Origin of the sequence: Thalassomonas sp. M1454 (assembly GCF_007097525.1) — a bacterium.
In the GTDB taxonomy this organism is placed as follows: Bacteria; Pseudomonadota; Gammaproteobacteria; order Enterobacterales; family Alteromonadaceae; genus Thalassotalea_A.
Genome location: NZ_VKDD01000004.1, coordinates 57,672 through 115,342 on the forward strand (window position 1 = coordinate 57,672; position 57,671 = coordinate 115,342).

Sequence of the window (57,671 nt, forward strand, 5' to 3'; positions counted from 1 at the left end):
ATTATTGAAGTTGGGTGACTCAGCTAATAACCTTGCAAAAGGAAATCTAGATGATCCGATCGAGCGCAGTAATAATGATGAGATAGGTGATTTATCTGATCATTTTGAAAACATGCGATTAGCCCTAAATAAAACATTCATAGAGCTTGAGCAAAGCAAAGAAGAACTTGAAGATCGTGTTAAAGAACGAACTCAAGAGCTAAACAGTACGCTTTCAGTGCAAGAAGAGCAAAATAAACAGCTAGAACTACAGAATGTAGAGTTAGAAAGAATTCAAAAAGAAATTGCAAACAGTGAACAACGTGTCTCAACGATTATACAGTCGAGCCCAGATGGTATTGTAACTATTGATAAGGCAGGAATATTACAAACATTTAATTTCACTGCTGAAAATATGTTTGGCTATGCTGCAAGAGATATCCTTGGTAAGAATATCAAAATATTAATGCCTAAAGATATCGCTTTGGAGCACGATTATTATTTAGAAAAGTACATTCCAAATAGTGACTCTAAACTGGTTGGTAGAATGCGAGAAGTTATTGCTCGAAGACAAAATGGTGAGTTGTTCCCAATCGAATTAGCTGTAGAAGAAGTATTTATTGATAATGAGATTGTTTTTATTGGCATTATGCGTGATATAACTGCCCGTAAGAAAATGGAAAAGGAAGTTCAGCTTGCAAAAGAAAAAGCTGAACAGGCAAACCAAGCGAAAAGTGGTTTCCTAGCTAATATGAGCCATGAATTAAGAACACCAATGAATGCCATCATCGGATATTCTGAGATGTTAGTTGAAGATGCTGAAGACGATGGCTTAGATGACATGGTTGATGATCTCAATAAAATCACAACTGCCGGTAAACACTTGTTATCGTTAATAAACGATGTGTTAGACATATCTAAGATTGAAGCGGGCAAAATGGAATTGTTCTTAGAAGACTTTTCATTATCCGATGTTATTAATGAAGTTAGCTCTGCCACGCAAACTTTAGTAAATAAAAATAACAACCATTTAAGTCTCGAGTTAGATGATAAGCTTGATGTCTTGCATGCGGATATGACTAAGATAAAGCAAATTCTGTTTAATCTATTATCCAATGCTTCTAAGTTTACTCATGATGGTGAAATCACCATTAAAACTCATTTCATTAATAAAAATGGTATTGAACTAGTATCTATTTCGGTAATTGATACCGGCATAGGAATTGCTGAAGATAAAGTTGATAAGGTATTTAAAGAGTTTTCCCAGGCCGATGAATCTACTACTAGAAACTACGGTGGCACTGGACTTGGCTTAGCTTTAGTTAAACATTTTAGCCAATTAATGGGCGGAAGTGTTTCACTTGAAAGTGTTCTTGGTAAAGGTTCAACCTTTACCTGCGAATTGCCAATAAAGGTTCTTTCTATTGAGGAAAGTACTGACTTGCCCATAGAAAACGTGGACGATATAAAAGAACATGTAAAAGAATTAGATAATGCAGGTTCTGGCTGTAAAACCATTTTATCTATAGATGATGACCCACATGCTCGAGATCTTTTATGTAGAAATCTAGCCAATGAAGGCTATAACGTTGTAACTGCAGAAAATGGTATGGAAGGCCTTCAAAAGGCTAGAGAGTTAAAACCATCATTGATCACGTTAGACATTATGATGCCTGAAATGGATGGTTGGGAAGTTCTTAAAGCATTAAAAGCGTCACCGGATACAAAAAATATTCCGGTTGTAATGGTATCTATCGTTGGCGATAAAGCCATGGGGACATCGTGTGGCGCTGTTGATCATATAAGTAAGCCAGTTAATCGTAGCTTGTTAAAAGAAATAGTATCTAAATATGCATTACGAGGTAACGCATTAATAGTTGAAGATGATGCCAATGCTCGAGAGATCGCAGTGAAATCGCTGAACTCAATCGGTTGGAAAACCGGTGAAGCAGAGAATGGAAAAATTGCCTTAGATGAATTTAATAAAAATTCATATGATTTAATATTACTGGATATCATGATGCCGGTGATGGATGGGTTTGAGTTTTTGCAAAAACTAAGGGCAACCCAAAAGGGTAGTAATGTACCGGTTATTGTATTGACAGCAAAAGATTTATCGAAAGAAGAAAAAGAAATACTGCAAGGCAATGTTAAGCAAGTATTTTCTAAAGGTGACACTAGTATTGATGAGTTAGTGTCACAAATAAATAATCAATTTGATTAGAGTTAAAGAACTGGAGAGTTTAGTGAGTAAAGTATTACTTGTTGAAGACAATGAAATGAATAGAGACATGCTCTCTAGACGTTTAATTAAAAAAGGTTTCGAAGTTGTTATGGCTTTTGATGGCCAACAAGGCGTAGAAATGTCGGTTTCGGAAAAGCCTGACATTATATTGTTAGATATGAGCCTGCCCGTAATGGATGGTTGGACTGCTGCAGGCCATATAAAGGCTAATGCTGAGACAAAAGAAATTCCTGTCATCGCCTTAACTGCTCATGCAATGGCTGAAGACAGGGAGAAAGCCCTTGCCGCTGGTTGTGATGAATACGATACAAAGCCTATCGATTTCAAAAGGTTGTTAGTGACAATGAATAAGTTTTTAAATTCTTAGTCAATGACAAGCATGAGTACTCAATTTAAAGAAAAATTGGCAAATATCCGCCATGACCTGAAAACACCTGTTGGACATATCTTAGGTTATAGCGAGATGTTGGCCGAAGACCTAGAAGATGCACCTTGGCCTGAATTTGAAGCTGATTTAGAGCGCATCCATAGTTCTGGAAATAAATTATTATCTTTAATTGAAGACCTTCTTGGAGCAAGTAAAACAAAAATAGAAGACATTGATGTTGTCAACGTCGAGTATCAACTTAGAATGCAACTTAACCATGTTAGTGGTTATTGTGAGATGCTTACAGAGCTTGCAGAAGAAGAAAATAGGCCAGAACTTGTAGCTGATTTAGGCCATATAAACTTAGCGGCTTTAAACTTTACAAAAATATTAGCAGACAAAGTTACCATTTCAGAATTGTCGGCATTCAGAAGGTCAAATGATTCAGAATCTGATACTTCAAAAGCAGATGTTGCCTTACCAAGTGTTGATAATATTCACTTTAGCTCTTTAGGCGAAGGCGGTGACATTCTTGTTGTCGATGATAATGCGGAGAATAGAGAGTTATTAACACGCCGTTTAACACGGAATGGTTATCGCCCTAAATCTGTCGATAGCGGTAAAGCAGCGCTAGAGGTATTAAAAGAGCAGAGCTTTGATTTGATCTTGCTCGATATGGTTATGCCCGAAATGAGTGGTTTAGAAGTTTTAACCATTCTAAAAAATGATAATGTATTGCGTAATATTCCAGTGATCATACTTTCTGCACTGGACGATATGGATCAAGTGGTGAATTGTATTTTGCAAGGTGCCGATGATTACGTTTTTAAGCCGTTTAACCCTATTCTATTAAAGGCTAGGATAGCAGCAAGTCTAGAAAAATGCAGGTTACGGAAAAAGCAGGTGCCTAAGTTAACGGTATTTATCTCTTCACCTGGCGATGTAATTGCAGAAAGACAATTGGCTCGTACGATTATAAATGAACTCAATAATGAATTGGCTGACAGAGTTAATATAGTACCTATTTTTTGGGAAGATGAGCCACTTCTTGCGTCAGATACATTTCAAGCTCAAATAGCTCCGGCTAGAGATTGTGATATATATCTTGGAATATTTTGGTCTCGTTTGGGTTCAAAGTTGCCAAATACAATTACTAGAGAGGATGGTAGTTGCTATGCTTCAGGCTCTGAATATGAGTTTGAAGATGCCTTAGCTGGGTATAAAGAATCAGGGTTTCCACAGATGTTAATCTATCGAAAGACATCACAAATACATATCCCTCTAGAAAATCGTGAACAGGTTTTATCAAGCTTAAAACAAAAAGAAATGGTTGAAGACTTTATTCAGAAATGGTTTATGACTGAAGACAAAGAAAGTTATTCTGGCGCATTTCATAACTTTGAAGAACAAGATAACTTCACCTTGATGTTATCGAAACACCTTAAGAAATTAGTTTTGAACCAATTAGAAAGTCGAACGGATAGAGACTTAAATCGATTGTGATTTAGTTTTTTCGTTTCAATAAAAATTTAGGAAGCTAAGTTATCATTAGCAATAGATAGTTTTAAACTATCATCGTAGTAATTAGGTTATTCTATGGAATTTACAGAACAGCTCAGCCAGATATTTGGCTTTTTCATTCTTTTATCTGCTAGTACAGTATTATTAGTCCGTTTAGCATCCGTTATCATACAAAGGCGTAAACTTAGGTTTCGTTATGGTGTTGAGGCTGGAGTGATCTTATGGTTTCTTTATCACGCATTAGAGCCTGGTTTACAATGGATTGATTACGGGCATTATGCACTAGACATAAAAAATGCTGTCGCCTTTCTTTGGTGGATAAACTTAGCTTTTGTTATCGATACTTTAACAAGTCTTTACCTATGGGATGGGCTTTTATCTGAAAAAGGGAAGCGAAGAACGCCTAAGCTAATTACGGGCGGCGTTACATTTATACTTTACACTCTCGCTATCATAATTGTTTTACATTTTTATTATGATAAACCAATCGGTGCTTTACTAACTGCATCTGGTGCCGTTGCTCTTATTGTTGGTTTTTCAGCTCAATCTACCCTAAAAGAAGTTTTCTCAGGAGTATCTTTAAACGCTACTCGTGCAATACGTATGGGTGATTTTATAGAAGTTAATGGAACATATGGCGAAGTATATGATATCAACTGGCGTTCAATTTCGATTAAAAACCCCCATACAGACTCCCTGTATATATTTCCCAACAGTACTGTTTCTAGTCAAGTAATACTGAATTTCAGTGAGCCTACGCCAAGGTTTAAATACTATATTAATTTTACCGTGGAGCCGTCCGCTCCTCCTGAGAAGGTTATTCGAGCTATTGAAAGTGAGTTAAAATACAGTAGATACGTTTTCAGAACTCCAAAGCCTGATTTTAATATTCTCGGGTTTACTGAATATGGTTTAGAGATTCGCCTTCGATTCTTCTTTGATGGTGATGACCCTTGGTGGGATGCTCAGAATGAAGTGTGTATGGCGGTTTGGGGGGCAATGAAAAAGCATGGCTTTAGATTAAGCCTTAAACGTGGACAAATGCACTCTCCTTTTGAGTGGGATGAGCTGCAAGAAAAGCTTGTTCAGAGGTTGTCGCCACAATACGTACTTAACTTTGTTAAGGAAACGAATTTACTCAAAGATGAAAATGATAGTCAACTTGCTCTGACAGTTGACGATATTATGATTGAGGATTTGAATCCTCCTTCATGTTTCCATCATATCAATGATAATAGCGACTTCTTATATATAGTCTTAGAGGGTAAAGTTGAAATTTACTCTAATGAAGATGACGTAGAAATATGTGTGCAAACGTGTTTGCCGGGCGATTATTTTGGTTTAAGGGAAGTTGTCGAAAATAAATCTCACCAATATTATGCGCAAGCTAAAGAGTACAGTGTTGTCGCTAAGGTGAGCAAAGATAAAGTTAATCAACTAATAGATAACAATAATTTAAATGAAAGATTTAAGAGTAATATCGCCAGTGTAGATAAACTGCGTTCAGAAAATAAAGTAAAAGAATTAGAAAGATTGATTGTAGAGCAACAATCTCATGCGAAGTACCAATTAAGCGTTGAACTTCGTAAAAGTATTGATCATCTATTGAAGAAGTCATTATTGACTAGTATTAAAGAGCATTTAGGGTTTTTACCTAGTCATAGACGTATCCTTCATGCTGTGATGGCCGGTTGTGCTCTATTATGCAAAGCTGCAGCTGAAAAAGAGTCCAGTGAAAGAAACTTTATTATAAGCTCATTGAATAAATTTGACTTTTTTAAGCATTCTGACGAGCGTCATGGAGCCCAAATCCTTGATGATTACTTAGAACGATTAAATAAAGATCCTGAAATTGCTCGTAAACATCTTATTGATTTAATATCTAAGCAAGCCAAAAACTCAAAAAATGCACATTTGATTGCTGCTATTTGCTGGGGGATGGTAGATCCAAAACAGTTTGATGATGAAGCCGTAAAGTTAGTAATGAAAGATATATGTGATGCCTTACAAATTCCTTTAGATGTACACAGCATTAGAGAGAAGCTAAAGTCTATAAGGCTAGCGTAGTGCGTTGTAATATAGATTATTACCTAAAAGTGACATATAAATTGAGCATGTTCTAACAGTGTTGAAATTACTCATTTATATGTCATATAGGAAATATACAAACCTTTAAGTATTTAGCTTAATAAAAATTAAATTACTTACCGCAATGTGGGCATGCGTCTTTATTTTTCTCTTTTTTCAATATTTTAATCGCCCGGTCTAAATCTTCATCTCTAAGTTCTAATCTGTCAGCTAATTCTTCTAGTTCTCGATACTCTTTGGAGTCTATCACTCCATCAGAAAGGGCATGCTTAATATGAGCATTTAAGTTACGTTTACGCTCTCGTAATTCATCACCAAATCTTGCGGCTAAAAGACCTGCGGGCAATGCGACAATAGCAACACCAATGAGCATAATAAATGTAGCTACAATCTTACCTAGTGTTGTTACCGGTGTAACGTCACCATATCCGACAGTTGTCATTGTTACTACTGACCACCATAGGGAGTGGAGGATGTTACCAAACACTTCAGGCTGAGCTTCATTTTCGAGGGTATACATCATGCTAGCAGCAATCACTATAAGGAAAAGCATAACCATTATGGTGGCGGTTATACTTTTTATTTCTTTTGCAACAACCGTCACAAATAATGTAAAGCCTTTAAAGTAATGGGTTAATTTTAATAACCTCATCACTCGTAATAATCGTAATTGACGAAGGTCGATAGATATAAATAATGAAATAAAAAAAGGAGCAATAGCAATTAAATCAATAATAGCAATTGGTGACATTATGTACTTAAGTCGTGCTTTAAATGTGGGAAGTGCACTTAATTGGTAAGACTCCACACAAACCCACAATCTGACTAAATACTCGATAGTAAAAATAGATATTGAGATAACTTCAAATAGGGCAAATTCAGCATGATACTGCTGACTTATTTTTGCATCGGATTCAAAAATAACAGCAATTACATTAGTAATGATTAAAATAATTAAAAAGAGGTTAAAGTATTTAGCGAATACAGAATTATGGTTATGCCTTTCCAGTAGCTGAAAAGCTTGTTTTCTCAATGTGGATATCTGTGACATGTCGTAGCCTGGTTATTATAATGTGAACAATTTGTTTTAATTCATGGGCTATTGGAATAGTATTCTATTCATAAGGATTAACGCAACAGGTATTCACAATGGCAGTAAACTTGTTTTATATCGGTGTCACTGGTCACCGAGATTTAAACGATAAAACATCAGAGCAACTTACAAAAAAAATTAACTCATTTATTACAGATATTAATAGCCAATTAGTTAATACACCTGTAAGTATCATTACTGGAATGGCGGACGGGGCAGACCGTATATTGGCTAAAGTAGCATTAGCTAATAATTTACCAGTACAAATTGTACTTCCAATGCCTGAAGAGATGTATAAAGCGGACTTTAGTGAAGAGTCTTGGGCTGAATATCAACTTATAAAGTCCAACCATTTAGTTACCTGCCTTACTGTAAATACTGAAAACATTGACTTAGAAGCAGCCCAAGAGCAGGGTGATGAACGAAATAAGTTATATCATGCGCTTGGTAAATACCTTGTTGAACAATCGAATATGATGGTTGCAGTTTGGGATGGCGAAAACACTGGCTTCAAAGGGGGGACTTGTGATGTTGTTCTTAGCTACTTAAAAGCTAAAAAGGTATCAACTGACATAGAACTTTGTAAAATAAAGTTCAGCGATGAAAATACCCAGTTAATTCGAGGGATAAACTCTGTTTATTGGTTGAAAGTTTCAGCCGGTAGTGAAAATCATCATCAAATTGAAGGCGGCTCACTTTCCTCCTATTTCTTAACAGGTTCACAAGGTCCATACTCATTAGTAACTAATTCAGTCATGCCAACATTTATAGCGGATAGTTTAGATGAGCTAGATGCATACAATAAACGGTGTAAGGAGTTAGGTGAACAGGGAGAAATTAGTTCTCAATATAGCCTATTAAACGGCTACAACAAAGACTCTGAATTCGAGCATTTAAAAGCTATTGATGAAGAGTTTTTAAAAGCAGACGCGGTAGCATTAAGTCATCAAAAAAAGTCCGATGGTCAGTTTAAACTATTTAGTTTTATGGCGGCTGTGATGGGACTATTATTTTTAGTGTACGCTAAAATTGTGGCAAGTAAGTTACTGCTGATAGGCTACCTTTTATTTTTTGTTTTCGGCTGGATTTTCTTTAAAATTTCAACAAAAAATAAGAATTTTACTCGTCATTTAAGTGCTCGTATTCTGGCAGAAACGATCAGGACACAGTTCTATTTGGCGTTAATAAATAAAAGCAGTAATAAACAAAATACAAAGCTAATGGACTTATCAGGGGTAAGCCAGTTTTCGAGCGCTAGTTGGCTTGGTCATATATTCAAGAACCTAAAATTAAATGAACAATCAGAATCAAAAGATACTACTCAGGAAAGTATGGAGTTTGTTTGTAAACACTGGCTTGAAGATCAACTTCAGTACTTTCGAAATAAAACCCAGAAGTTATCTGCCCATCACCATAAACTAGAAAAAATAAAATCTGCTTTGTTTATTACCTCTGCAATAGCAACTTTGGCATTGATCTTTTTTAAATACCAATTGGTTGATATTGTTTTATTTGCTCATGTAGATGCAAAAACCTTTACTGTATTATTAATGGGTTTATTGCCATTTTGGCTTGGAGTCTGGGAAATCTATCAAAGCAAAATGGCAGTAAAAGAATTACTTTGGCAATATAGAAATCAATCAATGGTATTTGAGCAAGCTCATCAAGAGATATTAAATACTAATACACAAGAGCAGAAAGTAGATGTTTTAGTTAATTTAGCAGAACGTTCAATGATGGAAAACTATATTTGGATAATACATCGTTATCATAGAGAGCAAGAGCCACCAACGGCAGGCTAAGTGTTCATTTAATACATAAAAAACAAAAAAAATTAATATGTATACCTCAAACTTTGATAGCAAAAATAATTTCATATTCGAAATCTAATTTGTTAAAAGGAATTACTTTGAAAAATAAATTAGCTCTCGAACTTTATAACGACATTAGATCGCCTTTAGTCATTCCCGCAATTTTTTCTGGGTTGGTTAGTGGTTTGCTTTCTGTCGTTTTTATGTTTTCTTTTGCTACGGTCATTTATGCAGGACCCATAAGCGGGCATTTTACCCAGGGAGCAGGCTTTTTAATCTTAGCGGCATCTGTAAGTTGCATGTCGATGGCTTTGCTGAGCTCTGTAAAAGGGCTCATTGCATTACCTCAAAGTAACCCTACGGCAATAACCGCTGCAGCTGCTTCAAGTATTATTATAATGCTACCAAGTGATAGTAGCCCAGATACTTATTTAGCTAATGTAGCGGCATTTATGTTTTTCGCGTCTCTATTTACGGGTGTAACGTTGTAGATAATAGGGCGCTATAAATTATCTAATATTATTCGTTATATTCCATACCCAGTAATCGGTGATTTTTAGTGGCAAGTGGTTGTTATTGAAAGCGTCTATATTCCTAATGGCCGATGTTAATGCATTTTCGAGTTTACTAGATAATGAAGTCATACCTTTTTTTGGGGGGCTTATTCTATGGTGTGTTTCTGCATTATATTACAAAGCAAAACCCTCACTATTTAACACTTCCCCTTGTGCCATCATCGCCGTCACAACCAGAAATTGAGATTGCTAAAATTGCAATTAATCCTAATTTGTACATGCGCATATTCCTTGTGTTTATTGTATAGCATTTTGATTTTCTGTAGCTTTCTGAACAAAGCCCCTTTACATAGTAGGTTTAACATACTAATACATTTTGTTAACCCTCTTTGAACAATTGTTCGAAATATACCTGTTTATTCTAAGGTTCTTATTTTCTATTCGAGTGATATAGAAATGATATATTATAGGCTGTCTGTTTATAATAATTTGACAACATTTGTTATGTGTTCGGAATACCGCAGAGGTTACCTTAGGCGGTGTTGATACCGACGAGCTATCTTCAAAACCATGGAAAGTAAAAAAGTACCTGACCTATTTTTTATCGGTGAAGTAGCTGATGTTACTGGGTGGCTTGGCGGCTATAACTTCCAATGGGCTTGGTCTAGTGGTTGGGCTGCAGGGCAGGTCGTTTAATTTATTCACAGTGCTCTATTCAATGAGCGCTACCTTATATATCACAATAACTGCAAGGTTATTGATTTCTGCATTCCCCTTATTTATCGAATCCATATAATTAAACTTAGGCATTTGTAATCGCTGTATAATTAGGCTAGATTAGCATCTGACAACGATATCAATTGATAACAGATTAAGCTAACATCCAATAATTATGGTAACTATATGAAAATTAAAATAATAAAATCTATAACTATTGGATTTTTTAGTGTTTATTGCGCTTTAACTAATGCGGCAAATTTTGCTAGTAATAAATATTACACTGTTGAAATGCGTGGCAGTGGTGAAAAGGATATTTTTCAATGGCGCAATCTAAATAACAACATCAGCTTTAGTAGTTTAAGATACAAAACTAACTATGATATGCGAATGCAATTTATAGAAGTTGCCAATAATCAGTACCATATATCTTCAAGCCTTTCGAGTAACTTACTGTCTTCGCAAAACGGCTCTGTAGGTCACACTGTATTTTTCGAGGTTGCAGATGGCTCTGATAGCCAAATATGGATTGCCAATAAAGTAGATGCTGATTTTGTACAGTTTATTAATAAAAGCACCGGATTGGCCTTAACGTATACTACTGACACCGACGAATCACCAGATCATCACAACGGTTTAGCGGTACTAGCACCTAAAGGGACAGACACAAGTACCCACTGGCGAGTTGTTGAATCAGTTGTATCTCCTGTTAGTAATATTGGCGTTAATCAAAATGGTTGGCATGTCGATGTACCCAAGCAAATAACTTACCTATCAGATACACAAACACCACCAAGCTTTGTTATATCTGGCCCAAAAACGTTGTCGGGCACAATGGCCTATTGGGGTGAGAAATGGGGTAAACATTTTTATACAACAGATGTTAGTTCATTAAAGCAAACAGGGCATTATAAGGTTGATATTGCTGGGCAATCTAAATCATTTAGTGTTGTTGATGATGCTTTTGCTTATGTTCGTAAAGAGCGCGGCGGTTCAATATCTTGGCAAGATATTATCGATGGCCATATGAAAATGCAAAAAGTTGACAGTGACGGGGACTTGCTCGATGTTGCAATAGGTTATGCAGGTGAGCCAGACTATCTTGAAGGAGAAGAGTACACTTTAACCAATGGTTATTATGACGCGAGCTCAATTGATAATAAAATTTATCGTACTGCAAACATATATCAATATCTCGCACTAGCAATACTTGAAAGTGATGACTCTGAGAAAAGTCAGGCATTAATTCCTGTACTTGAAGAAGGCATTAATTGGCTAGCCGATACGCAAAATGCTGATGCTAGCTGGCCATTAGGTAAGGTACGAGTATCAGGGGATGATTACTATTGGAGTATAACAACTGATCCTGCTGGCGTTGCTCGAGTAGCGGCAAGTTTGGCGATTGCTGCTCAAGCATTATCAACAACAAATCCTACTTTGGCTAATAATGCGCAGCAAATGGCTGTTGATGCTTGGGCATGGGTTAAGGCAAATTCACAAGATTCTGATTTTGTTGGTGTTAATGATAGTTACTTTGGCTCTCAACATAATCTAATCGCTGCCGCCATAGAGTTGTATATATTAACTAACAATAGTGAATATAAAACTTATGCCGATGTAAAAATCAACCAAGCTGTACTTAGCTCAGGTGGTTTATATAAAAGCGGGGGAGCAGATTGGCCAGGACAAGCTACTAGTCGTAGAGCATCCCTAATAAATGGTCACTTATTCGTGCATTTAGCGCGTTATTATCAAGTGATTGATGCAGCAAGTGATAGCGCTTTAAAAACTAAAGTTGCTAATGATTTAGCATCATTCATTACTTATTGGCAGACTAGCTATGTAACGCCATACAATATACCTGAAAATTTGGGCGGACCTAATATACAACAAGGTTGGGCACGCTCTATGGGAACATTTGCTTTACAGGCAGCTTATGCTGCTTATGCACTTGATAGTGATGATGGCAAGGCGCTCGCTAGTGCAAGTTGGGATTTTTTAACTGGACATAATACCTATGCCAGTAACTTGTATGTTGGAGGGCGTGGCCAAGCCGATATTCCTTTATGGCACCAACCTTGGGAAAAACATACCGGCGCAGTGGTTCCTGGTGTATTAATCGCTAATGGCGAGATTTCACAAAACAATAAAGGTTATGAGTTTTCAGAAACCGTTATTAAAGACAACATTGCCTTAATACCTTATTTTATTTTAATGAATAAAATGTTCCCGGCTTCCGCAACAAATACAGCTCCAGAATTTTTTGCTGAACAATTTAGCATAGAGGATATTGGTGTAAATGAGTCATACAGTTATGCATTGTCACAACATACGTTTGACCGTGATGGTGATAACCTTACTTACTCTAAAATAAGCGGTCCCGATTGGTTATTTGTTGCCGAGGATGGGAATATTTCCGGCTTACCTTTAGCCGCAAACCTTGGCGAAAACAGTTTACAAGTTAGTGTTACTGATAGTAAAAATACGAGTGTTCAAGCAACAATATCATTAAATGTGAATGATTTTGGTAGCCCTTTACAAAATATAGCACCAGTATGGTATTTAGCAGAGTTTACCTTAAATACTGCAACAGTAGATAAAGAATACCTTAGTTGGATTAACGATAAAGTATCAGATAATGACGATATTACTATTAGTAAATTGACTGGGCCGGATTGGTTAATTGTTCATGCTAACGGTAAATTAGAAGGTAGCCCATCGAGTTCAGACCTGGGTGAAAACACTTTTATAGTCGCAGCTAGCGATGGTATTAATATGCCGGTTGAAGCAGAAATTACCATTGAGGTATTAGCCCCTGCAGTAATCAATAGCGCGCCAACTTGGAATAGTGACTCATTCTCTGTTGGCACTGTTGAGCAAGATAAAGAATTTAGTGCTTCTATTGCTGAGCAAGCTGCTGATATTGATGCGGATGTACTCACATTTAACTTGGTATCAGGACCATCTTGGTTGAACTTATCTGCTCAGGGTGAACTTAGTGGCAAACCTAGTAGTAATGATATTGGTATTAATAGCTTTGTTGTTACTGTTAACGACGGTATAAATCCAAGTGTCGAAGCGGTTATGGCTGTTGAAGTAACTACTGCAAATAATGACAGCGAGAGTGATACAAAAAGTGATTCAGACGCTGATTCAAATAGTGGCGGCGGGGGAAGCTTGGGTGGATGGTTCATGTGTTTGTTGTTTATGAACTTGTTAATTAGAACACGCTCTATTTGGAATAGATAATAATCCTCATGTAATTAAAAACGGCTACCTGTAGGTAGCTGTTACATTGTTAGTTTATTAATAATAAAAATAACTTACGGTAAATTAAAAAATGAAAAGTCCCTTTATTAAAGTCGCAATACTATTGTCTGTATTGTTAAGCTCAAACATATTAGCTAACCAACAAAAACCTAATGTGTTGTTCCTTATGATTGATGATCTACGCGTGCAACATGGTCCATACGCTCGTAATGCAGCAATTACTCCGAGTATGGATGCATTGGCTGCACAAGGTGTGGTATTTAATCGGGCATACAGCAATGTACCCATTTGTGGAGCTTCGCGTGCCAGCATGCTTACAGGCTTATACCCAACTAAAAATCGCTTCTTACTATTTAATGCCGCAAGCAAAGACGCTCCCGGGATACCATCTATTCCAAAGACATTTAAAGACAATGGTTATCATACCGTTAGCCTTGGTAAAGTATTTAATAATTACCACGATAGTATAGATGCATGGTCACAGCCTGAATGGCGTCCGGGTAAGCACTATGGTAAAAAACTACCTAAAAAGCAGGTTCTAAAACATCGCGCGGGTTACCAAAGCGCTGGCGCGAAAGAAGCCTTTGCAAAAGCTAAGTTACATGGCCCTGCTTATGAGTCTGCAGATGTTGATGATTACGTTTATGACAATGGATTAATCGCTAAACGAGCTATGCTTGAGCTGACTCAAGCTAAGAAAAGAGGTAAGCCATTTTTCTTAGCAATGGGCTTACGAAAGCCACATTTACCTTTTAATGCACCGAAAAAATATTGGGATTTATATGATCGCAATAATATTATATTAGCGGCAAACTCACAGATGGCAAAAGATGCACCAATAGAGGCTACGCATCAATGGAATGAGCTAAGGAATTATCTCAATATGCCAAAAGCAGATAACCAACCTATGCCGGATGACTTAGCTAAAGACTTAATCCATGGCTACCTTGCTGCAACAAGTTATTCTGATGCGCTCGTTGGTGATGTATTGGCCCATTTACAACAGTTAGAGTTAGATAAAAATACCATAGTAATCTTATGGGGTGACCATGGCTGGAGCTTAGGAGAGCATGGTTTATGGGCTAAACACTCTAATTTTAATATCGCCAATCAAATTCCTATCATTGTTAGGGCGCCCCAAATAGCTAAGAATAAGAGTGCTTATGGATTAATAGAGTCTGTCGATATTTATCCAACCTTGGTTGAACTTGCTAATTTACCAAAACCTAAGCATTTACAAGGAACAAGCTTTGTAGAGCAACTTAACAAGCCAGAGCGAGCAGGTAAAGACGCTATCTTTTTACGCTATAAAAATGCAGACAGTATTCGTACCGAACAATACTTTTATACTCAGTGGTTTGATGAAAACGGCAAAGTGAGTGCAAGAATGCTTTATGACCATAATATCGATCCAGACGAAATGGTTAATATTGCAGAATTAGCGACAAGCCAAGCTATTGTAAAAAGGTTACAGCAGCAACTAGAGCAACATATCGCCAGTCTTTAATTTATACCAAGTCCATTAATTAACCGCTCATTTTTAATGGTTAAAATGAATAACTACTGCGTTATAAAATTTATAAGTAGAATAACTACTTACTAAATTTTATGCCTTGTATTTATCCCTTTTTCCTCATGAAAAAGTAGATCTCTTAATTAATGGAGTTGGTATTAGTTAATCTGGTAACTACTTCAATAAAAAAGAGCTTTAACCTGCAGGTGAAAGCTCTTTTTTTATCTAAGTTATATCTGGTTCAGCATTTATTCAATGCTACGAATACGGGTTTGGGCTTTCTCAATAGCATCATCAAGTAACCATTTCATTTGAATACGGGTACTTTCAAGGTGTACTTTTTCAGACAGGTTATTTAACTCTTCAGGGTCATTTTGATGATCGTAAAGCTCAGCGCCATATAAGCCGCCACCCCACTCAGTATAGCGATAACGTTCGGTGCGAATTGAATGACCACGAATTTTTTTATAAGCCAAGTTGTTATTTTTACCGCGAAGTCGGTTTAATATTGCCGAATATGCTGAAGTTCTTACCGCCACAGATGTATCATCTAAGCTTGGGGTTAAGTCGACACCTTGAATGTAATCTGGTGCTTGCAAGCCGGCTAAATTAGCTAAGGTTGGGTATAGGTCTACAAGCTCAGTCGGAAACTCAACTGGGCTGCCATTGCCTTTACGGTTTGGCGCATAAATAATTAATGGCGTACGGGCAGAGCCTTCAAATAAGCTGCCTTTTTGCCATAAGCCATGTTGACCTAGCTCGTACCCATGGTCAGATAAAAATACGACAATAGTATTATCAGCTAAACCTGCATCATCTAATGCATCTATTACGCGGCCTATTTGTGCATCAACATAAGAAATTGCCGCGTAGTAACCTTGAATAATATGCTTGCGTTGTTCAAGTGTTAACTGCGATTCACCATGGCGAATAGTTAAAGCAATTTCTGGAATATCATAAAAGTCTTTCTTTGGTGCGATATACGGTTTTATTTTATCTAATGGGTATAAATCAAAGTATTTTTTAGGGGCAACAAACGGCGTATGCGGGCGGTAAAAACCAACACCTAAAAAGAATGGTTTGCCAGTTTTATCTGGATGGTGTTCATTCAGCATTTTAATAGCTGCAGTAGCTACCTTACCATCAGTGTGCTCTTCATCTTTACTCTCAATAGATAAGAAACTTAACACGCCGCCGAATGATTGCTTTTTAAGAGCGCGTTCGTTGTAAGCCATAATTTTGTCTTCAACGTACTTATCTAAACCTATTGGATTAACTGTTTCATGCCAAGAAGCCGGATCATCTGGCCCTGCAGTACCTATTTGATTTGGCACCCCTTGATGGTAAATTTTACCTACACGGCCAGAAAAATAACCTTGCTCTTTAAACATTTGCGCCATAGTGGTTACTTTTGGAATATGGTCACGAAAATGTGGTGTACTACGAGTATGTGAGCCATGAGCAATAATACCCGTTTGATCAGGATACAAACCGGTCATAAAGCTTGAACGACTCGGTGTACACAGAGGTGACTGGCTATAAGCTTTAGTAAAGAGAACGCCTTTTTTGGCTAATTTATCAATATTAGGACTTTGTACTAGCGGGTGACCATAGGCGCCTAGGTCATTATTCATATCATCGACATTGATAAATAATACATTAGGTTTGCTTTGTGCAAACGCTACGCCTACTAATAAACTAATGGCGATACAAATAGTTGCAAATAAGCTAGATAGCTTGTTAACAGTTACTTTCATTAAATACTCGACTTAATTATTCTTATTGTTATATTTTACTTCCACTGAAATGATGCTTTTGGATCACTCTTTTTATCAGCGCTTAAATCCCATTTCATTTTTGAACCTGGTTTGCGATACAGTGCGTTAGCGTCTTTTAACCAAGCACTTAATTGCTGTTGCATAGTAGCAAGTTTTTCAGGATTTTGCTGTGCTACATTGTTTAGTTCGCCTTTATCTTTTGCAAGGTTAAACAGTTCATAATAACCATCATCAAACCAATGTATTAATTTCCAATCACCCTCGATCATGGCCGAGCTATTTCTGTCTCCTGTAGCGCCCGGACGGCCTATAGGTGAATGCCAAAACATCGCTGGGCGTTGGTAGGTTTCACCTTTGAGCGCTTTGACATAACTTTCACCGTCAATGTGTTGTGTAGGTTGTAGTGGTAAGTTAGCCATAGCAAGTAATGAAGGGAAGTGATCACTGCCAGTAACCTGAGTTTGTGACACAGAACCCGGCTTAATTTTGCCAGGCCACTTAACAATAAATGGCACTCGAATGCCGCCTTCATATAACCAGCCTTTGCCTTGACGGTATGGTAAGTTAGAGGTTGCTAATTCGCGCGTGTTGGGGCCTCGTGACGATAAGCCACCATGATCAGATGTAAGCATAATAATGGTATTATCAGCTAAGCCTAGCTCTTCTAATTTTTTAGTAACACGAGCTACGCTTTCATCAAAGTTTTGCACCATAGCTGCATAAACAGGGTGGTTCTGCTCACTTTTATACTGCGATATACCATCTGGGTCAGAAATTAAATCTGGCATATTATTTTTGATGCCCGGTTTAATATTTAACGACTTTAGCTTGTCATTGTAATAGTCAATATCTTGCTGTTTAGCTTGCAATGGGGTGTGCACAGCGTAATGAGATAATACTAATAAGAACGGTTTTTTAGCGTTACGGCTGATAAAACCTTCGGCTTCAGCCGTTAGCCTATCTGAAAGATATTCACCTTTTTCAGCTTTAATGTGGCCGAAAGTAGCTTTACCATTAGCTGTTCTTGCGCCATAAGGAAAGAAGTAACTGTCTGGCGCTCCAGCAGAGCCGGCAAGTAAACTTTCATCAAAACCTTGGCCTTGTGGCCAAGCTTCAGCGGTTTTACCTAAATGCCATTTACCTATGTAGCCAGTACGGTAACCGGCTTGTTGAAAGTGCTCAGCAAAAGTAACTTCTTCTACTGGTAAAAAGTGCTTACGGTTAATTAATTCACTACCTAAACGCGCCGAGGCTTTACCACTTAATAGGCTCATTCTTGATGGCACGCAGCGAGGGTGTGCTGCATAGGCGTTATCAAAGCTCATTCCTTGCTCGGCTAATTTATCTATATTTGGAGTTTCATAAAGGGTACTACCATACAAAGAGATATCTTGGCGGCCTAAATCATCGGCAATAATGAATACGATATTAGGTTGCTCTGCAGGAGTTGTTTCAGTCGCCTGCGCACTTACTGTTTGTATACTAGGTAATAGTAAGGCACTCATCCCCAATAATGTATTGAGGGCTCTTTTTACGAAAAAAGATTGATTAGTATATTTTGGCATTTAATTTTGCTCCACAGAAAAATCTAAAGTCCAAGTCCAGTTTTCACTTGGTTTTAATTTGATCAGGCCTAAACCTGAATTTAATGAATTTTGACTACCCACCCAAGGCTCAGGAGAAATAAACCCTTGCTCAATACTTGCCCAAAGGTTGTATTGGATGGTTAAGTTTTCAGGTAACTTTGAAGCTTGGTGGCTAAGGGTGAGCACCAGACCTGAAGGGTCGATTAATTTGATGCTTGGCTTGTTGTTTTCTTGAGTTAAAGAAACCGATTGTCTTTCTGGTAAATCGGCTAGTTTATTCTTACCCAAATAAGGAGAATTGATCACAGCGCCAGTAGGGAACTTTTGTTGATCTTTTACTAATTGTTTTTGACTGAAAGATTCAAACATAAAGTCTTGTAACTTGCCGCCCGCAATTAATGGCGCTTTGAAAGTAATATGATTACCGATTGAAAAGGGCATAGCGAAGGTATTTGATTTATCCGCATGTACTTTATAAGTTGCCTCAAAGTGGCTAGTAAAAAGCGTGTAAGTAACGCTTAGCTTAAATTTAAAAGGGTAGAACTTACGGCTTAAATCCGTATCACTAATACTTAGCGTAACTTGTGCTTTATCATCACTAATTAATTGATGTTCAAATGTCCAAACTTGGTCTTTAGCAAAGCCGTGAAAAGGCATGTCATACAGCTTGCTTTCTAGTAGATAATTACCTAGTTTTTTATTTTTAAATTCAAATCCGTTAGCAAGTGTTGGCCCTGTTGCTGGCCATAATAACTGGGATTTACCTCGCCAACCTTTTTGCTTGCTATAGTCGTTGCCTCGATGAATTAATTCATGCCACTGATGATTATTTTTAACCTGAATGCCTGATATTTCACCGCCATGCTCTGGTGCCACCGACAACCTTAAATCAAGGCCATTACTTAAGGTAATGATGCCATCGTTATTTTTTATTGAAAAGTTGGCGTTAGCGCTAAAACTTGTCATTAAGATTATCCCCATGAGTACAGGTGCAAATAAGCAATACTTTATCCGTAATATCATGATTTTCTCATTGTTATTTTTATTGTTAGTATGAGTAAAAACTGAAGATAAGATAATTTAAATGCCATTTTAAGTAAACGTTTTTCTTTTTACGCAAGATAGGAACTAAACGACAAGTAAGGAATCTCCATATTATATATAGCTCTTAGGTTTGTTGTCTTGTTATGAAAACGTTTTCTTAAAGTGGTTGACAAGACAATGCTCTGGTGTGTAAATTCATGGTATATAAAACTAAGTTTTGAGACTAGGTCGTGGAAAAAGTAAATATAAAAAGTGTCGCCAGTGTCGCTGGTGTATCAATAGCTTCTGTATCACGGGTGTTAAATAAAAAAGAAAATGTAAACCCTGCAATCAAAGCCAAGGTTGAAGAAGCTTTAAAAACAACAGGTTATCGAAGAAACTTGCAAGCAAGTGGATTGCGCGCAAAACACTCTTATACCCTAACTTTACTTTACTCAGATCCGAGTCCTAGTTATGTAGTCGACTTGCAAAAAGGCGCTTTAGCGGAATGTGATAAACAGGGCTATAGCTTAAATATTTTTCCATGTAATCATCGCAATGACGATTTTTTAGAGCGCATTACCGACCTAGTTAAGCACTTTAAAAATGATGGTGTGGTTGTTGCTCCGCCAATTTCAGACATGGCAGAAGTTATCAACTTGTTTGAAGAGAATGATATTCCTTACACCCGAATTTCGCCTTACATTATTGAATCTGAACGACCAAGTGTATTTTGTAATGACTACGGTGCTGCATTTGATATGACCACCTACTTATTATCTTTAGGCCATGAACGTATTGGTTTTATTAAAGGAACTGATGGTCATAGTGCCAGTAAAAACCGCTTTCAAGGTTATAAAGACGCACTGTTTACCCAGAGAATTGAGTTTGATGAAAGCTTGGTTGAACAAGGTGGTTTCTCATTTGATACAGGTGAAGTTTGTGCTCGACGTTTACTAAAAAGTGATAATAAGCCTTCAGTTATCTTTGCCAGTAATGATGAAATGGCGGCCGCGGTTTATAAAGTTGCTGCTCAGTTAAAATTAGATATTCCCAATAATCTCTCTGTTGTTGGTTTTGATGATACGCCAATGACAAAGTTTTTATGGCCCGCATTAACTACAATAAGGCAGCCTATAGCGACACAGGCAAAACAAGCTGTTAATATGTTGCTGAATTATATTAATGATAAGAGCAATGAAGATTTACAAATTAGTTTTGATTGTGAATTAGTGTTGCGTGAATCGACCTCAATATATCGTCCATAAAAAATAATAATCCCCAGTTAGGTAAAATTTAATGTTTACAAAATTAAAATTGATAACGTTGTCTTTGTGTTTGTTTACGGTGCAAGCATTGGCTGCAGATAAAGCTACAGAAGATAAAATTAAGAAACTTATTGCGTCCATGAGCATTGAAGAAAAAGTAGGGCAAATGACCCAACTTGATGTGCGTGAAGTAAGTGTTACCGGCCCTGAAGGCGTAGCTGTTGTTAAAGCCGAAAAGCTGAAAAAAATTATCCATAAATATAAAGCCGGCTCTATTTTAAATGCCGCTGGCCAGCCGATGAATATCGAGCAATGGGGCAGTTTAATCAGTGCTATTCAGGATGAAGCATTATCAACTGAACATCAGATCCCAATTTTATACGGTATCGATTCTATCCACGGTGTTACCTACACTGCCGGCTCTACTTTATTTCCGCATAATATAGGTTTAGCAGCAAGCTTAGATCTTGAGTTAAGTAACCAAATAGCGAAAGTAACGGCAATGGAAACAAGAGCATCTGGCATCCGCTGGAACTTTGACCCGGTACTTGATATTGGCCGCCAACCATTATGGTCACGTTTTGAAGAAACGTTTGGCGAAGACCCATATATCGTTGAGCAAATGGCTGTTGGTATGGTTAAGGCCTATGAACAAGATGGCTTAGATAAACCAACTGCTGTAGCTTCTACCATGAAACATTTTGTTGGTTACTCAGCTCCGGATAATGGCAAAGACAGAACGCCTGCTACCATCTCAGATAAAGATTTATGGGAATACTACCTTCCACAATTTCAAGCGGCCGTTGATGCTGGTTCATCTACTATTATGATTAACTCAGCATCAATTAATGGTGTTCCTGTACATGCTAGTAAGCACTTATTACAAGATGTACTGCGCGACAAAATGGGCTTTAAAGGTTTAATTGTAACGGATTGGGAAGACATTATTCGCTTACATACTCGTCATCGTATTGCGGCCACCCCACGTGAAGCGGTAAAAATTGCGATTGATGCTGGTATCGACATGAGCATGGTACCAAATGAAATGTCATTCTTTGAACATTTAACTGATCTTGTTAAATCGGGTGAGATTTCAGAGCAACGAATCAATGAATCTGTGGCGATTATCTTACGATTAAAATTTGAGTTAGGTTTATTTGATAATCCATATCCAGAACAAGAAGCAATTGCTAATTTTGGCAAAAAACAATATCAAGACTTAGCACTTGAGTCAGCAAGAGCAACTATGACTTTGCTTAAGAATGAGACTTTATCTAAGGCATCAGCAAGTATTTTGCCATTAACTAAAAATGATAAAGTTCTGATTGCAGGTCCTGGAGCAAACAACTTAGGACCATTACACGGTTCTTGGTCTTATTCTTGGCAAGGAAGTAACGAAGAGCGTTACCCTGAGTCAACACTAACCTTGGTTGAAGCATTTCAGGCTGAAGTTGGCGCTGACAATGTAACTAGCTTCGCATTTACTGGCTATGACAACTTAGCTAACTATGACACTGACGGTTTAGCTAAAGCGGCTGAGAATGTTGACTATATCGTATTGGCTCTTGGTGAAGGTGCTTATGCTGAGTCTCCTGGTGCATTAGATGACTTAACTTTAGATAAAAACCAAATTGAGTTAGCAAAAGCTGCGGCATTAACAGGTAAACCTGTGATCTTAGTGCTGTTACAAGGTCGACCTCGAATTGTTAAAGAAATTGAGCCAGCAATGAAAGCTATATTATTAGCTTACCGCCCTGGTAGTAAAGGCGCAGAGGCAATTGTTGATACTTTATATGGTAAGCATAACCCATCGGGTGTATTACCGTTTAGTTACCCTCAATTTACTGGTGATCATAGTACTTATGACCGCAACTTTTTAACCAATGTGCAACAACTGAATGTTTCTGGCGTTAGTTTTAATGGTCATAAGCCACAGTGGAAATTTGGTTTTGGGTTGAGCTACAGCAACTTTACTTACAGTAAATTAAGCCTTAATAAGTCGACTTACTCAGCTGATGATAAAATCTCAGTATCTGTACAAATTAAAAATACAGGTGATAAAGCTGGTGAACATGCAGTACAACTTTTCTTAAGTGATTTATACGCATCAGAAAGCCCAGACTTCAAACGTTTAAAGCGCTTTAGCAAAGTAAAATTAAAGCCAGGCCAGTCGAAAACAGTAAAGTTTGAATTAACTACTAAAGATTTAAGTTTTGTTAACTCAGCATTAGAGCGAGTGGTTGAAGACGGCGAATTTAAAATTGCTGTTGGTGATTTAACTAAAAACTTTAATTATAAAAAATAGATTTCAATGGATTGAATGACCGATAAAAATATAACAAGAGGTCACAGTGAGAAATATTTTTAGAAAGAAAAAGAAAACCTTTCCCAAGGTTTTCGCTTTTATGTTGTTAGTTATTGCATTAAACATTCTGCTTTTAACAGATGGCGTATATGCAAATGAATTAGACAATCAAAATAAGCAGCTTAATGTTGCTTGCAAAATTGCCGATGACGTTTGTCATCGCTAAAAAATAAATTAGAGAGTCAGGGAAACTTCTCCCCCAATCAGCTGTTACTCTGACTCTCTGATTTTATTTTTGTCCTGGTGAATAGCTGCGAGTAGCTGCTTTTTCAACATCTTCTTTATAGTAATGTACAGGGCGAAGTTGACCTTTTGCATAAAGCTCTGCTTGGTCATTAAAATGAGGTGATTGTGGGTCGCCACTTTGTCCACCTGCGGTAATTGCTTTTGCTTTTACCTTGTCTCCAAACTCCACTACCGCGACAAAACTATTGCCACGCGTACCATAGAATTTTTTAGTGCCATTAAATGTTCGTTGACCGTAGGCTGCTAAAGAGCCCCATCGTGAAGAGGCAAAACCAACAGCTAGGCTTGGTTTAGTATCATCAAATGGTTGTACTATATCGCCAGTTAAACGCTGAAAACGATTAATTTCTCCCCACGGTGTATCCCACTTACCAAAATCTTTAGTTAGTTTGTTAATCGCTACTTTTAAACTTGTTAATGCATGCTTTTGCGCAACCTCCAACATGTATTGATCAAAGCTGATGTTACGCTCTTTATAACTTGCTAAGCCTACCTTATCTGCTATTGCTTGCTCTCTTAATTCTCTACCCCAAAAAATAGCAACAGAAGTCGCAATGCTGTTCACACCTGAGTTTTTATCCCAATCTTTTAGCATATAAATTTGTGGAGCAAAGGCTAGCTTGGTTACTTCGTCTGCAGATTCATATTGACTAAATAAAATAGGTAACAGTGCATCAAAAGCGGCTAAGTAAGGATCATAAGCTGCTGCAATTAAGCTATCGATAGTAAAATCTTTTTTATTTTTTAGAACTTTTATGGCATTAATACCGCGATAGTTTTCAGGAAAAGTCGCCATGTAGCTTGGGAAATCATCTTGTTTAGGACTTGTTTCCCCAATCACTGAATACGGCCAATTATTGGTGTTTTGTAACCAGCCAGTTGCTGGATTTAATACACCCACAGTTTCTTCAATGGTATGTAATCCTTGCCACTCAGTTGCAGGATTGCTGCCATCAACAGGCTTATTCCAGTTAAAGCTTGTGTCGCGTTTGGGGATGAAGTTGCCATGAAAATAGGCAATATTGCCGCTATTGTCGGCGTAAACGGTATTATTTGAAGAGTTAGTATGAAAGCGCATAGTTTGTTTATAGCTTTCATAATCGGTAGTTTTAGTTCTTAAGTAGGATTGCTGTAGCGCTTTTACTGGTTCGTTCATCAATTTGATACTTAACCACTTATTATCTGTACCGGCAACAATAGGACCATGATGAGTAAAGTATGCGGTTATCTCTTTATTTTTAATGCCGTCAGCTGTTTTATAAGGTACTGAAATTATTTTTGCTGTTACCGGCTTTAACTCATCACCATATTGATAATAAAGCCCATCTGCTTTTTTAACTATGCTTTCTTCATACCAATCAATGGCATCGGCGCCACTAGAAGTATGCATCCAGCCAGTTTTACTATTAAAGCCTTGGTAAATAAAGAACTGACCCCAAGTTACCGCGCCGTAAGCGTTAAGGCCTTCTTCGCTCACCATATGCATTTCGGCTCTAAAATAAAAAGAGGTGTGTGGGTTGATTAATAACAGCGCATTGCCTGTTGCACTATTAGTTGGTGCTATCGCAAAACCGTTAGAGCCTGTAGGCTCTGCATGAGGATAGGGTTCTAACATTGCTAGATTCTGCTGTTTTTTGCCCTGATAAAAGTTCTCTAAGTCGGTTAAATTCACTCGTTCAATATCACCACCAATAGAGCCTTCAGTAAATGACAGTGCCATCCAAGGTTCAAAGCGTTTAATTACTTTTGGTGTTACTTGCGGGTTTTTATAAAGGTAGTAATTTAAGCCATCAGCAAAGGCCACCATTAGTTTTTGCATCGGCTCAGGGCTTTGTAAAAACTGTTGTTTTAAAGATTCAGGATCAATAAATAGTTTCATCCTTAAATCTTGGTATATAGCAGACTCACCTTCAGCTTCTGCAAGGCGGCCCATAGCGTTTAAATAGTTTATTTCAATGCGATTAAAATCATCTTCTGCTTGTGCGTAAACCATACCAAACACAGCATCGGCATCGGTTTCACCATAGACGTGAGGAATGCCCCATTCATCTCTAATGATTTTGATTGATTGTGCTTGCTGTTGCCAACGTTGAACTTCAGTGTTTTCACTTTCAGAACAAGCAAATAACAGAGTGAGCATAAGCGAGGTAACTATAACCTGAATATATTTAAACATTTATTAACTATACCTATCTGGTGTTGTTTTTATCATTTAAGGTTATAGCTAATTATTTGAATTTACAATGAAATCACTTTATTAATAGAAATGGCGGAATTGACAATATTGGTGTAAGCGCTTACATTTGTTGTCGTCAAGATCATATTATTAGGTAAATATATGCCGTCAATTAAGCTAGTCCTCATAGTTGTGCTCACCCTTAATGTGTTTGCTTGTAGCGAAAACACTCAGGAAAAACATCAAATTGATGAAGTTGAAAAATCAAATGTTGTTATCTCGCGCAGTGCATACCAAGAGCAAATTTATGGTTTTTGGTTAGGCCAAAACATTGCTAACTGGACTGGTTTAATTACTGAAATGGATAAAGTCGGAACGCCCGCCACAATGCCATTTTATACTGATGATGATTGGGGAAGTGAAGATCTTCCAGCCATTTGGGGAGAGGGTGTTCCCCATGCAAATACCATAGATTTCTTCTTTGTAAATAAAGGAGAGCCTTGGGGAGCTGATGATGATACTGACATTGAATATATGTATTACCACTTATTAGATCAACACCAAACAAGCATATTAACAGCGCAGCAAATAAGAGAGGGTTGGCTTACTCATATTTATTCTGAAACTGATGCGCCACTATTTAAAAAGTTTCCTGACTCAAAACCTATTGTTGAAAATTTCCTGTGGGAATCGAACCAACAAGCTCGCATATTAATGGCGCAAGGGATGCTACCACCTGAAACGAGTGAACCAGAAAACAATAATAAGTACATGATGATAGACGCTCAGCTGACAACAGAAATATTTGGCATCTTGGCACCTGCAAGGCCTGATATAGCTTTAAAGATTGCGCACTTGCCTATTCGCACATCTGCTTATGCTGAAGCTCAGTGGATTTCAGAGTTTTACGTAGCTATGCATGCGTTAGCCCCTGTTGTGGATAAGTCATTACCGATACAGCAGCAAACAATGTGGCTAGCGACACAAGCAAGAAAGCAATTACCTGACGATAGTTATCCAGCAAAAATGTTCGATTTTATAAAAGCATCGTATAGCAAAAATTTAGATAAAAATAACTGGGAAAAAACTCGTGATCAAGTTTATCAACGTTATCAAGTTGAACAAGCTGATGGGTATTTATATAAAGACCCTTTTGAAGCAGGTATTAATTTTGCGGCAAGTTTAGTTAGTTGGTTTTATGGTGAAGGTGATATTGTGCGTACCATTCAAATAGGTTCTTTAGCTGGCTGGGATTCAGATAATCCAACAGCAACTTGGGGCGGGCTATTAGGGTTTATGATAGGTAAATCTGGAGTGGAGCTTGCATTTAAACAAGATAATTTATCAGATACTTATTGGATACACAGAACACGACGAAACTTTCCTGACAGAACTCCAGATCAAGATGGAGAAGATACTTTTACTGATATGGCAAACCGAGGAATAGACATAATCGATCGCGTTGTCGTGCAGCAAATGGATGGCAAAATTGATTTAGAAAATAACGTTTGGATTATACCTCAACCTTAATCACCTAATGAACTTGCTATAAGACAGCTAGCCGAAACTAGCTGTCATTATCTCTAGCCTAGAGGTACAGGGATGCCATTAAGCAAAGCCTGTCCTTGCGCTAAATTGAAGTCGAAAGTGACATTGTCATTTTCTTCAATCAATACACCTTGCGCGATATACTCGTTCAACTCATCTACTCTACCCATTTCCTCAAAGAAAGCTTTTGGTGCTTCACCTTGGGCTTGAGCTTTGATGGCCATAACTAAGCTCAATGGATTGTTTGGGTCGTATATGCTTTGGTCAAAGTGAAAGTTCATTGCACTTGCAATGGCGCCATTGTCAGTATTTAGACCTAGTTGCTTAATTTTAAATACAGGATCTTTGGCTATCATTAATGGTACTAAAGACTGTATTTGCATTAACGAAGCCACTTGTTGCTGCTCAGGTAACTCTTGAGCTTGGATCATGATTTTTTGGATTTGTTGGAAAGTATCAATATCAAGGTTCGATAAAATGACTTGATAGTTAAAGTTAGTGTATTTGTGGTCATCTATATCTATTTCTTTACTATTTAATAAAGCATCAATAGAAAGTAAATCATCAAGTTCGCTGATCACTAATTTTATTTGTGAATTGCGGTTACTAATTTTTGCCGAGCTGGTTAAGTCATGTATGCTCATCTGCTCAATATCAATAACAACTTCGCCAGTACTTAAAGCATTTTGGCTAAAGATTTCACCACGTATTAGCTTTTGCTTTGACGATATAGCTAAGTTGGCTAGGCTAAGTACTTCAGTGTTATCTTCACTGATGGTAAAGCCCTGCCAATTACCGGACATTGCCATTTCTCCAGCCATAGTCATCGAGGAGTTCAAATGAGCTTCCTTAACGGAAAATAGTGCATTGTCTATGGTTAAGTCGAAAGCCCTTAAATGGGTGCTCGACTCTATATCGCCATTAAAAGCTAAACGCGAAGCGATAGATAATGTGTCCTTTGGTACTTGTAATTCGCTTGGCAATATATCGGCTAGCTGTTTAGGCAGGCTAACTTGATATTCAATATCGGCAATGCCTAAGCCAAAGCCATTCGAGGTAAATAAAATTGGACCATGTTGTATTTTTTGTTCACTAACAAAGCTTAAATATTCAATACCTGTATCGTACTCAACAGGCATAGGTATTTTTAGAATGATGGTTGCATTTGAGTTGAACCAACCTTGCTGGTATTGGCTTATCTCTATATCGTAGCCAGTAGATTTAGATATTTTACTGTACATGCTTCTTACTTCATCTTCGGCTTGTTGACCAATAAAATAAGGGCTTATTACTACTAATAATCCAAGTAAGCTGATACCAATTAATTTTTTCATCTAAGGTTAAATCCCTTTAAATTGTCTATTAAAATCAAGCGTGTTGATCTTCTTCGGTTAAGTATTGTTTGTATTCTTTAATGCCAAAATAGCGAATCGACTTTTTAATTTGCAGCTTTTTAGCGATAAGTTTGTCATTGCAATAAATTTTTACTGTTTGCTTGTCGCCATTACTGTCGCTTTCATATTCATGTTTATCGTTTAAACGTAAATTATCAAATTCAGTTTTCATTATTAACTTCATCAATGACTTCCTTATATTAATTTCATTAAGGCGCTTTAATTGCTTAATGAGCTAAGTATTTCAAACGTTTAAAATCATAGATTATTTTATTCGCCCTGCTATGTCTATGCGATATTTTTAGTTTATATACTAATTGCGAATGTTCAGCTAAAGTAAGTTAATAAATAATTAACAAGGATGGTCTTGATTGTCATGCTAGCCATAAAAAATAGAAATAAATTAATTGCCTTTTCGTTAAGCTTATTTTGCATAGCAAACGTAAATGGGGTGCAAGCACAAGAGTCGAAAAGTGTACTGCAATATGCTGATGTATTTGAATTAGAGTACGCATCTTCGCCGGTTATTAGTGCGGATAAAAAATCTGTCATTTACGAACGTCGCTCAATGGATATTATGAGTGACTCTACTCGTACCAACCTTTGGCAAGTTAATTTAGATGGTAGTAACAACCGCCCACTACTTTCAGGTAAGTCAAATTTCAGTTCGCCAACGCTATCAGCAGATGGTAAACAGCTTGCTTATGTTTCTAGCTTTGAAGGTGACAGTCAGCTGTATGTGCGCTGGCTTGATACCGGACAAACAGCACGTGTAACCAACTTACAAAGTTCTCCGCGAGCAATCTCATGGTCGCCGGATGGGTCATTAATTGCCTTTTCAATGTTTGTTCCTAGCAAAAGTAATGCACTTTTTAAAGAAATGCCAAAGCAGCCCAAAGGGGCAAAATGGGCCGGTACAGCAACCTATATAGATAGTGTTACTTATCGTCGTGATGGCGGCGGTTATGTACCTGCTGGTTTTAGTCATATCTTTCTGGTGCCAAGTGAAGGTGGTACTCCTCGCCAAATAACTTCTGGTGATTTTCACCATGGCGGACCTATAAATTGGACCGCAGATGGCAAACAAATAATCATTGATGCCGACAGACATGCTAATTGGGCTATGCGCCCAGTAGAGTCAGATGTTTACGCAATCAATATTGCTGATGGCAAAGTTACTGAGTTAACTAAGCGCTTGGGTCCTGATAGCTCGCCATTATTAAGCCCAGATGGTAAAAATATTGCTTACTTAGTTACCGAAGATAGAAAGCTTGGTAGTCAAAATAGTCATCTATATGTGATGGATATAAATGGCAAAAAGTCGAAAGACTTAACGCCAAAACTTGATCGAAGTGTCAATGATATCCAGTGGGCAAGTGATGGCTCAGGCTTGTACTTTAGCTATGCCGATCATGGGCAAGAACAACTTGGGTTTGTTACCTTAAATGGTAAATTTACCGCCATGAAAACCAAACTAGGTGGGCAATCATTAGGACGTCCTTATACTTCGGGCGAATTTAATGCCGTTGGCGATGGACGAGTTGTTTTTACACAAGGTAATGCACAGCGACCTGCTGACTTAGCAGTAGTGAACACTAAAGGCGAAATCACCCAACTAACCAATTTAAATGAAGACTTATTCGGTCATAAAGAATTGGCTAAAGTTCGTAGTATTTCTGTAACCTCTTCATTTGATGAAAAGCGTATCGAAGCTTGGATTGCCTTACCTCCAGGTTTTGACCCTGAGAAAAAATATCCATTAATACTAGAAATACATGGTGGCCCACATGCGGCTTATGGTCCTAACTTTGCCATGGAAGTACAACTTATGGCAGCCAAAGGCTACGTAGTTGTTTGGGCTAACCCTAGAGGAAGTACATCTTACGGTGAAGAGTTCGCTAATTTAATTCATCACAACTACCCGTCGCAAGATTATGACGATCTTATGGATGTTGTCGATGGTGTTATTGAAGAAGGTTACATTGATGAGCAGCAATTATTCGTTACTGGTGGCTCCGGTGGCGGTACCTTAACTGCATGGATTGTCGGCAAAACTAAGCGTTTTAAAGCGGCTGTTGTCGCTAAACCGGTAATTAACTGGCTAAGCTTTAGTTTAACTGCTGATGGCTATACTTATTTTACTGAGTATTGGATGCCTGGTAAGCCTTGGGATCATGTTATGCACCTATGGAAGCGTTCACCACTTTCGCTAGTTGGTAATGTCGAAACGCCAACAATGTTACTTACTGGTGAAAATGATTATCGCACGCCAATGAGTGAAACCGAGCAATATTATCAAGCATTAAAGCTACAAAATGTTGATACGGCTATGGTTAAGATTAAAAAGTCGGGTCATAGCATTGCAGCAAGACCGAGTAATTTAGTGCAGAAAGTGGGTAATATTTTAGCTTGGTTTGAAAAATATAGAGTAGCTGAAAAGTAGAGTTTACTAATCTGTTTTTTTAGGAAGCTTCTTTGGCTCTGAATTAAATGAACTGGGCATAATGTCTATGCCCACTAATTTACCTACTTTAACCACTAAAGGAATAGTGATTGGTGCAAAGGGCAGTACCGCAAATACACCTAACCCAAGCCCTTTTAACACATCTAAAAATTGCTTGTTGGCCACTTTCATTTCTTCCGGAGTGGCTTTACGGCGAGTGTATTTGCCATAAATAGCAAGCATTTCTTTGGTTTCATCGTGTTCTTGTGCAAGTGCACATTTAACGCGCAGCATTTGTCGCCTTAAGCGAAAGACACTACGTTTACGGCTAATTCGAATCACACGAATTGGCGCTTTAAATATATACACTCTAAGTTTCATAAAAGTTATCTAGCTTTTTACTGATCTTCTAAATAGACCCAAGCTAAGTATACTCAATAACCAAAAGACTGTACCACCAGAAGAACCACCACTTTCAGATGTTGGCTCAGCTGTTGATTTAGGTGGCAGATTTGGTTGAGTATCTTCATTGGCATCAATTACAGTTATAGACTCGATCAATACAAAGTGTTGTTCGTTAATGCCATCGCCTGATGGCTCAGTTCTAAGAGGTGTATCAGTAAAGGCTGGCAGGTCGGTAATGTTATATAAGTCTAGCTGGTTTATTGCATCAACAACTTCCATACCATCGCCAGTCACTCTACCAAAAGCGGTGAAACCTTCATTTTGATTATCTAAATTTGCACCATTGTCAGCCACATTGAAAAACCATTGGTTAGTTGCACTATCAGGGTTGTTTCCTAATTTAGCCATAGCAATAGTGCCACGCACATTAGAGAACTTTGGTTCGTTCATTACTGCTGTAAATTTCATTTCATCAACAATATTGTTGTTATCTATGTTGTAACTAAAGCCACCACCTTGCACGATAAAGTTTTTTACTGAGCGATGTACAATTGAATTCTTATAAGCGCCTGTTTCTATGTAGCGTAAAAAGTTATCAACAGTTTCAGGTGTTTCTTGATCGAATAGGTTAACTTCAAAGTCACCCATATTGGTTTTGAATAATACAACGGTAGCATTAGCGCTAGAGCTAAGGGCTAATAAACTGCTAAGTAACAAAGATGAGAAGCTAATATTTAAAAATTTCATTTGGTCTACTACTTAAAAAATAAATGAAATGCGAGCTTAACCCAAAGAGCCTATAAAAACAGCAAAAAGTTACAGCTTGGTGATATTGAATATTACAATAGTGTTGTCTCGCTGTTGGTTTTTAGATCGGTTAGTTAGAAGATTCCTTTATGGTGTTAATTTATATTACAATCATTTAACATAGGATTAACCATTCAAGGTTCTATAAAAATACTAATAAAGGTTTCAGGATGAAAATGATTTACCAAAGAGTGCTTTTAAGTATTCTTTTTCTTACCCCTCTCCACGCATATAGCCAGGCAGCAGATTCCCCAAAAAGCAAAACTGAATATAAAAAGCTCTTTAAGCAAGCATATGGTGCATATAAGCAATCACTTGATCAAGGTGATGCAGGTATCACCTATCAATACGCTAAAGAGAGCTATCAATTTGGCTGTAAGGCATACGGTGAGCATAATATTAATTGCGCCAATTTAGGGCTAAATTATTTATCTCATATGAAGAGTAATGATACGGATTCGCCGAAAGTTGGTGAAATAGTTATGCCGGTGCTTAAGAAGAAATATGGTGCTAAATCAATAGATGTGATTGATTTCATGATCTTAAGTGCAAGTAAGTACCCATCTAACAATAAAGAGCAAGCTATTGATATTATCAGTACTGCTTTAGAGTATTTAAACGATGCTGAAGTAGAACCTGTTTTGAAGGCAAATATTGAATTGAGTGCAGGTAAAGCTTTACTTAAATTTAATAGTAACAAGGCTGTTATCTTAAAAAACAGTTATAACGATTTAAGTGCAAAGTTGCATCCAGACGATGGCAGATTACTAGAGCATAGGTTTTGGGCAGCAAAGTACTGGATGACTACGCCAAAGAAAAGTTTAGCAATTGAGCTATTTGAAAAAAACATACAACTATATGAGTCAATTGAAAATTATACACACCCCTACGAGCTAGTTTCACGTGCACACTTAGTTGCGTTATATGAACATAAAAAGCAAAGTGATGAAGCAACTAGGCATTGTATCGCTATTGGTGAAATTCGCCCTTGGGATGATAATCAAGAACAAATACCTTTATTCAGGATCGCACCAACTTACCCAATAAATGCCGCAAGAAATCACAAAGAAGGTTGGGTGCAGTTGAGTTTTAATATCGATGAAAATGGTATGGTACGCGAGCCCAAGGTATTGAAAAGTAGCAGCAAAATATTTCGCAAAAGTAGCTTAAATGCTTTAAAACAATGGCGCTATGCACCTAAGTTTGAAAATGGTAAAGCGGTCGAGGCCACTGGGCTAACAGTACAATTAGATTATAAAATGGGTAAAAGTTACACTAATCCTCATAACTAGCTGATCATTTATAATGGTTGAAATGAAAAAACTAGAACACTTAATTAAGAGAGCTGGTATAAGCTGCGTAGAATATAAATCACTTACGCATTAGCACCGAATAGTCTAAATCAAGTACCACATCGCTGTGGTACTTTTTACGCTTACCATCTTGTTGATATAAGTAGTCCATATTGTCAGGATTATTATTTTTAATACCTAACATTTCTATCCTCACAATCGCTAAATCATCTTTACCTTCAACATCGCTAATCTCTTTAATGGTGCTTTGTGAGTAAATCGTATCGCCTGCAAATGACGGGTTACAGTGACTACCGCCATGGATTGCGCTGAGCCAAATAGCATTACCTAAACCGTTATAACTTAGTGCTCGGCAGAGCGAAATTATATGTCCGCCATAAACAAGGCGTTTGCCATGTTTGGAATCATCCATCATGTGTTGGTCAAAGTGCACGCGGGCATTATTTTGATAAAGTCTTGTAGCTAGTGAATGATCAGAGTCATTTATGGTTATGCCATCGCGGTGAAATAAGCTGTCGCCAACATTAAAGTCACTAGCTTTACGTTGATTATCACTGAATGAATCTTGCCATTGCGCTAGATTAAGTGCGCTAGGAATTACTTGTTCAGCGGTTACTACTTCAGCTTGTAAGCTTTGCAGTTGATTGATGTTTGTAGCTGCAACTCCAGCTTGTTTGTGTACCATTACCCAACGCTTAAAACTAAGAACTATTTCATTGTGCTGGTTAGTGGCTGTTGAATGTACGTAAACAACGCCAGTTTTGCCATTGGAGTTTTCTTTTAAGCCAATAACTTCACTGCTAACGCTAATGGTGTCACCAGCAAAGCAAGGTTGTGCAAACTTAATTTCGGCATAACCTAAGTTAGCTACTGCATTAAGTGAAACATCGTTAACGGTTTTACCAAAGGCAATATGAAATAATAAAAAATTATCCACCGGCATGGCGCTAAAACCTGCTGAATTTGCCACGGTAGTTGCACAATGCAGAGCAAACCTAGAGCCCGTTAGTGCTGTGTATAAAGTAGCGTCTGCTTCAGTGATAGTTCTTGGTACACCGTGAACAAGCTTTTGACCGATAATAAAATCATCAAAAAATAAACCTGTTGGTGTTGGCAGATAATTATTATTTTGCATAAATACTCTTTTACTTAATGCGATAGATTTTGAAAGTAATGAAGACCAATGTCGCAACATTGGTCTAGTAGCAAGCTAACCTAACAACTCACCTTGGCCAATTTCATGAACCTTGTCGAATAAACAAATAACTCGACTTGCCCATTGTTCAAGACATGGCTCGATTAATCGGTCATCAATAACGGCTACACTTTGCCCCTCAGATTTAGCAACTTCCATGGCATCAATTATAGCTTTGGCTCTACGCACATCTTCACCTTTTGGTGTAAGAGCATCGTTGGTATAAGTTAGTTGTATAGGATGAATAACCGCCTTACCATCAAAACCTAAATCTCTGGCTTGACGACAACTAAATTCGCAAGCTTCAACGTCTTTAAGGTTAAAATGAGGCCCATCTAAAATGCTTTTATGGTGCGCTCGCGCGGCTAATATACACATAGATAAATAAGTTAATAAACCTTGCCTATCTAAGGTAACGTTGATGCGTAGTGAATTAGCAAGATCGGTTGTACCCATCACAATAGTGGTTAATCTATCGCTCGCTGCAGCTATTTCTTCTGAGCGTAAAACTCCTAAAGGGGACTCAATATTTGCCATTACTGACTTTGCTTCACCACCGGCATTATCTAAAGCAATAATTGCTTGTTTAAGCTCATCACCACTTTCTATATTTGGAAATAACACACCGTCAATATCAAGCTCAGCAATTGCTGCTAAATCATCTAAACCCCAAGGAGAATTGAGTTTATTTACTCGTACAATTCTTTCTGAATAACCAAAGTCACTGTTAGCTAAGGCATCAACTAATAGCTGGCGAGCTTCAGCTTTTCTACTTGGTGGCACCGATTCTTGTAAGTCAAAAATTATAGTGTCGGCATTAAGGCCGCGAGATTTCTCAATGTATTTATTTTTGTGCGCAGGAACATATAATGCACTACGTCTTGGTCGATAATTAGTATCTTCATTACATGGCATAATTAAGCTCCTTGAGTTGCTAGTTGTTTTTCGGCTAAGTCAGCCAACATTTGTTTACGTAGTACTTTGCCATTTTTTGTGCGCGGGAAGTCATCATAAAAATGCACAATTTTAGGAGCTTTGTATTTAGCTAGATTATCACTACCAAAAGCTAAGATCTCTTGTTCTGTCGTAGTGGCATCTGGCGTTAAAATAATACAGGCACTTACTAGTACTTTGTCTTTACCTAGCTCTTCACCTAATGCAACACAGTCGGCTACATCTGGGTGAGTTTTGATCACGCGCTCAATTTCATGAGGCGATACACGGTAACCAAAGGTATTAATGATGTCGTCTTTACGGCCAACAAACCAAATATAACCATCTTCATCAATGCGAGCATAATCACCGGTATAAAAATAACCACTGTGCCTTGCTTTCGCTGTTTCTTGTGGCAACTGCCAGTAATTTAAAAATAACCCTGGGTCGTCTTCCGAAATAGCGATCATGCCTTCTTCACCAGCAACTGCCGGTTTATTTTCTTCATTAAGTAACACCACGCCATGACCTGGCTGAATAAAACCTGCAGCACCTGGACGGATAGGTTGTTGCTTATTTTGTGAAATATAATAAGAGAATTCTGACATACCAATAGCTTCATAAACGTCCATACCGAAACGGTCGTTCCACGCATGCAGCATTTCATCGGATAAGTGTTCACCTGCACTCATACAATGACGAAGAGATGGTACGTCAGCGCCGCTAAATTCAGTCTTTTGAATGATTTGGCGATAAATTGTTGGTACACCAATAAATATAGTGCAATCGTGTTTAGCGATAAGTTTTGGCCAAGTAGAGGCGTCATTAGCCCCTTCATGCACAATAACGGTATGGCCATGGAATAGTGGATCCATTAGCGCGGAACCAAGTACGTAGGTCCAGTTAAATTTACCTGAGTGCATAATGCGATCGCCTTCTTTAAAGTCGAACCAAAATTTACTTGCTGGTAATCGTCCGATAAGCGAACGATGGGCGTGTAATACGCCTTTCGGGTAGCCCGTTGTACCTGAGGTATAAACTAAATAGGCTGGCGCGTTAACACTACAATTAACGATAGTGTCATCATTGGGACTGTCATTTAACAGTGCATCTAAATCTAATACTTTGATTTTTATATCATCATCAAGCTCTGGCATATCGCCGCTGCCTGATAATAAAACCGCAGTAAGTTGGGTGTCTTCCTCTAAAATTGATTTGAGCTCTGGCCACATAGATTTAGCCGTAACTAACACCTTAGCTCCAGAGTCTTTAGCTAAATAAGCAACCTCAGGAGCAGATAGTAGAGTAGAAGTTGGTACCGCAATCGCGCCTTGTTTTAGGCAACCAAAAAAGCTAACCGGATATTCTGCTGAGTTTGGCAGACGAATTAAGACTCTATCGTCACTGCTTAAACCTAGCTCCTTTAAGGTATAAACAAAACGACCACTAAGAGTATCTAGTTGCGAGTAACTTAGCTCGGTAGTACCTTGCTTATCATCTTCAATGATTAGTGCGACATTACTGCCTTTACCTTGTTCAACATGCTGACGCACACAAGCATAAGCGATATTAAAATTTTCAGGAATAGTCCATTTCCAGCCGTTAGCTGTTTGGTTTAAAAGGTCATTAAATTTAATCATTATATGCGTCCATATGGCCAGTTTTCACGAATAACATTGATCGGTAGTTTTTTCAGAACATCGATAGCAAATTGTTTGTCTTTTTCATCAAGAGATTTGAGTGCGTAAGCTCGAAGTAAGGTTTGTAGGGCCTTACCAAACATTGGCGGATCGAGCATTTCACCTTCAAATTTAATCGCACCGCCAAGTAATGCATCGGCATCAATTGCCATTTGCAGAATTTTAACGTTACGCTGAATTTCTTTAGGTGACGGGGTAAATGCCACCTTACATAAATGAATATGGTATGGATGGATCAATTGTTTACCGGTTAAACCCATTTGTGTTTCAACCACAGCATGGCCATGCACAACATGAGATTCATGATCGCCATGTAAGTCTAACCAACGACGTACGTCATCAGGTTCAATGAACTTTTCTGGCATGCCGCGTTCGTTAATCAGTACTTCAACACCACCAATAACACCTTTACCGGCAATTCTTGCTTCTAATAGCAACATGCGTAAATAGGTAAGTAATTCATCTATCCAACCTTCAGGAGTTAGGTGAATAGCCATTGCTTTTGAGAAATCATGAATACCAAAAACAACGTGTTTAACAGCTGGAAATGCCATTAATTCAGAAGCTATTTTCAAAGAGCGAGGGTGCTCAATAATTGGCTGAATCTCTATATTTGGGTTAACCCCTAAAAGCCAAGCAGATAAATCACGAATCTCAGCCGCGCCGTACATTTCACCAGCTTTAGCTAATACGATCACATCAATATGCTCAGCAACTTGCATGATCATTTCTAAGTCTTTTTCATACTCTTCTGTTCTAAACGGGTTTATGCGTAAGGCAATTTGAAAAGAACGATCAGGAAATTTGGGTAGCTCATTAAGTAATAGCTCACGACTCATTTCTTTTTGTCGACAACCATCTTCTAAATCGAACAATAAAGTATGAGCAGGGCAGTTATGGGCATGTTTGCGCATACGATCTGTGGCTTCAGCCATAGTTTCGTATTCACCATTTTTCGGTGAATATTTGACAGGAGGGTAATACAATTGAATGCCTGGCCAAAAGCCACCAAGTACATCTTCTTCGTTTACCTGATCTAAGAACTCGTTATGATAGTTCATATTTTCCCCTGTTTTTAGTTAACCAGTAACATATTTTATTAAATCAAATTTTCATTTTTGTAAGTAAAATGAAAGCTTACATATATAATTACATCATTAGAGTGTTTATTTCAAACAAATGTTTTAAATAATGTTTGAATTTTTTTATACATAAGGTTAGGGTAAGTTATAACAAGTTGTTAACACGCTAAGTGTCACCAAAGTAACAACAGATTTGATATAACTTTGCTAAGTTAAAGTTATAAACTGAATCGATTGTCTTGTAACTTAGCAATTAGTCTTAGATTGGCGATTTAAGTAAAAATAATTTAAAAGGTATGTTTTTACTTTCTGTTAACAACATAAAAATGATAAATAGAAAAAAGTTTCTAGTTAATTAGTCGTAAGTCTACTAAAAGCTAATTGACATAATTACAGCCATTATGTAATAAATTTACATAACATTTTTTAAGTATATAAATTACTATTTTTATCTTTAAGGAGATTTACTATGTCTGCAGCTGTTCACCCTAATGTCGCTTTGTTCGATGCTGAAAAGCCGTTTCCAGTTATTCCAAGTTGTGAACATTTTGCGGGCTCAGAAAAGCTGATCCTTAAAGCAATGGAAATGCAGGATAAAATTGGTCCTGTATTTGATATTACTTGTGATTGTGAAGATGGTGCTGCTGCTGGATCTGAGCAAGAGCATGCTGAAATGGTAGGGCGTATCATTGGTAGCGAAGCCAATAAACATAACATGATGGGGGTGCGTATTCATGATCCATCTCATCCTCATTGGAAAAAAGATGTTGATATCTTAATTCCTGCTTGTGGTGAAAAAGTTGCCTACATTACTTTGCCAAAATGTACGCAAGCTAGCCAAATTAAAGATATGGTTACTTATATTCAAGGTAGCGCACAACTGCACGGCATTAAGCGTGAAATTCCTATTCATGTTCTTATTGAAACACATGGAGCACTACGCGATGTATGGCAATTAGCCGCTACACCTTGGGTGCAAGTGCTCGATTTTGGCATGATGGATTTTGTATCAGGCCATTACGGCGCAATTCCTGCGTCGGCTATGCGTAGCCCTGGCCAGTTTGATCACGCTTTATTAAAGCGAGCTAAAACAGAAATGGTTGCTGCAGCCTTAGCTAATGGTGTTATACCTTGTCACAACGTAACCTTAGACTTAAAAAATAGTCAGCAAACAACAGACGATGCAACGCGTGCTCGTAATGAATTTGGCTTTATGCGTATGTGGAGTATTTATCCAACACAAATCAATGCCATTGTTGATGCGATGAAACCAAACTATGAAGAAGTAGAAGATGCCGATGCAATTTTATTAGCAGCACAAGCGGCAGATTGGGGTCCTATTCAGCATAAAGGTGAGTTACATGATAGAGCAACATACCGCTATTTTTGGGAATTACTGCAACGTGCTCACGTAAGTGGTATTGCCATTAGCGCTGAAGCTAAAGCTGCTTTTTTTAGTGAGTAACATGTTCTAAAAGCTTTTAATACCATTTTGATTAAATTGAAGTGGTATTGCTATCAACCAATTGCTAAAAGCTTTTTCGGTCAAAGTTACGTATAGTATTGTCTATACACAGCTTTGACCGTTTTTTTGTCTAATAGTTATAACCCCTCAAGGATTGTATTTTGAACCAATACCCAAGCACCAATAAAGGTTTCTCACTTAATTTAATTGACGATATGGAAGCACCACTTTCTGAGCGAATATCACTATTAGAAAAACCACTACCTAAATTAAAACCCGGGCAGGTGTTAGTTAAAATGCTAGCTGCGCCAATTAACCCATCAGATCTTGTTTATTTAATGGGTAAATACGGCTTACCCCCTGTTGATGGCGCTTTTGTTGGTTTTGAAGGCTGCGGTATTGTGGTCAGTGCTAATGCGGGTTTATATGGTAAGTGGTTAACTGGCAAGCGAGTAGCAATCTCAGCACAACCGGGTGGTGATGGTGTTTGGGCTGAATATGCGATTACTAAAGCAAACTATTGCTTACCGGTACGTAAAGACATTAGTGACGTGCAAGCTTCAACCATTATAGTAAACCCTTGTACGTCTGTATGTTTAGTAGAGCGAGCAATAGAATTAGGCGCTAAAGCGGTAGTAATTAACGCGGCTGCAAGCCAAGTTGGTAAAGGGGTTATTCGTTACGCACAAATGCGCAATATTAAAACCATTGCTACGGTACGCTCTGCTGCGAATGTTGAAGCATTACAAAAACTCGGTGCTGATAAAGTATTGGTCAGCAGCGATGAAACTTATAAAGATGAGTTAAAAGTAGCGTGTAAAGCAATGCAAGCCACCGTATTACTTGATGCAGTTTCTGATATTGATACGCCAACTGTTATGTCGTGTATGCCAAATAAATCAACCGCCATAGTTTATGGTCGCTTAACTGAAACACACGACCCTATTGGTGGCCAATTTGCTGTTGGCGATGTAATTTTTAAGCAACATAAAGTGGAAGGTTTTTGGTTAGCCACCTACATTGGCAATGCTAAACCATGGCAGGTATTAAGCTTAAGTAAAAAAGTGCAAAAGCTATTTGCTGATGGTGTTTTTCAAACAGATATTTATGGTGAGTTTAATTTTGAGGACTTTCCAAAAGCTCTTGAGCATTACGCTTTGCATAAAAGCGATGGTAAGGTGATTTTAAAACCTAACAATTAATAAGCTGATATATTGCTATACTTGCATTTGTGTTTATTTTAACTGGGAAAACGTAATGTCAAAACTTACCATCGTTGCAAATATTAAGGCTCACCCTGAAAAAATTGATTTAGTTAAGTCAGAGCTTGAAAAATTGATTCCTATTACACGAGCAGAAAAAGGCTGTATTCAATATGATCTTCATCAGGATAATGAAGACCCAGCTCATTTTTTATTTTATGAAAACTGGGAATCAAGAGAGCTTTGGCAAACACATATGAATGCACCACACTTGGCACAATACATGTCTGCTACAGAAGGTGCAGTTGCACAATTTACGCTAAATGAAATGACCGAAATATAATAAATACGCTATATGCAAGGCAATAAAGGTGGAACTGGTAACCGCTTGCTCAGTTCCACTTTACTACAAAATTTATCAAACTATTATCAGCCGCTTTTGTTATCGATTACGCCCAAACCAAGCAATAATAAATGCTAATACAAATGGTACGATACGCTCTAAATAATCACCCGGTGGTGATGGAAATAAACTTAAAATTACAGACAAGAAAAAGCCTATAAAAATCGCAGCAAAGGCATACTTGCCATCTACCGATTTGCTCATTACTTTCACAATTAATAAAGGGCCAAAGGCTGCACCTAAAGCATTCCACGCAAACAGCACTCGAGAAAATATATCATCTGGTGCATACAGTGCGATTAGCATTGAAATAACACACATAATCACTACGGTTAAGCGTGAATAAAGTAGGCTATTTTTGTTGTTTTTATTTGCTGCTACATCATAAGAAACCGCTGAAGCGGATACTAATAATTGGCTATCCGCAGTCGACATAATCGCCGATAAAATAGCTGCTATGATCACACCCGCAACAACAGGTGGAAATAATTGGTTGGTAACGTCGAGTAAAGCTTGTTCACTATTCATTACCGGCTCAATCAATACTTTCGCCGACCAGCCAACAATCAACATGCCTGTGATTACTATTGCTGCCCAACCTACGGCAATTAATTTAGCTTGCTTAACTGACTTTTCATCACGCAAAGCCATCATTCGATTTACTACATGAGGCTGGCCGGGGTTTCCAAGTCCTATGGAAACCAATCCAAACACGAATGCTAAGGCTATAATGCCACTATGTTCGCCAGTGATACTCATTTGAGATTCAGTAAAGACAGTGCCCATTTGTTGCCACAACTCTGATGGTCCGCCAATAGCAAACAAAGCCGCAATAGGTAACACTAAAGCCGCCACTACCATTAATAAACCTTGTAAGGTGTCGGTTATACTCACTGCCCAAAATCCACCAAGCAATGTATATATAAGTATGATGGTTGTACCAAGTAATATGCTGCCTTCCATTGAAACATCAAAGGTAGAAGCAAAGGTTGTACCTGCCGCTTGAAACTGTGCCGCAATATAAAAGGTAAAGGCAACCACAATGCAAAGCGAACAAAGCCATAAGATAGGTTTAGTTAATTTATCACTGCCATTAGCTAATAGTTCCGTTAACGTGACTGACTTTTCAGCATCGGCTTTCTTTTGTAGGCGCGGTGCTAACCACATCCAGTTAAACATATAGCCACCAACAACGGCTGGCACAATCCAAATAGCAGACAAGCCCATAGCATAGGCTGCGCCACTCATACCAAGTAATGTCCAAGCCGAAGATGCCGATGCGGCAGAACTAACAGCGGCAACAACAGGTCCAAGGCCACGACCACCAATAAAGTAGTCTTCGGTGCTAGTTGTTTTTTTGTTGGCGTAAAAACCAATGCCTACAAGGATGATTTTGTAGATGATAAGGGTGACGAGAACAGTAGTAGTGTAATCCATAATGCTTTTTATTATTTTTGTTGGAATTAGGTAGAGGATAACAATTTAACAGTAGAATTACATTATAGAAAAAGACAAAATATCCCTCGTTGGTACTTTGCAACTAGGTATGGCAAAATTACTCATCAATACATAATCAAATAATTAGAACAAAAATACGGAGCTATTATGTCAACATCAACTAGCTGGACAATGCGCGCTTTAGATAAGGTTGAGAAAGTCGGCAATAAATTACCTGATCCTGCCATTATCTTTGCATTTTGCTTATTTATCGTTTGGATCTTATCGGCAATTTTTTCACAAGTAACCTTTGATACTATCGACCCTCGAAGTGGTGAGGCGGTTGTGGTTAACAACTTACTCACTGGCGATAGTTTGGCCGACTTTTTATCTCGCATGGTAACAATCTTTACTGGCTTTGCGCCTTTGGGCGTGGTGTTAGTGGCTATGTTAGGTGTTGGTGTTGCTGAGCATTCTGGCTTTATTAGTGCCGGTCTTAAACGCATGCTTGACCGCACACCTAAAGCATTACTAACGCCTATGGTTGTGTTGGTTGCTATTGTTAGTCACACTGCAACAGATGCTGGCTATGTGTTAGTTATCCCTCTTGCTGGTGTTATTTTCTATGCTATGGGCAGGCACCCGCTAGCTGGTATTGCGGCAGCATTTGCAGGTGTGAGTGGTGGTTTTTGTGCCAACTTTATTCCTTCAGCTATTGACCCTTTACTACAGAGTTTTACTCAAAGTGCGGCGCAATTAATTGATTCAGATATCCAAATTAACCCGTTAAATAACTGGTTTTTTAACTCGGCTTCAACCTTGTTGGTTGTGTCAATTGGTTGGTATTTAACAGATAAAGTTATTGAGCCTCGCCTTAAAGATGTTGAAGTTGATGGCGACCCAAGCGAAATTCCTCGCTTTGATGAGCTTGACCAAAAGCAATCTCGAGCACTTAAATATGCTAGTTTAGCTATGCTAGGTGGTATCGTTGCGTTAGTGTTTATCTTAATGCCAAGTGATTCGCCAATGCGTGATGCTAGTGGACAGTTAACCTCGTTCTCTGCCCCTATAATGCAATCTATTGTGCCGTTAATCTTTTTACTTTTCTTACTGCCAGGTGTTGTTTATGGCTATATGTCGGGCACCTTTAAGACCAGTAAAGATATGATTGATACCATGACCAAAGCAATGCAAGGCATGAGTTATTACATTGTTATGGCATTCTTCTGTGCTTTGTTTATTGATGCTTTTGGTAAGTCTAATTTAGGTGCATTATTAGCGATTGAAGGCGCGGAAGTATTAAAGGCATTGCAGTTACCAAGTATGGTTACTATTGTTGGTATTATATTTCTTACTGCTTTTGTTAATTTATTTGTCGGTTCATCTTCAGCTAAATGGGCATTGTTAGGGCCTATTTTTGTACCTATGTTGATGCAATTAAACATTTCACCAGATTTAACTCAAGCCGCTTATCGCTTAGGGGATTCGTCTTCTAATATCATTACGCCGTTAATGCCTTATTTCCCGTTAGTGGTGGTTTACTGTCAGCGTTATGTGAAATCAACGGGCATAGGTACTTTGTTATCGATTATGTTGCCTTACTCTATTTGTATCTTGTTACTGTGGACGGCCTTCTTACTTCTATATTGGGGCTTAGGCATACCGTTAGGAATTCAATCTAGTTATGTTTATCCAGCAGGATAATTTCTAGCTAGTAAATACTTCAAAGGCGACTAATTTTAAGTCGTCTTTTTTATGCGCACTCTATTTATTATTTGCACTAAAATTAATCATAAATTGTTATATGCCGATTTTTTTTTAGTTATCACAAAAAAATTATTGCCAACAAATAAAAGTTGGGTTAAAAATCTTTTATTCATTTTTAATATATTTTTTTTGAGGCAGTTAGCATGGCTATAAATGAATTATCTAAAGACAGTTTTAAAACTACCCGTAGATTTTATGATGATAAAAACTATCCAAGAGGAATGGGGCGTTCAGGCGACTTTACTTACTCTGAAACGGAAATAGTTGAGCAATATGGCGTTGCTTTTCAAGAGTTATCTGCTGGTACTCGTGAGCCTGTAACCGCTGAAGAAGAGCAGTTTGTAAAAGTCAGTAAAGGTGAGTTAGAACCGTCAACTGATTATGAAAAGGCTTGGGTTAAATACCAAAATAAGACATTAACGCCTAAGCAATTCCATACCGTTTTTGGTAGCAATAAAGCGCAAGTTAATGAAGATGATGAAAGCCCAGCAGATGATCTAGACTTAGAGTAATCGTGCCATTTTATATTAAGGTGGCATAAAATTATTCCCAGTTCATTAACTAGGCTGGGAAATTATAAGGTTGAAATTTACATTTTATCTAGTGAAATAAAAGTTGTTCTATTTGGGATTATACTCTCAATAATTTTGGCTTGTGTTGGTTTATGGAGTTGGAACCATCAGCCGACACAAGTGCCTACACAGCTAACTAAGCAAACGGGTTATGTTGTTGCTGTAAAAAAAATTAAAAGTAGGTATTCTGACTCGCTAGAATTTGAGCTATCTAATCAAAAAGTATTTGTATATGACGGTATTTTGCCAAATCTTAATACAGTCTATAAAGCTCTGAGTAATGCTCAACAGGCGAGTGTTTATTTGAGTGCTAATGAAATTTGGCAACTAGATGTAGACGGGCATATTATTTTGCCACCTGAGTCCGCCTTAAAAGCTCGACAAGAAAATGGCCAATATGGGCTAATATTAGCGCTAATGCTCTTACTTATCGCAGTAATATTGGTGTTCGTAGCCATTAAACATCAACGCTCTACTTAAGCTTAACTTATTGCTTTACGTGTTTTTTTAAAGACTCATCTAACTGCTTTTGATCATCTGCTTTTTTTCGTTTTAAATCGTCGCAATATTCATTATTTTGCAACTCTTTGCAATTACCAGCCACTAAAACCATACCGTCGTCATCGTTATGTTTGTAATTGTCTTCATCAAGGTGTTTTGGCAGTTCAGGGGCAACATTGGCTTCTGGTCTTGGTTGAAAAGATGCTGCGCATGAGCAAAGGGTAAATACTAGTAAGATGGGTAATACTTTCATCAGGTCTCACAAAAATAAAAAGGCTAATACACTTAAAGTATATTAGCCTTAAATTTAACGTTTAGCTTTGGTTTTTAATAAAACGCTTGTAAACCTGTTTGCGCACGGCCAAGGATAAGGGCGTGTACATCATGCGTACCTTCGTAAGTATTAACAGTTTCTAAGTTAATCATGTGACGAATTACGTGGAATTCATCAGCAATACCGTTACCACCGTGCATGTCACGAGCCATACGCGCGATCTCAAGTGCTTTACCACAGTTATTACGCTTAACTAATGAAATCATTGCTGGTTCAAAGCGCTTCTCATCAATTAAACGACCTACGCGCAGTGATGCTTGTAAACCTAGGGTAATTTCAGTTTGCATATCGGCAAATTTCTTTTGGAATAATTGCGTTTGTGCTAATGGCTTACCAAACTGTGTTCTGTCTAAACCATATTGACGGGCACGGTGCCAACAATCTTCAGCAGCACCCATAGCGCCAAATGAAATACCGTAACGAGCCATATTTAAACAGCTAAACGGACCTTTCAAACCACGTACATCAGGGAACATATTTTCTTCAGGAACAAATACGCTGTCCATTACGATTTCGCCGGTGATAGAAGCTCTTAGCGACATTTTACCTTCAATTTTAGGAGCAGAAAGACCTTTCATGCCTTTTTCTAAAACGAAACCACAAATTTGATTGTCGTGTGCTTCACTTTTAGCCCAAACAACAAATACGTCAGCAACTGGGGAGTTGGTGATCCACATTTTGCTACCCGTTAGTTGGTAACCACCTGGCACTTTCTTAGCACGAGTTTTCATGCCCGCAGGATCTGAACCTGCATCAGGTTCAGTTAAACCAAAACAACCAATCCACTCACCAGTAGCAAGCTTAGGTAAATACTTTTCTTTTTGTGCTTCGCTACCCCAAGTGTTGATAGGGTGCATAACAAGTGATGACTGCACACTCATTGCAGAGCGGTAACCACTGTCTACACGTTCTACTTCACGAGCAACTAAGCCGTATGAAACGTAAGAAACACCTGAACAACCGTAACCATTAATCGTTGCACCAAGTAAACCAAGTTCACCAAACTGACGCATAATGTTGGTATCAAATACTTCATTACGGTTAGCCATAAGAATACCTGGCTGTAATTGCTCTTGGCAAAAATCACGAGCCATATCACGGATCATGCGTTCGTCTTCACTTAACTGATCGTTAAGTAATAAAATGTCTTCCCAGTTAGATTGCACTGCGCTCACGTTTTTCTCCCATTAAGGTTTTTGCTTTTTTCAGTTTAATTGACATATGTCTATTGTCATTCACTGTGGCATTGCCTTGTTTTTATACGTCATTAATAATGATTGAAAGCATATCAATGCAAATGTTATAAAGATATGTCAAATATCAATTTTGCCATTAAAACGAGAGCCCTATGCAAACTACAACATTAACAGCAAAAGAAATTTATTTAGAAATCAAAGCTAATCCTAGCAGAAAAAAATTCGGCTTTGGTAAAAAGGCGGTATTAGTAAATATTGATCCGCAAAAAGCGTACACCTGTGTTGACGAGTTTAAAACCGCATACGAAACAGACCCTAAGCAAATGGACTACGTAAATGAATTAGCTAAAGAGTTCCGCAAGCTAGGTTGGCCTGTAGTATGGACCCATGTTGCCTATATGGAAGATGCATCGGACGCCGGTATTTGGGGCACAAGAACCGACACCGAAGACTCTTTGCAAAACATAAAGTTTGACTCACGTCGCAGTGAGTTTGATGACCGATTAGAAATAGATAAAGTTAAAGATGTTATTTATCTAAAGAAAATGCCATCAGCGTTTTTTGAGACACAATTACAGTCTTTATTAGTATGGCATCAAGTTGATACGGTAATTCTTACTGGTGGCTCTACTTCAGGCTGTATTCGCGCTACTGCGGTAGACAGCCTATCTCGTGGTTACCGTACTATCGTTCCTGAAGAATGTGTAGCCGATAAACATGAAAGCTACCACTACGCCAATTTAACTGATTTATTATTAAAATACGCCGATGTTGAAGACGTAGCCGACGTAAAAGCTTGGTTACAATCGCAAGGCGAATAAAAGGTAATACGATGAAATCTAATCCTGAATACTACGATTATTGGCCTTATCAAAATCGTCCAAAGATCACTTGGCCTGGTGGCGCAAAAGTAGCTTTTTGGGTTGCGCCCAATATTGAATTCTACGAATTAAATCCACCTAAAAACCCTCATCGTGCAGCATGGCCACAGCCAAACCCTGCCGTACCTGGATATAGTATTCGCGATTATGGCAACCGAGTTGGCCATATTCGTCAAATGGAGCTATTAGAAAAATACGGTATTCGTGGGTCAATTTCATTATCTACCGCGCTGTGTGACCACCATCCTGAGATTATCGAAATGTGTAGTGAACGCGACTGGGAATTTTTTAGTCATGGCATTTACAACACACGTTATACCTATGGTATGAGTGAGCAACAAGAACGCGATATGATCAAAGACTCAATGGAGACTATTTATCGCAGCACTGGCCAAAAATGTGCGGGCTATTTAGCGCCTGCCTTGTCTCATTCTGATCACACTATCGATTTATTTGCTGAAGTTGGCAGCGAATTATTTGGTAATGATGCTGGTATTTATACCTGTGATTTATTCCATGATGACCAGCCAACTAACATTCACACGCGCAGCAATAAGCGTTTTGTTTCTATTCCTTATTCACTAGAAATGAATGACACCATAGCGTTTGTGGTCAATAAAATAGAACCGCGCCGTTACGGACAAATGCTTAAAGATAACTTTGATCGTTTATACCAAGAAGGCGAAGAATCTGGCACGGTAATGTGTATTCCCACCCATAACTACCAAGTGAGTTGTCCACATCGTATTAAGGCGTTTGAAGAAGCACTCGACTACATTACTTCTCATGATGATGTTTGGGTGGCGACAGGCCGTGAAATTGCCGAGTACTACCGTGATAATTACTTTGACATGATGAAAGCCGATATTGATGATCGGGTGTTATCGTTAAATACTAAGGGAGCTAAATAATGGCGTTGGATAATAGTTATTTACAATACCCTGAGCGTAGTTATGGCATGGACCATAACCGCTACGACTGGAGCATGTTAGCCCAACGCAAACCAGTACAATGGCCTAATGGTAAAAAATTAGCGGTATGGGTTAATGTTGGCTTACAGCAGTTTCCATTAGATCAAAAAGGTGTTCCATTTAAAGTACCGGGTGGCATGACTATGCCATACCCAGATTTAAGACACTTTAGTTTACGTGATTACGGAAATCGTGTTGGTTTGTATCGTTTTTTAAAGGCGTTTGACAAGTATGGTGTTAAACCTACCTTTGCCATTAATACTGAATTAGCCGAGCAAAATCCTTACTTACTCGATGTTATTTTAAAGCGCGAAGATGAGCTAATGTGTCATGGCTGGAATATGGATAGCTTACATTTTGGCGGTCAAGAGCAAGCTGCTGAAGCTGAACTGGTGACTAAAAGCGTGCAGCGCCTTCGAGAAATTTCTGGGCAAGCGATCCGCGGTTGGATAAGCCCAGCTAAAAATCAAAGTGAAAACACTCCTGAGTTACTAAAAGCAAATGGTATCGACTTTCATTGTGATTGGGTAAATGACGACATGCCATATGCGTTTAACACCAATAATGGTTCGATGTGGTCTATGCCATTATCAACCGAGTTGAGTGATCAATTCGTACTCATGAATAACTTACACAGTGAGCAAAGCTACGTTGAGCAAATAATTGATGCAACGTCTATGCTAGCTGCGGAAGCAGATAGCCAAGGTGGTCGTATACTGGCGTTACAAATCCACCCATGGTTATTAGGTCAACCACATCGCATTGCTAAATTAGAGCAAGTATTAGCGCATTTAGCCGCTCGTGATGATGTTTGGTTTGCACATGCGAGTGAAATCTTAGATTGTTATACTAAGCAGCAATAATTAAGTTTATTATTTAGCAAGTAAAAGCCCGATAAAGTAACTTATCGGGCTTTTTTAGCTATAAAATATTTTGCTATTAAAGGTTTTAAGCTTGTCTATATCTCAACAATATTAACGCTTTGGGTTGCGCCTGTTGCCGGCAAATTAAACTTAGCATCGTCATAATCAGGTGGACCCATCGAGCCTTTGGCATTATTTGACGTTGCTACTGGCTCTCTTGGAATGCCTATCCAGTTTGAGTCCATTTCTTTATTGCTATCCCAATCTTGATAAATATATAAACCGTATTCGCCTTCTGGTAGCTCAATGGTGGTTACCAGTTTGCCGTCTCTAACTTGGCCTGCAAGAGGTACTATGCTCTGTTTGGTAATATACTTGCTTTTTTCTTCCATCCAATTTTTTTCTTTGTCATAAACATTAATCACAATTTCACCTTTTTCTGATGCAATGTCATTGATCTCAATGGTTAATGTGGCGGCAAAAACTTGGCTAGAACATAACAATAATAAGCTGGTAAACAGTGCTTTCATAGTGCTTCCTGTACATTATTTGGATAAAAATTATGGTTTTAGAGATATACGATTTATTAATAACAATAGATCAAATTTACTCTTTTCCCAAGGTATAAAAAATGGCCGTAAGCAGGGAAACTAAACGGCCATTTATTTAAAGTGTTAAATAATCAAAGTTGTTAGTGATTATTCAGATGCTATTTTTGCGTATCTGCCAGAGTGAAAAACCAGCGGGTCTTTACAATCATGAGCATCAAAATCAAGCACTCGACCAACGATAATTACATGGTCACCGCCTTCATATTGATGTTCAACCTGACATTGAAAACGGGCACTGTATTCTTTTAGCATTGGCACATCACCAATACCTGTTTCTAGTTCCACGTTGGCAAATTTATCGGCACCTTGGCGGGCAAATAAGTTAGACACTTCTTGCTGGTCTTCACACAATACATGCACAGCAAAGTTACTTGCTTCTTTAAAAGCTGGTAATGAACGTGCGCCTTTGTCGATGCTCCACAAAATTAATGGTGGATCAAGCGATACCGAGTTAAAACTACTGATAGTCATACCAATAAGTTCGTCGCCAAACTTAGTAGTAACAATAGTAACGCCGGTAGGGAATTTACCTAAAGCATTACGAAATTGTATTGGATCAATACCTGGATTAGTCATACTAACCTCCTTACTTTTTAACGTATTGTGCGTTTAATACGTTTTCGCCTTCTTGCCAATCAAGTACACCAAACGTAGTGTAAACTTCTTTATTTGATTGGTAGAACTGCCAAACAGAACATAAGCTAAACTTGTCATCAATTAAAGTGTCACGGCTCTTAAGTTTGAACGCTTCACCATAAAAATGTTGAGTACTCCATAAGTAACGACCATAAGCACGACCATTACCAAATACATCTGGACCTTCAAAAGTATGTACTGAATCAGTGCGTGAGCGCTTATAGCTAAATGTACGCTCAATAGCACCTGTCATTGTTACGGTTACATTAGCTTCACGAAGTGAAGTAGGGGTGTAATCGATAACAATATCGGTAGTACCAATTTTCTCTTGATCACCATTATGTACGTCTAATGTGCCAGTCCATTGACCTTGGTTTTTAACTGGTAAGATAAACGGTTTTTTCGCATTTTTTTGCTCGTCTTCTAAGAAGTTTTCTACAAACTTTTGCGTTTCAGGGTTGGTTTCATGATCTTGCGTTACTACGTATAAACCATTAAATACAGCAACTAATGTGTCAGCTTCAAATAACTGTGAAGAGTAAACTTGTAAACCGTGCTCAGGTAAAATTAGGTTTACCGTACGTAAATCAGTATTCCAACCCGGAGAGTAATAGTTAGAGTCTACTAATAAACCATAAGGACGACCTGAACCCATAAAGTCAGGGCCACAATATACACGGTCTTGGTCGCTATCAATAACACCAAACTCAAAACGCGCACCGGCTGTATCAAAACGGTTACGTAGAGGACCTGAGTTTTGGAAATCTGTTTCCATCCAGTAGGTAGTACGGTCACCTTCAAATACTGAAGCGCGGTTTACTTTGTTAAACCCTGTATGGCTGCCATCTGCATCAAATACTGACGGAAGGCCATGCCATTCACCTGTGATGGCTTGTTGGAATTTACTAGGTGTTTTCTCTGACATGTTATTCACTCTTTGTTGTAGTCTTAGCTAGTATTTTAGCGATATAGCTTAAATGTACTATGGTTATATCATTATTACAATGTTGATTTATCACAGAAATGCTAAAAAGCAAAAGCCCACTATAACAATAGTGGGCTTTTAGTTAGTTTTTATTAGCTCAGGGCTATGGCATCACTGGTGGACACTGTTTTTCAAGCTCGCTTCTTGCACCCGTTTGAGAGCCGGTAAGTGCAAAGCCAAGTGTTTGACCACTAGCGTCTTTAAAGACCGCTTTAACACCTTCCGCTGTTTGCGTTTCATAATGCCATTGACCTTGTGCGCCTCTCGCTGGTGGATTAACCACAACAGGGAACAAGGTAGTTTTGATCATTACTGGCATAGCACCGTAACTTACCGTAGTTGGCGTACCTGTTAAGGTTTTAGCTAATGCTTTAAGTTGTGCCATAAGTGGTAAGATGTAAAACAGCACATGGCCATCAACTTGCGCACAATCACCAATTGAATAGATATCTGCAACACTTGTTTCTAGTTGACGGTTAGTCATTATACCGCGATCTGTTTGTACACCAGCAGCAGTAGCTAAGGTTAAGTTTGGTCTTACGCCGATTGCACTTAATACAATATCAGCTTCAATTTGCTCGCCATTTTTCAAGGTAGCAACTACGCCGCTGCCTTTAGTATCTATACGTTCAACGACAGTACCAAAGTGGAATTTAGCACCCGCTAAAGCAAGAGCTGACTCAACCGACTTAGAAGCTTGTTCAGGTAATAAGTTAGCTAATACCGTTGGCATTGGGTCAACAACTTCAATGTCGTAACCGGTTTGGATTAAATCATTAGCGTATTCACAACCAATTAAACCAGCACCAATAATTAATACTTTTTTCTTATGCTTAGCTATGGTTCTAAAGCGAGCGTAATCAAGTAGGTCATTAACCGTATAAACATGGTTTAAACCATTGCCATCTAGTGGTGCTTCAATACAGCTTGCACCAGTAGCCAGGATAAGTTTACCGTAACTATGGATACCGTTATTGCTACAAGTAATAGTTTTAGCCGCGCTGTCTATTGCCGTAATTGGGCTAAAGATATGAATTTCAGCGTGCAGCTGTTCAGCCATTTGTTCAGCCGTTTGGCTAACTAATTCTGCCGCCGATTTGTTTTTAGCAAAACCAGTAGATAACTGCGGTTTCGAGTAAAACGCACCGTCGTCATTAGTAAACATTTTAATTGGTGTTGTTGTATCGTGCTTGCGGATTTCTTTCGCTAAGTTATAACCTGCTAAACCAGTACCGATAATTACAATCGCTGGCTTAGAGTCATCAATAACTTGTTCTTGGCTAGGCTCTTCTGCTGTTGTAGTCGTGCTAGCTTCAGTATTAGCAACTTGTACTTCAACACGTTTAACTTCTAACATATCAAAGTCAGACTTGCCTACGCCACATTCAGGACATAACCAGTCTTTTGGCACATCTTGCCAACGAGTACCCGGTGCAATACCATCTTCAGGCCAACCTTTCGACTCATCATAAACCCATGCACACACTTGGCATTCCCAAATGCTGTATTCAATAGTCTCAACGTGTGTGTCTTGTTTAGCAACTGCTACGGCAGCTGGAGTGGTCTCACTCTCAGAAATAGCTACCATGTCAAAATCTTCTTTACCTACACCACATTCCGGGCATAGCCAATCATCTGGAATATCTTCCCAACGAGTACCTGGCTCAATACCATCTTCAGGCCAGCCCTTTGCTTCATCATAAATCCATGCGCAAACCTGACATTCCCATATTTTATACTGTGACATTATATTGTCCTCTACTTTATAGCTCTTGGAAAAACGACGGAAAAAGTGCCGTTATCAAAAATGAAATCTTCTTAAAATTATTAAAACAATGTTTGTTTACTTTGCAAACAACAATCAAGGTTAGTTAATTTATTGATAAAATCATTTAAATGTTATATTGATATAATATTATGTTTAAAGCATACTGTTTAGCAACTAAAACATTAAAACAATTTTGTTAATAGGTTCGATTCTTTGATCTAGACTAATTTAACATGATATATACCTATTTTTTACTGCTAAGTGATCTTATTGTTTAGATATGCAGTATTGAACGAAAAAATGCAGTTTTGGAGTTAAAACGATGATAACTAATCTATGGTACGTGGCCGAATGGTCTGAAGCAGTTAAAGATAAACCGGTTAAAGCAAAAATACTCGGCCAAAACCTAGTGTTATTCAGAGACCTTGAAGGCAAAGTAAAGGCCGTTGCAGATGTATGTATGCATCGCGGTGGCTCTTTATCTGGCGGTTGGGTGAATGAAAAACGTGATTGTGTTGTATGCCCATACCATGGTTGGGAATACGATGGTTCAGGTAAATGTAAAAAAATCCCATCAGAAGGTCCAGAATTTAAAGTACCATCACGCTTTAAGCTTGACGCCTACCCAGTAGAAGAGCACTACGGCATGATCTGGGTATTTATGGGTGACCTTCCAGAAGAAGAACGCTACCCAATTCCTCCATTACCTGAATACGGTACGGAAAAATGGAAAGGCTTAAAAACCGAATTCACATGGAAAGCAGAAGCATCTCGTGTTGTTGAAAACGGTATTGATATCGCGCATGCATCATTTGTACACCCTGTTTTTGGTTACCCAAGCACCGCTGAAGATAACTATATTGATGAAGTAGAAAAGCATGAATGGTGGGCTCGCTCAACCAACGTGATGTTTCCACCACAATTAAAAGGTGGCTTCTTAGGCTGGCGTAACTTTATCCGTAAGGATAAGCAAGAAACTCGTGTGCACCCAGAGTGGCATTTACCGGGAATGATTGTTCGTATTCAAATTGACTTACGTCCAGGTTGGCAAATTGTTATGTTTGATGCCAACACACCAGTTGATGAAAACACTACTCGTACCTTTGCATGGCAGTTCAGAACCTTCTTCAAACAAAAAATATTTGATAAAGGCTCAATGAAGCGTTTGGCAACCATTTTAGAAGAAGATGCAACTATTGTAGAAGCTTCACAGCCTTACTACTTACCTGAAACACTAGCCAATGAAGTATCAGTTAAATCAGATAAATTCATGAGTACATTCCGTATGGCTCGTCGTAAGCTAGTAGAAGAAAAAGGCTGGCAGATTGACATGGCAGCACGCGATGCGCACCACGGTAAGCAAGTATTAACAATTGCCTCACCTGGTCGTCGTGAAGCTGAAGAAGCTGGTGAAGGCTGGGTATTTGAGAAAATGCCAACGGTTGCACCAATTAAGAAAGCGGCTACTAAGAATGAATTTGAGCAGGATGTTGATAACTTAACGACTGAATCAGCTAATTCAAAAGATAGCTTCTTAGTTTAATATTAAGAGGCACTTTACAAAAAACAAAGCCACTTCATAATGAAGTGGCTTTTTATTATTGAGTGTTTAATTAATCGTTTTTATAAAATTAAAATGTGAAGAGATCCCATCCAAAAGCATAATGGGAAGACGTTGTCTCTATTACATAATTAGAAAAAGTTACATAAGTAGAAAAATTACTCCGTCATCCCCTGCGAGCCAAAGCGAGATACTGGACCCCTCCAGTATTGCAGAGCCTGTTAAGTACTTTTTATTGTACCTTCAAACAAAAACTTACTGAGCTTTTCTGGCAACAAAGTGCACCGTACTAGTTGCGCGTTCTAAGAAAGCACCTTCACAGTAACCTAAGTAATATAACCATAAACGTTTAAAGCGTTGGTCGTAACCAAACTCGGTTAATTGATTAAACGATTGTAAAAAACGCGTGCGCCAATCGGCCAGTGTGCGGGCGTAATCTAAACCAATGTCGTGCAGCTCTTCTAATACGCAGCTAGTTTCCTTGGTCAGCATATTAGTCATTAAGTTGATTGACGGTAAAAATCCACCAGGGAAAATATAGCGCTGAATAAAGTCGACATTATGCAGGTAGTGCTCAAAACGTTGGTCAGCAATGGTGATGGCTTGAATTAATAAACGGCCACCAGGTTTTAAGCGGTCATTACATTGTTGAAAGAAGCTTTGCATGTATTCATGGCCTACGGCTTCAATCATTTCAATGGAAACAACTTTATCGTATTGTCCTGTTAGATTGCGGTAATCTTCTTTTAACAAAGTGATTTTATCTTCAAGGTTAAGCTCTTTAACCCTTTGCTCGGCATATTCGTGCTGAGCATCTGAAATAGTAGTGGTGGTTACTTTACAGCCGTAGTGAGAAGCCGCATAAATCGCTAAGCCACCCCAACCAGTACCAATTTCAAGAATATGATCGCTTTCTTGCAGTTGTAAGCGTTGGCAAATCATTTCTAACTTGTGCAGTTGAGCTTGCTCTAAACTTGCATCACTATTTGGATAAATTGCCGCGGAATACATCATTTCTTTATCAAGAAAGCGGGTATAAAGCTCGTTACCTAAATCATAATGGGCAAGAATATTCTTTTTAGAGCCCGCTTTACTATTGTGATTTCGACGGTGAAATAATTTATATTTTAATTTATTAATCCACGCCATTTTTTGTTCAAGTTGATCGGTAAGTTTTTGCGCTTTGGCAAATATTCTAATAATGGTAGTTAAATCAGGTGTGCTCCATTTATCGTCAATAAATGCTTGTGCTACACCTATGCTGCCACCACGAACGAAATCGATATAAGCGGTCGCATCGTTGATGACCATTTTGCCTTGTAGCTGAACGTTATTACTATGCTCGATGTTGCCAAAGCTATAAGTATTTTCACCTTCAACAATTTCTAACGCACCTTCTTCGATACGATTTAATAATGCAAAAACTAACTGACGACATCGGCTATTTAGCCATGTTATTTTTTGTTGTGAATAATCTACTGTGCTTTCCACGTATCTCTCCAGTATTTTTGACCCTATTTATTTAACGCGAATTTTAATAATTAGGATCTGTTTTTTAATTTTTTTTAGTTTGATAAGAAATAAAGGGCACTTTTTTAATAAATAGCTTTAGTGCTTGCCAATAAATCCCAGATACAATTTTTAATGTCATTAGTGGTAGCGCTAACCAAATATTAAGCATTGCTTGCTTACTAAAACTGTGCTGTTTTAATGCTAAGGTAGCATCAAACAATTTATTTTTTTTGTTATCATCTGCCATTTGTTGACGTTGATTTTCAATGTGCACTAACAGTTCGTCTTTGGCTTGTAATGGCGGCTTAACGGTCCAATGATATTGCATATTTAAATCCATAAAAGGCGACACATGAAACTCTTTTTCGGTTACTTTGCTGCCTTGTAAGTCGACTAAATAGTAATGACATTGATTCCATGGTGTATTGCTTACTTCCGCTAGCATATAAGCGCATTGTTGCTGCTTGTTTGAGTCAGTGTTATAACAAAAGTAGAAGTTTGCTGGACTAAAGTAAATGCCAAAGCATCGAGCTTGTACTAACATCGAAATGTTATCACCGCTGTAGTCGCCGCCAAGTTGTTTTACTTTATTTTGAATGCGGCTGAGTAAATCGCCATCTTCACC

46 protein-coding genes and 3 pseudogenes (2 of these 49 cut by a window edge) are annotated in these 57,671 nt (G+C 38.1%); 25 read left to right on the plus strand and 24 right to left on the minus strand.

All coding sequences use genetic code 11. The features are described from left to right. From FNN08_RS10105 to FNN08_RS10120, 4 genes are all read left to right on the plus strand, one after another. Window positions 1-2,203, plus strand: partial view of a response regulator gene (locus FNN08_RS10105; RefSeq protein ID WP_185962626.1) — the 3' portion only. Its footprint begins 1,244 nt before the window's first position; 2,203 of the gene's 3,447 nt are visible here — the last part of the coding sequence; its start codon lies beyond the left edge, outside the window; the stop codon is at window positions 2,201-2,203. A 22-nt stretch (window positions 2,204-2,225) separates the two neighbouring features. Next, window positions 2,226-2,591 carry a response regulator gene (locus FNN08_RS10110; protein WP_143585382.1) on the plus strand — a complete coding sequence of 122 codons (366 nt, stop codon included), beginning with the start codon at window positions 2,226-2,228 and terminating at the stop codon, window positions 2,589-2,591. Window positions 2,592-2,603: 12 nt separating this feature from the next. Further along, window positions 2,604-4,094 carry a response regulator gene (locus FNN08_RS10115; protein WP_185962627.1) on the plus strand — a complete coding sequence of 497 codons (1,491 nt, stop codon included), beginning with the start codon at window positions 2,604-2,606 and terminating at the stop codon, window positions 4,092-4,094. Window positions 4,095-4,187: 93 nt separating this feature from the next. Continuing rightward, entirely contained in the window at window positions 4,188-6,179 is a 1,992-nt protein-coding gene (locus FNN08_RS10120; protein WP_143585386.1) for a cyclic nucleotide-binding domain-containing protein, read from the plus strand. Between the two features lie 133 nt (window positions 6,180-6,312). On the opposite strand, the gene FNN08_RS10125 is transcribed toward FNN08_RS10120, so the two are convergent. Then, window positions 6,313-7,251, minus strand: coding sequence for an ion transporter (locus FNN08_RS10125; RefSeq protein WP_143585388.1), 939 nt, complete (start codon window positions 7,249-7,251; stop codon window positions 6,313-6,315). 98 nt (window positions 7,252-7,349) lie between these two features. Between FNN08_RS10125 and FNN08_RS10130 the strand changes: the two genes are divergently transcribed. The 5 genes and pseudogenes from FNN08_RS10130 (at window position 7,350) to FNN08_RS10150 (ending at window position 15,113) form a co-directional block, all read left to right on the plus strand. Next, window positions 7,350-9,095 (plus strand): hypothetical protein, encoded by a 1,746-nt coding sequence (locus tag FNN08_RS10130; protein ID WP_143585390.1) that lies wholly within the window; start codon window positions 7,350-7,352, stop codon window positions 9,093-9,095. Between the two features lie 107 nt (window positions 9,096-9,202). Continuing rightward, complete coding sequence (locus FNN08_RS10135) at window positions 9,203-9,595, plus strand: hypothetical protein (RefSeq protein ID WP_143585392.1); 393 nt, start codon at window positions 9,203-9,205, stop codon at window positions 9,593-9,595. Between the two features lie 541 nt (window positions 9,596-10,136). Next, window positions 10,137-10,315 (plus strand): annotated as a pseudogene (locus FNN08_RS10140) (NAD(P)/FAD-dependent oxidoreductase); the annotation flags it as partial. Window positions 10,316-10,522: 207 nt separating this feature from the next. Continuing rightward, window positions 10,523-13,585 (plus strand): putative Ig domain-containing protein, encoded by a 3,063-nt coding sequence (locus FNN08_RS10145; RefSeq protein WP_143585394.1) that lies wholly within the window; start codon window positions 10,523-10,525, stop codon window positions 13,583-13,585. A gap of 91 nt (window positions 13,586-13,676) precedes the next feature. Further along, window positions 13,677-15,113, plus strand: a complete 1,437-nt coding sequence (locus FNN08_RS10150) for a sulfatase (protein ID WP_143585396.1) — start codon at window positions 13,677-13,679, stop codon at window positions 15,111-15,113. 254 nt (window positions 15,114-15,367) lie between these two features. Here FNN08_RS10150 and FNN08_RS10155 read toward each other — a convergent pair whose 3' ends face one another. Genes FNN08_RS10155 through FNN08_RS10165 form a run of 3 tightly spaced genes read right to left on the minus strand, consistent with a single transcriptional unit; the run spans window position 15,368 to window position 19,449 of the window. Beyond that, entirely contained in the window at window positions 15,368-16,876 is a 1,509-nt protein-coding gene (locus FNN08_RS10155) for a sulfatase (protein WP_143585398.1), read from the minus strand. Between the two features lie 35 nt (window positions 16,877-16,911). Beyond that, window positions 16,912-18,462 (minus strand): sulfatase, encoded by a 1,551-nt coding sequence (locus tag FNN08_RS10160; protein WP_143585400.1) that lies wholly within the window; start codon window positions 18,460-18,462, stop codon window positions 16,912-16,914. Continuing rightward, a complete protein-coding gene (locus tag FNN08_RS10165; protein WP_185962628.1) occupies window positions 18,463-19,449 on the minus strand; it encodes a hypothetical protein in 987 nt (328 codons plus the stop codon). It lies immediately after the preceding gene. Between the two features lie 308 nt (window positions 19,450-19,757). Between FNN08_RS10165 and FNN08_RS10170 the strand changes: the two genes are divergently transcribed. From FNN08_RS10170 to FNN08_RS10180, 3 genes are read left to right on the plus strand one after another with little or no spacing between them, the layout of a single operon-like run. Next, window positions 19,758-20,774, plus strand: a complete 1,017-nt coding sequence (locus FNN08_RS10170; protein WP_143585404.1) for a LacI family DNA-binding transcriptional regulator — start codon at window positions 19,758-19,760, stop codon at window positions 20,772-20,774. A gap of 31 nt (window positions 20,775-20,805) precedes the next feature. After that, window positions 20,806-23,079, plus strand: coding sequence for a glycoside hydrolase family 3 N-terminal domain-containing protein (locus FNN08_RS10175; RefSeq protein WP_143585406.1), 2,274 nt, complete (start codon window positions 20,806-20,808; stop codon window positions 23,077-23,079). 46 nt (window positions 23,080-23,125) lie between these two features. Beyond that, window positions 23,126-23,305, plus strand: a complete 180-nt coding sequence (locus FNN08_RS10180) for a hypothetical protein (RefSeq protein ID WP_143585408.1) — start codon at window positions 23,126-23,128, stop codon at window positions 23,303-23,305. 63 nt (window positions 23,306-23,368) lie between these two features. On the opposite strand, the gene FNN08_RS10185 is transcribed toward FNN08_RS10180, so the two are convergent. Continuing rightward, window positions 23,369-25,561 carry a penicillin acylase family protein gene (locus FNN08_RS10185; protein ID WP_143585410.1) on the minus strand — a complete coding sequence of 731 codons (2,193 nt, stop codon included), beginning with the start codon at window positions 25,559-25,561 and terminating at the stop codon, window positions 23,369-23,371. Between the two features lie 162 nt (window positions 25,562-25,723). Here FNN08_RS10185 and FNN08_RS10190 point away from each other — a divergent pair, with 162 nt between their 5' ends. After that, complete coding sequence (locus FNN08_RS10190) at window positions 25,724-27,091, plus strand: ADP-ribosylglycohydrolase family protein (RefSeq protein ID WP_143585412.1); 1,368 nt, start codon at window positions 25,724-25,726, stop codon at window positions 27,089-27,091. A 53-nt stretch (window positions 27,092-27,144) separates the two neighbouring features. On the opposite strand, the gene FNN08_RS10195 is transcribed toward FNN08_RS10190, so the two are convergent. Both FNN08_RS10195 and FNN08_RS10200 read right to left on the minus strand, forming a co-directional pair. Continuing rightward, a complete protein-coding gene (locus FNN08_RS10195; RefSeq protein ID WP_143585414.1) occupies window positions 27,145-28,443 on the minus strand; it encodes a DUF945 family protein in 1,299 nt (432 codons plus the stop codon). 34 nt (window positions 28,444-28,477) lie between these two features. Then, window positions 28,478-28,675, minus strand: coding sequence for a hypothetical protein (locus FNN08_RS10200; RefSeq protein WP_313904983.1), 198 nt, complete (start codon window positions 28,673-28,675; stop codon window positions 28,478-28,480). 204 nt (window positions 28,676-28,879) lie between these two features. Between FNN08_RS10200 and FNN08_RS10205 the strand changes: the two genes are divergently transcribed. Next, a complete protein-coding gene (locus tag FNN08_RS10205; protein ID WP_143585418.1) occupies window positions 28,880-30,946 on the plus strand; it encodes an alpha/beta hydrolase family protein in 2,067 nt (688 codons plus the stop codon). A 6-nt stretch (window positions 30,947-30,952) separates the two neighbouring features. Here FNN08_RS10205 and FNN08_RS10210 read toward each other — a convergent pair whose 3' ends face one another. Together FNN08_RS10210 and FNN08_RS10215 are read right to left on the minus strand one after the other, a co-directional pair. Then, entirely contained in the window at window positions 30,953-31,327 is a 375-nt protein-coding gene (locus tag FNN08_RS10210; RefSeq protein ID WP_143585420.1) for a hypothetical protein, read from the minus strand. A gap of 9 nt (window positions 31,328-31,336) precedes the next feature. Next, window positions 31,337-32,098: a peptidylprolyl isomerase gene (locus FNN08_RS10215; RefSeq protein WP_143585422.1), complete on the minus strand. Its 762-nt coding sequence runs from the start codon at window positions 32,096-32,098 to the stop codon at window positions 31,337-31,339. A 230-nt stretch (window positions 32,099-32,328) separates the two neighbouring features. Between FNN08_RS10215 and FNN08_RS10220 the strand changes: the two genes are divergently transcribed. After that, window positions 32,329-33,450 carry an energy transducer TonB gene (locus FNN08_RS10220; RefSeq protein ID WP_143585424.1) on the plus strand — a complete coding sequence of 374 codons (1,122 nt, stop codon included), beginning with the start codon at window positions 32,329-32,331 and terminating at the stop codon, window positions 33,448-33,450. A gap of 79 nt (window positions 33,451-33,529) precedes the next feature. Here FNN08_RS10220 and FNN08_RS10225 read toward each other — a convergent pair whose 3' ends face one another. The 4 genes from FNN08_RS10225 to FNN08_RS10240 all read right to left on the minus strand — a co-directional run bounded on the left by FNN08_RS10225 (window position 33,530) and on the right by FNN08_RS10240 (window position 38,360). Continuing rightward, a complete protein-coding gene (locus FNN08_RS10225; protein WP_143585426.1) occupies window positions 33,530-34,606 on the minus strand; it encodes a MaoC family dehydratase in 1,077 nt (358 codons plus the stop codon). 75 nt (window positions 34,607-34,681) lie between these two features. After that, the gene (locus FNN08_RS10230) at window positions 34,682-35,581 is read right to left on the minus strand and encodes an HpcH/HpaI aldolase/citrate lyase family protein (RefSeq protein WP_143585428.1); all 900 of its coding nucleotides are present in this window, start codon (window positions 35,579-35,581) and stop codon (window positions 34,682-34,684) included. 2 nt (window positions 35,582-35,583) lie between these two features. Further along, complete coding sequence (locus FNN08_RS10235; protein ID WP_143585430.1) at window positions 35,584-37,239, minus strand: acyl-CoA synthetase; 1,656 nt, start codon at window positions 37,237-37,239, stop codon at window positions 35,584-35,586. After that, entirely contained in the window at window positions 37,239-38,360 is a 1,122-nt protein-coding gene (locus FNN08_RS10240) for an HpcH/HpaI aldolase/citrate lyase family protein (RefSeq protein ID WP_143585432.1), read from the minus strand. The genes FNN08_RS10235 and FNN08_RS10240 overlap by 1 nt, the downstream gene beginning before the upstream one ends. Before the next feature lie 490 nt (window positions 38,361-38,850). Here FNN08_RS10240 and FNN08_RS10245 point away from each other — a divergent pair, with 490 nt between their 5' ends. The 3 genes from FNN08_RS10245 to FNN08_RS10255 all read left to right on the plus strand — a co-directional run bounded on the left by FNN08_RS10245 (window position 38,851) and on the right by FNN08_RS10255 (window position 41,391). Next, on the plus strand, window positions 38,851-39,846 hold the full coding sequence (locus tag FNN08_RS10245; protein WP_143585434.1) for an HpcH/HpaI aldolase/citrate lyase family protein: 996 nt from the start codon (window positions 38,851-38,853) through the stop codon (window positions 39,844-39,846). 161 nt (window positions 39,847-40,007) lie between these two features. Next, window positions 40,008-41,048 (plus strand): zinc-binding dehydrogenase, encoded by a 1,041-nt coding sequence (locus tag FNN08_RS10250; RefSeq protein ID WP_143585436.1) that lies wholly within the window; start codon window positions 40,008-40,010, stop codon window positions 41,046-41,048. Between the two features lie 55 nt (window positions 41,049-41,103). Further along, window positions 41,104-41,391, plus strand: a complete 288-nt coding sequence (locus FNN08_RS10255) for a putative quinol monooxygenase (protein WP_143585438.1) — start codon at window positions 41,104-41,106, stop codon at window positions 41,389-41,391. Between the two features lie 99 nt (window positions 41,392-41,490). Here FNN08_RS10255 and FNN08_RS10260 read toward each other — a convergent pair whose 3' ends face one another. Then, a complete protein-coding gene (locus tag FNN08_RS10260) occupies window positions 41,491-42,888 on the minus strand; it encodes a sodium/proline symporter (protein ID WP_143585440.1) in 1,398 nt (465 codons plus the stop codon). A gap of 168 nt (window positions 42,889-43,056) precedes the next feature. Between FNN08_RS10260 and FNN08_RS10265 the strand changes: the two genes are divergently transcribed. The 3 genes from FNN08_RS10265 (at window position 43,057) to FNN08_RS10275 (ending at window position 45,707) form a co-directional block, all read left to right on the plus strand. Next, complete coding sequence (locus tag FNN08_RS10265) at window positions 43,057-44,592, plus strand: AbgT family transporter (RefSeq protein ID WP_143585443.1); 1,536 nt, start codon at window positions 43,057-43,059, stop codon at window positions 44,590-44,592. 206 nt (window positions 44,593-44,798) lie between these two features. Continuing rightward, entirely contained in the window at window positions 44,799-45,167 is a 369-nt protein-coding gene (locus FNN08_RS10270; RefSeq protein WP_143585445.1) for a DUF413 domain-containing protein, read from the plus strand. 180 nt (window positions 45,168-45,347) lie between these two features. Then, complete coding sequence (locus tag FNN08_RS10275) at window positions 45,348-45,707, plus strand: hypothetical protein (protein ID WP_143585447.1); 360 nt, start codon at window positions 45,348-45,350, stop codon at window positions 45,705-45,707. A 7-nt stretch (window positions 45,708-45,714) separates the two neighbouring features. Here the strand turns inward: FNN08_RS10275 and FNN08_RS10280 are convergent, their stop codons facing one another. Together FNN08_RS10280 and FNN08_RS10285 are read right to left on the minus strand one after the other, a co-directional pair. Beyond that, on the minus strand, window positions 45,715-45,981 hold the full coding sequence (locus FNN08_RS10280; RefSeq protein ID WP_143585449.1) for a hypothetical protein: 267 nt from the start codon (window positions 45,979-45,981) through the stop codon (window positions 45,715-45,717). A gap of 74 nt (window positions 45,982-46,055) precedes the next feature. Continuing rightward, entirely contained in the window at window positions 46,056-47,237 is a 1,182-nt protein-coding gene (locus FNN08_RS10285) for an acyl-CoA dehydrogenase (protein ID WP_260679319.1), read from the minus strand. Window positions 47,238-47,410: 173 nt separating this feature from the next. Between FNN08_RS10285 and FNN08_RS10290 the strand changes: the two genes are divergently transcribed. The 3 genes from FNN08_RS10290 to FNN08_RS10300 are packed head-to-tail and all read left to right on the plus strand — an operon-like array spanning window position 47,411 to window position 49,973. After that, window positions 47,411-48,079 (plus strand): isochorismatase family protein, encoded by a 669-nt coding sequence (locus tag FNN08_RS10290; RefSeq protein ID WP_143585451.1) that lies wholly within the window; start codon window positions 47,411-47,413, stop codon window positions 48,077-48,079. An 11-nt stretch (window positions 48,080-48,090) separates the two neighbouring features. Further along, the gene (locus tag FNN08_RS10295; protein WP_143585453.1) at window positions 48,091-49,050 is read left to right on the plus strand and encodes a polysaccharide deacetylase family protein; all 960 of its coding nucleotides are present in this window, start codon (window positions 48,091-48,093) and stop codon (window positions 49,048-49,050) included. Then, on the plus strand, window positions 49,050-49,973 hold the full coding sequence (locus FNN08_RS10300) for a polysaccharide deacetylase family protein (RefSeq protein WP_143585455.1): 924 nt from the start codon (window positions 49,050-49,052) through the stop codon (window positions 49,971-49,973). Before FNN08_RS10295 ends, FNN08_RS10300 begins: the two co-directional genes overlap by 1 nt. A gap of 95 nt (window positions 49,974-50,068) precedes the next feature. On the opposite strand, the gene FNN08_RS10305 is transcribed toward FNN08_RS10300, so the two are convergent. The 6 genes and pseudogenes from FNN08_RS10305 to FNN08_RS16450 all read right to left on the minus strand — a co-directional run. Continuing rightward, window positions 50,069-50,503: a DUF2141 domain-containing protein gene (locus FNN08_RS10305; protein ID WP_143585457.1), complete on the minus strand. Its 435-nt coding sequence runs from the start codon at window positions 50,501-50,503 to the stop codon at window positions 50,069-50,071. 168 nt (window positions 50,504-50,671) lie between these two features. Next, window positions 50,672-51,160: a flavin reductase family protein gene (locus FNN08_RS10310; RefSeq protein ID WP_143585459.1), complete on the minus strand. Its 489-nt coding sequence runs from the start codon at window positions 51,158-51,160 to the stop codon at window positions 50,672-50,674. 10 nt (window positions 51,161-51,170) lie between these two features. Continuing rightward, window positions 51,171-52,145: a hypothetical protein gene (locus FNN08_RS10315; protein ID WP_143585461.1), complete on the minus strand. Its 975-nt coding sequence runs from the start codon at window positions 52,143-52,145 to the stop codon at window positions 51,171-51,173. 163 nt (window positions 52,146-52,308) lie between these two features. After that, window positions 52,309-53,562, minus strand: coding sequence for an NAD(P)/FAD-dependent oxidoreductase (locus tag FNN08_RS10320; RefSeq protein ID WP_260679336.1), 1,254 nt, complete (start codon window positions 53,560-53,562; stop codon window positions 52,309-52,311). Further along, window positions 53,551-53,706, minus strand: a pseudogene (locus FNN08_RS16445) (rubredoxin); the annotation flags it as partial. The pseudogene FNN08_RS16445 and the gene FNN08_RS10320, both read right to left, overlap by 12 nt. Window positions 53,707-53,778: 72 nt before the next feature. Then, window positions 53,779-53,952 (minus strand): annotated as a pseudogene (locus FNN08_RS16450) (rubredoxin); the annotation flags it as partial. A 343-nt stretch (window positions 53,953-54,295) separates the two neighbouring features. Here FNN08_RS16450 and FNN08_RS10325 point away from each other — a divergent pair. Beyond that, entirely contained in the window at window positions 54,296-55,516 is a 1,221-nt protein-coding gene (locus FNN08_RS10325) for an aromatic ring-hydroxylating oxygenase subunit alpha (RefSeq protein ID WP_143585465.1), read from the plus strand. Between the two features lie 273 nt (window positions 55,517-55,789). Here FNN08_RS10325 and FNN08_RS10330 read toward each other — a convergent pair whose 3' ends face one another. Beyond that, window positions 55,790-57,025, minus strand: coding sequence for an SAM-dependent methyltransferase (locus FNN08_RS10330; protein WP_260679320.1), 1,236 nt, complete (start codon window positions 57,023-57,025; stop codon window positions 55,790-55,792). Between the two features lie 64 nt (window positions 57,026-57,089). Continuing rightward, a protein-coding gene (locus tag FNN08_RS10335; RefSeq protein WP_143585469.1) for a DUF1365 domain-containing protein crosses the window boundary here: on the minus strand, window positions 57,090-57,671 show its 3' portion. The gene runs 210 nt beyond the window's last position; 582 of the gene's 792 nt are visible here — the last part of the coding sequence; its start codon lies beyond the right edge, outside the window; the stop codon is at window positions 57,090-57,092.

Excerpts from the sequence above, each read along its gene's own strand:
- FNN08_RS10235 (WP_143585430.1), bottom strand. The coding sequence starts at position 37,239 with ATGATTAAATTTAATGACCTTTTAAACCAAACAGCTAACGGCTGGAAA.
- FNN08_RS10315 (WP_143585461.1), bottom strand. The coding sequence starts at position 52,145 with ATGTCAGAGAAAACACCTAGTAAATTCCAACAAGCCATCACAGGTGAA.
- FNN08_RS10190 (WP_143585412.1), top strand. The coding sequence starts at position 25,724 with ATGCCGTCAATTAAGCTAGTCCTCATAGTTGTGCTCACCCTTAATGTG.
- FNN08_RS10210 (WP_143585420.1), bottom strand. The coding sequence starts at position 31,327 with ATGAAACTTAGAGTGTATATATTTAAAGCGCCAATTCGTGTGATTCGA.
- FNN08_RS10130 (WP_143585390.1), top strand. The coding sequence starts at position 7,350 with ATGGCAGTAAACTTGTTTTATATCGGTGTCACTGGTCACCGAGATTTA.
- FNN08_RS10195 (WP_143585414.1), bottom strand. The coding sequence starts at position 28,443 with ATGAAAAAATTAATTGGTATCAGCTTACTTGGATTATTAGTAGTAATA.
- FNN08_RS10205 (WP_143585418.1), top strand. The coding sequence starts at position 28,880 with ATGCTAGCCATAAAAAATAGAAATAAATTAATTGCCTTTTCGTTAAGC.
- FNN08_RS10225 (WP_143585426.1), bottom strand. The coding sequence starts at position 34,606 with ATGCAAAATAATAATTATCTGCCAACACCAACAGGTTTATTTTTTGAT.
- FNN08_RS10290 (WP_143585451.1), top strand. The coding sequence starts at position 47,411 with ATGCAAACTACAACATTAACAGCAAAAGAAATTTATTTAGAAATCAAA.
- FNN08_RS10220 (WP_143585424.1), top strand. The coding sequence starts at position 32,329 with ATGAAAATGATTTACCAAAGAGTGCTTTTAAGTATTCTTTTTCTTACC.
- FNN08_RS10125 (WP_143585388.1), bottom strand. The coding sequence starts at position 7,251 with ATGTCACAGATATCCACATTGAGAAAACAAGCTTTTCAGCTACTGGAA.
- FNN08_RS10295 (WP_143585453.1), top strand. The coding sequence starts at position 48,091 with ATGAAATCTAATCCTGAATACTACGATTATTGGCCTTATCAAAATCGT.
- FNN08_RS10230 (WP_143585428.1), bottom strand. The coding sequence starts at position 35,581 with ATGCCATGTAATGAAGATACTAATTATCGACCAAGACGTAGTGCATTA.
- FNN08_RS10300 (WP_143585455.1), top strand. The coding sequence starts at position 49,050 with ATGGCGTTGGATAATAGTTATTTACAATACCCTGAGCGTAGTTATGGC.
- FNN08_RS10215 (WP_143585422.1), bottom strand. The coding sequence starts at position 32,098 with ATGAAATTTTTAAATATTAGCTTCTCATCTTTGTTACTTAGCAGTTTA.
- FNN08_RS10320 (WP_260679336.1), bottom strand. The coding sequence starts at position 53,562 with ATGTTAGAAGTTAAACGTGTTGAAGTACAAGTTGCTAATACTGAAGCT.
- FNN08_RS10280 (WP_143585449.1), bottom strand. The coding sequence starts at position 45,981 with ATGAAAGTATTACCCATCTTACTAGTATTTACCCTTTGCTCATGCGCA.
- FNN08_RS10240 (WP_143585432.1), bottom strand. The coding sequence starts at position 38,360 with ATGAACTATCATAACGAGTTCTTAGATCAGGTAAACGAAGAAGATGTA.
- FNN08_RS10145 (WP_143585394.1), top strand. The coding sequence starts at position 10,523 with ATGAAAATTAAAATAATAAAATCTATAACTATTGGATTTTTTAGTGTT.
- FNN08_RS10155 (WP_143585398.1), bottom strand. The coding sequence starts at position 16,876 with ATGAAAGTAACTGTTAACAAGCTATCTAGCTTATTTGCAACTATTTGT.
- FNN08_RS10175 (WP_143585406.1), top strand. The coding sequence starts at position 20,806 with ATGTTTACAAAATTAAAATTGATAACGTTGTCTTTGTGTTTGTTTACG.
- FNN08_RS10265 (WP_143585443.1), top strand. The coding sequence starts at position 43,057 with ATGTCAACATCAACTAGCTGGACAATGCGCGCTTTAGATAAGGTTGAG.
- FNN08_RS10310 (WP_143585459.1), bottom strand. The coding sequence starts at position 51,160 with ATGACTAATCCAGGTATTGATCCAATACAATTTCGTAATGCTTTAGGT.
- FNN08_RS10245 (WP_143585434.1), top strand. The coding sequence starts at position 38,851 with ATGTCTGCAGCTGTTCACCCTAATGTCGCTTTGTTCGATGCTGAAAAG.
- FNN08_RS10200 (WP_313904983.1), bottom strand. The coding sequence starts at position 28,675 with ATGAAAACTGAATTTGATAATTTACGTTTAAACGATAAACATGAATAT.
- FNN08_RS10120 (WP_143585386.1), top strand. The coding sequence starts at position 4,188 with ATGGAATTTACAGAACAGCTCAGCCAGATATTTGGCTTTTTCATTCTT.
- FNN08_RS10260 (WP_143585440.1), bottom strand. The coding sequence starts at position 42,888 with ATGGATTACACTACTACTGTTCTCGTCACCCTTATCATCTACAAAATC.
- FNN08_RS10325 (WP_143585465.1), top strand. The coding sequence starts at position 54,296 with ATGATAACTAATCTATGGTACGTGGCCGAATGGTCTGAAGCAGTTAAA.
- FNN08_RS10150 (WP_143585396.1), top strand. The coding sequence starts at position 13,677 with ATGAAAAGTCCCTTTATTAAAGTCGCAATACTATTGTCTGTATTGTTA.
- FNN08_RS10160 (WP_143585400.1), bottom strand. The coding sequence starts at position 18,462 with ATGCCAAAATATACTAATCAATCTTTTTTCGTAAAAAGAGCCCTCAAT.
- FNN08_RS10165 (WP_185962628.1), bottom strand. The coding sequence starts at position 19,449 with ATGACAAGTTTTAGCGCTAACGCCAACTTTTCAATAAAAAATAACGAT.
- FNN08_RS10255 (WP_143585438.1), top strand. The coding sequence starts at position 41,104 with ATGTCAAAACTTACCATCGTTGCAAATATTAAGGCTCACCCTGAAAAA.
- FNN08_RS10270 (WP_143585445.1), top strand. The coding sequence starts at position 44,799 with ATGGCTATAAATGAATTATCTAAAGACAGTTTTAAAACTACCCGTAGA.
- FNN08_RS10305 (WP_143585457.1), bottom strand. The coding sequence starts at position 50,503 with ATGAAAGCACTGTTTACCAGCTTATTATTGTTATGTTCTAGCCAAGTT.
- FNN08_RS10185 (WP_143585410.1), bottom strand. The coding sequence starts at position 25,561 with ATGTTTAAATATATTCAGGTTATAGTTACCTCGCTTATGCTCACTCTG.
- FNN08_RS10115 (WP_185962627.1), top strand. The coding sequence starts at position 2,604 with ATGAGTACTCAATTTAAAGAAAAATTGGCAAATATCCGCCATGACCTG.